This is a genomic window from Paenibacillus sp. LBL (assembly GCF_029893715.1).
Classification (GTDB): domain Bacteria; phylum Bacillota; class Bacilli; order Paenibacillales; family Paenibacillaceae; genus Paenibacillus_AQ; species Paenibacillus_AQ glucanolyticus.
The window spans coordinates 634386-692056 of sequence record NZ_JARXYU010000001.1 but is presented as its reverse complement, the minus strand read 5'-3'; the positions used below and the strand labels follow the sequence as shown (position 1 = coordinate 692056).

Annotated in this window: 48 protein-coding genes (2 of these 48 cut by a window edge); 31 read left to right on the top strand and 17 right to left on the bottom strand. The window is 50.7% G+C overall.

Translation table 11 applies throughout. From position 1 onward, the window contains the following. Positions 1–272 carry the beginning of a LysR family transcriptional regulator gene (locus tag M2277_RS03290; RefSeq protein ID WP_280754114.1) on the bottom strand. The gene continues 616 nt to the left of window position 1, outside the view, so only the first 272 of its 888 coding nucleotides appear in the window; it begins with the start codon at positions 270–272; the stop codon falls past the left edge of the window. Between the two features lie 148 nt (positions 273–420). On the opposite strand from M2277_RS03290, the gene M2277_RS03285 reads away from it, so the two are divergent. Both M2277_RS03285 and M2277_RS03280 read left to right on the top strand, forming a co-directional pair. Beyond that, on the top strand, positions 421–1071 hold the full coding sequence (locus M2277_RS03285) for an ankyrin repeat domain-containing protein (protein ID WP_419144525.1): 651 nt from the start codon (positions 421–423) through the stop codon (positions 1069–1071). A 59-nt stretch (positions 1072–1130) separates the two neighbouring features. Beyond that, positions 1131–2360, top strand: a complete 1230-nt coding sequence (locus M2277_RS03280; RefSeq protein ID WP_280754304.1) for an amidohydrolase family protein — start codon at positions 1131–1133, stop codon at positions 2358–2360. Between the two features lie 107 nt (positions 2361–2467). On the opposite strand, the gene M2277_RS03275 is transcribed toward M2277_RS03280, so the two are convergent. The 3 genes from M2277_RS03275 to M2277_RS03265 form a co-directional block, all read right to left on the bottom strand. Further along, entirely contained in the window at positions 2468–3154 is a 687-nt protein-coding gene (locus tag M2277_RS03275) for a G1 family glutamic endopeptidase (protein ID WP_280754113.1), read from the bottom strand. A 235-nt stretch (positions 3155–3389) separates the two neighbouring features. Continuing rightward, positions 3390–4283, bottom strand: a complete 894-nt coding sequence (locus tag M2277_RS03270) for an RCC1 domain-containing protein (protein WP_036643185.1) — start codon at positions 4281–4283, stop codon at positions 3390–3392. A gap of 47 nt (positions 4284–4330) precedes the next feature. Continuing rightward, positions 4331–4816 (bottom strand): anthrone oxygenase family protein, encoded by a 486-nt coding sequence (locus M2277_RS03265; RefSeq protein WP_063455946.1) that lies wholly within the window; start codon positions 4814–4816, stop codon positions 4331–4333. 413 nt (positions 4817–5229) lie between these two features. Here M2277_RS03265 and M2277_RS03260 point away from each other — a divergent pair, with 413 nt between their 5' ends. From M2277_RS03260 to M2277_RS03245, 4 genes are all read left to right on the top strand, one after another. Further along, a complete protein-coding gene (locus M2277_RS03260; protein WP_280754112.1) occupies positions 5230–6630 on the top strand; it encodes an ABC transporter substrate-binding protein in 1401 nt (466 codons plus the stop codon). A 99-nt stretch (positions 6631–6729) separates the two neighbouring features. Next, the gene (locus M2277_RS03255) at positions 6730–7620 is read left to right on the top strand and encodes a carbohydrate ABC transporter permease (RefSeq protein WP_280754111.1); all 891 of its coding nucleotides are present in this window, start codon (positions 6730–6732) and stop codon (positions 7618–7620) included. Positions 7621–7636: 16 nt separating this feature from the next. After that, positions 7637–8470: a carbohydrate ABC transporter permease gene (locus M2277_RS03250; protein ID WP_006211909.1), complete on the top strand. Its 834-nt coding sequence runs from the start codon at positions 7637–7639 to the stop codon at positions 8468–8470. Positions 8471–8783: 313 nt separating this feature from the next. Beyond that, positions 8784–9143 (top strand): VOC family protein, encoded by a 360-nt coding sequence (locus M2277_RS03245; protein ID WP_006211908.1) that lies wholly within the window; start codon positions 8784–8786, stop codon positions 9141–9143. 186 nt (positions 9144–9329) lie between these two features. Here M2277_RS03245 and M2277_RS03240 read toward each other — a convergent pair whose 3' ends face one another. Next, positions 9330–10679 carry an alpha-L-fucosidase gene (locus M2277_RS03240; protein WP_148246729.1) on the bottom strand — a complete coding sequence of 450 codons (1350 nt, stop codon included), beginning with the start codon at positions 10677–10679 and terminating at the stop codon, positions 9330–9332. Between the two features lie 119 nt (positions 10680–10798). Between M2277_RS03240 and M2277_RS03235 the strand changes: the two genes are divergently transcribed. Beyond that, positions 10799–11626, top strand: coding sequence for an AraC family transcriptional regulator (locus M2277_RS03235; protein WP_280754110.1), 828 nt, complete (start codon positions 10799–10801; stop codon positions 11624–11626). Positions 11627–11682: 56 nt separating this feature from the next. Here M2277_RS03235 and M2277_RS03230 read toward each other — a convergent pair whose 3' ends face one another. The 3 genes from M2277_RS03230 to M2277_RS03220 form a co-directional block, all read right to left on the bottom strand. Then, complete coding sequence (locus M2277_RS03230; RefSeq protein ID WP_076152634.1) at positions 11683–11985, bottom strand: putative quinol monooxygenase; 303 nt, start codon at positions 11983–11985, stop codon at positions 11683–11685. A 5-nt stretch (positions 11986–11990) separates the two neighbouring features. Then, on the bottom strand, positions 11991–12983 hold the full coding sequence (locus M2277_RS03225; RefSeq protein ID WP_036643179.1) for a helix-turn-helix transcriptional regulator: 993 nt from the start codon (positions 12981–12983) through the stop codon (positions 11991–11993). 63 nt (positions 12984–13046) lie between these two features. Then, on the bottom strand, positions 13047–13544 hold the full coding sequence (locus tag M2277_RS03220) for a DinB family protein (protein WP_036643178.1): 498 nt from the start codon (positions 13542–13544) through the stop codon (positions 13047–13049). Between the two features lie 389 nt (positions 13545–13933). Between M2277_RS03220 and M2277_RS03210 the strand changes: the two genes are divergently transcribed. Next, positions 13934–14305 (top strand): VOC family protein, encoded by a 372-nt coding sequence (locus M2277_RS03210; protein ID WP_006211901.1) that lies wholly within the window; start codon positions 13934–13936, stop codon positions 14303–14305. A gap of 269 nt (positions 14306–14574) precedes the next feature. On the opposite strand, the gene M2277_RS03205 is transcribed toward M2277_RS03210, so the two are convergent. From M2277_RS03205 to M2277_RS03195, 3 genes are all read right to left on the bottom strand, one after another. Next, a complete protein-coding gene (locus M2277_RS03205) occupies positions 14575–15714 on the bottom strand; it encodes a zinc-dependent alcohol dehydrogenase (RefSeq protein WP_280754109.1) in 1140 nt (379 codons plus the stop codon). 1782 nt (positions 15715–17496) lie between these two features. Beyond that, a complete protein-coding gene (locus tag M2277_RS03200) occupies positions 17497–18858 on the bottom strand; it encodes a dipeptidase (RefSeq protein ID WP_280754303.1) in 1362 nt (453 codons plus the stop codon). Positions 18859–18957: 99 nt separating this feature from the next. Continuing rightward, complete coding sequence (locus M2277_RS03195) at positions 18958–19881, bottom strand: LysR family transcriptional regulator (protein ID WP_280754108.1); 924 nt, start codon at positions 19879–19881, stop codon at positions 18958–18960. 164 nt (positions 19882–20045) lie between these two features. Between M2277_RS03195 and M2277_RS03190 the strand changes: the two genes are divergently transcribed. The 4 genes from M2277_RS03190 to M2277_RS03175 are packed head-to-tail and all read left to right on the top strand — an operon-like array spanning position 20046 to position 24718. Further along, on the top strand, positions 20046–21167 hold the full coding sequence (locus M2277_RS03190; protein ID WP_148246731.1) for an extracellular solute-binding protein: 1122 nt from the start codon (positions 20046–20048) through the stop codon (positions 21165–21167). 9 nt (positions 21168–21176) lie between these two features. Then, a complete protein-coding gene (locus tag M2277_RS03185; protein WP_280754107.1) occupies positions 21177–22889 on the top strand; it encodes an ABC transporter permease in 1713 nt (570 codons plus the stop codon). Positions 22890–22943: 54 nt separating this feature from the next. Continuing rightward, positions 22944–24023, top strand: a complete 1080-nt coding sequence (locus M2277_RS03180) for an ABC transporter ATP-binding protein (protein ID WP_036641503.1) — start codon at positions 22944–22946, stop codon at positions 24021–24023. After that, positions 24020–24718, top strand: coding sequence for a metallophosphoesterase (locus M2277_RS03175; RefSeq protein WP_006211893.1), 699 nt, complete (start codon positions 24020–24022; stop codon positions 24716–24718). The genes M2277_RS03180 and M2277_RS03175 overlap by 4 nt, the downstream gene beginning before the upstream one ends. 46 nt (positions 24719–24764) lie before the next feature. Here M2277_RS03175 and M2277_RS03170 read toward each other — a convergent pair whose 3' ends face one another. Both M2277_RS03170 and M2277_RS03165 read right to left on the bottom strand, forming a co-directional pair. Then, positions 24765–25649 (bottom strand): cupin domain-containing protein, encoded by an 885-nt coding sequence (locus M2277_RS03170; protein WP_280754106.1) that lies wholly within the window; start codon positions 25647–25649, stop codon positions 24765–24767. A gap of 161 nt (positions 25650–25810) precedes the next feature. After that, on the bottom strand, positions 25811–26980 hold the full coding sequence (locus tag M2277_RS03165; protein WP_006211890.1) for an MFS transporter: 1170 nt from the start codon (positions 26978–26980) through the stop codon (positions 25811–25813). Positions 26981–27179: 199 nt separating this feature from the next. Between M2277_RS03165 and M2277_RS03160 the strand changes: the two genes are divergently transcribed. From M2277_RS03160 to M2277_RS03095, 14 genes are all read left to right on the top strand, one after another. Further along, positions 27180–27524, top strand: a complete 345-nt coding sequence (locus M2277_RS03160) for a winged helix-turn-helix transcriptional regulator (RefSeq protein ID WP_006211889.1) — start codon at positions 27180–27182, stop codon at positions 27522–27524. A 146-nt stretch (positions 27525–27670) separates the two neighbouring features. Then, entirely contained in the window at positions 27671–29944 is a 2274-nt protein-coding gene (locus tag M2277_RS03155) for a helix-turn-helix domain-containing protein (RefSeq protein WP_280754105.1), read from the top strand. A gap of 338 nt (positions 29945–30282) precedes the next feature. Continuing rightward, positions 30283–31899 (top strand): ABC transporter substrate-binding protein, encoded by a 1617-nt coding sequence (locus M2277_RS03150; protein WP_063480273.1) that lies wholly within the window; start codon positions 30283–30285, stop codon positions 31897–31899. A 10-nt stretch (positions 31900–31909) separates the two neighbouring features. Next, the gene (locus M2277_RS03145) at positions 31910–32821 is read left to right on the top strand and encodes an ABC transporter permease (RefSeq protein ID WP_006211888.1); all 912 of its coding nucleotides are present in this window, start codon (positions 31910–31912) and stop codon (positions 32819–32821) included. Next, positions 32821–33750, top strand: coding sequence for a carbohydrate ABC transporter permease (locus M2277_RS03140; protein WP_036641450.1), 930 nt, complete (start codon positions 32821–32823; stop codon positions 33748–33750). Before M2277_RS03145 ends, M2277_RS03140 begins: the two co-directional genes overlap by 1 nt. Positions 33751–33953: 203 nt before the next feature. Then, a complete protein-coding gene (locus M2277_RS03135; protein ID WP_280754104.1) occupies positions 33954–35006 on the top strand; it encodes an autoinducer 2 ABC transporter substrate-binding protein in 1053 nt (350 codons plus the stop codon). Then, on the top strand, positions 34996–36816 hold the full coding sequence (locus M2277_RS03130) for a cache domain-containing sensor histidine kinase (RefSeq protein ID WP_063480272.1): 1821 nt from the start codon (positions 34996–34998) through the stop codon (positions 36814–36816). The genes M2277_RS03135 and M2277_RS03130 overlap by 11 nt, the downstream gene beginning before the upstream one ends. An 18-nt stretch (positions 36817–36834) precedes the next feature. Then, the gene (locus M2277_RS03125) at positions 36835–38463 is read left to right on the top strand and encodes a response regulator transcription factor (protein ID WP_280754103.1); all 1629 of its coding nucleotides are present in this window, start codon (positions 36835–36837) and stop codon (positions 38461–38463) included. Between the two features lie 230 nt (positions 38464–38693). Further along, positions 38694–39452 (top strand): DUF899 domain-containing protein, encoded by a 759-nt coding sequence (locus M2277_RS03120; RefSeq protein WP_280754102.1) that lies wholly within the window; start codon positions 38694–38696, stop codon positions 39450–39452. Positions 39453–39769: 317 nt separating this feature from the next. Continuing rightward, entirely contained in the window at positions 39770–41284 is a 1515-nt protein-coding gene (locus M2277_RS03115; RefSeq protein WP_280754101.1) for a sugar ABC transporter ATP-binding protein, read from the top strand. 17 nt (positions 41285–41301) lie between these two features. Next, the gene (locus tag M2277_RS03110; protein WP_280754100.1) at positions 41302–42354 is read left to right on the top strand and encodes an ABC transporter permease; all 1053 of its coding nucleotides are present in this window, start codon (positions 41302–41304) and stop codon (positions 42352–42354) included. A 4-nt stretch (positions 42355–42358) separates the two neighbouring features. Then, positions 42359–43348, top strand: a complete 990-nt coding sequence (locus M2277_RS03105) for an ABC transporter permease (protein ID WP_280754099.1) — start codon at positions 42359–42361, stop codon at positions 43346–43348. Between the two features lie 85 nt (positions 43349–43433). Further along, on the top strand, positions 43434–44483 hold the full coding sequence (gene rhaS / locus M2277_RS03100) for a rhamnose ABC transporter substrate-binding protein (RefSeq protein WP_006211878.1): 1050 nt from the start codon (positions 43434–43436) through the stop codon (positions 44481–44483). Between the two features lie 823 nt (positions 44484–45306). Further along, positions 45307–46560: a right-handed parallel beta-helix repeat-containing protein gene (locus M2277_RS03095; protein ID WP_006211877.1), complete on the top strand. Its 1254-nt coding sequence runs from the start codon at positions 45307–45309 to the stop codon at positions 46558–46560. Positions 46561–46801: 241 nt separating this feature from the next. Here M2277_RS03095 and M2277_RS03090 read toward each other — a convergent pair whose 3' ends face one another. Further along, on the bottom strand, positions 46802–47689 hold the full coding sequence (locus M2277_RS03090) for a LysR family transcriptional regulator (RefSeq protein WP_148246742.1): 888 nt from the start codon (positions 47687–47689) through the stop codon (positions 46802–46804). A gap of 132 nt (positions 47690–47821) precedes the next feature. Between M2277_RS03090 and M2277_RS03085 the strand changes: the two genes are divergently transcribed. Next, entirely contained in the window at positions 47822–48496 is a 675-nt protein-coding gene (locus M2277_RS03085) for an O-methyltransferase (protein WP_006211875.1), read from the top strand. A 272-nt stretch (positions 48497–48768) separates the two neighbouring features. Here M2277_RS03085 and M2277_RS03080 read toward each other — a convergent pair whose 3' ends face one another. The 3 genes from M2277_RS03080 to M2277_RS03070 all read right to left on the bottom strand — a co-directional run bounded on the left by M2277_RS03080 (position 48769) and on the right by M2277_RS03070 (position 53767). Further along, positions 48769–51936 (bottom strand): MMPL family transporter, encoded by a 3168-nt coding sequence (locus tag M2277_RS03080; protein ID WP_148246743.1) that lies wholly within the window; start codon positions 51934–51936, stop codon positions 48769–48771. Beyond that, entirely contained in the window at positions 51933–52385 is a 453-nt protein-coding gene (locus M2277_RS03075) for a MarR family winged helix-turn-helix transcriptional regulator (protein ID WP_036641467.1), read from the bottom strand. The genes M2277_RS03080 and M2277_RS03075 overlap by 4 nt, the downstream gene beginning before the upstream one ends. A 188-nt stretch (positions 52386–52573) precedes the next feature. Beyond that, entirely contained in the window at positions 52574–53767 is a 1194-nt protein-coding gene (locus M2277_RS03070) for an oxalate decarboxylase family bicupin (protein WP_006211871.1), read from the bottom strand. Between the two features lie 243 nt (positions 53768–54010). Here M2277_RS03070 and M2277_RS03065 point away from each other — a divergent pair, with 243 nt between their 5' ends. The 4 genes from M2277_RS03065 to M2277_RS03050 form a co-directional block, all read left to right on the top strand. Continuing rightward, on the top strand, positions 54011–55402 hold the full coding sequence (locus M2277_RS03065; protein WP_148246744.1) for a four-carbon acid sugar kinase family protein: 1392 nt from the start codon (positions 54011–54013) through the stop codon (positions 55400–55402). A gap of 22 nt (positions 55403–55424) precedes the next feature. Further along, a complete protein-coding gene (locus M2277_RS03060; RefSeq protein ID WP_280754098.1) occupies positions 55425–56081 on the top strand; it encodes a GntR family transcriptional regulator in 657 nt (218 codons plus the stop codon). A 55-nt stretch (positions 56082–56136) separates the two neighbouring features. Continuing rightward, positions 56137–57162: a zinc-dependent alcohol dehydrogenase gene (locus M2277_RS03055; protein ID WP_006211868.1), complete on the top strand. Its 1026-nt coding sequence runs from the start codon at positions 56137–56139 to the stop codon at positions 57160–57162. A 76-nt stretch (positions 57163–57238) separates the two neighbouring features. Beyond that, positions 57239–57671, top strand: the 5' portion of a protein-coding gene (locus M2277_RS03050; RefSeq protein WP_006211867.1) for a TRAP transporter substrate-binding protein. 554 nt of this gene lie beyond the right edge of the window; only the first 433 of its 987 coding nucleotides appear in the window; its start codon is at positions 57239–57241; its stop codon lies beyond the right edge, outside the window.

Genomic DNA, 57671 nt, shown 5'->3' with positions numbered 1-57671 from the left:
CCCTTATCTCCGTTCCCGACCTCTTGAACCTCGGCTTTGGCCTCCTCCATGAGCTGGGTCATCTGCAGAGCATACTTGTACAGAGCTTTACCGGATTCCGTGATTTCAAGCCGCTTTCCCCGGCGGTATACCAAGATTGATCCGAGTTCTTCCTCCATTGCTTTCAGCTGCTGACTGAGAGGAGGCTGTGAGATATGCAGTCGATTGGCGGCGTGCGAGATGGTTCCTTCTTCCACAATGGCGATAAAATACCGGAGCTGTCGTATATCCATATAAACAAGCAAACCTCCTTGTATATGAAAAACCTTTGGAAAATCAATTTTTTATGTATTTTTCATATGTTTCAGTCTCATGTTAGCATACGAATATACACGATAGAAAGAGGGGGCGGTTCAAGTGTTTCGTTTAACTTCGATTTTACTGATACTTTTCCTGTCGGCCTGTCAACCCCATTCCGATAAAAAAGAGGTGCAGAATATGGATCGTCAACTCATCGAATACGCTGAGCAAGGGAATACGGAGCAAGTGAAACGACTGCTTCAATCTGGAGCAAATATCAATGCGACGAACGAGGAAGGAAGAACGGCGGTCCTGGCAGCAACCTACCATAATCAAGTGGAGACGGTAGAAATCCTGATTCAGGCAGGCGCAGATATTAACATTCGCGATCATAATCGTAATAATGTATTCCTGTATGCCGGTGCGGAAGGGCTGCGCGATATTCTGAAGTTAGCAATCGATGCAGGCGCAGACGTGACAATAACCAATCGTTATGGCGGTACGGCTCTCATCCCTGCCGCGGATCGCGGGCATGTGGAGATTGTGCGGGAGCTGCTGACCCGGACGGATGTCGATATCGATCATATCAATAATCTGAACTGGACCGCGCTGCTTGAAGCGATCATTCTCGGTGACGGCGGTGAGAACCATCAGCAAATCGTGCAGCTGTTATTGGATCATGGTGCGGACGTTCATCTTGCCGACGGAGAAGGTGTAACTCCGCTGCAGCATGCGCAGGAGCGTGGATATCTGGAAATCGAACGTATTTTGTTGAATGCCATTAATGGGTAGCATGATCATATAAACAACGAAAGACAGTTACAAAGCAAATGCGGGAAGGGATGATCATGATGAATGAACAGAGTACCTCATATTGGCTGCTCCATGTCCGACTGGAAACGGGTTACCGCTACAAGGATGGGATCGTGACCGGAACGGAGACGGGATTATTTCATATGAAAATAGAGAATGGGGCATTCTCCGAGATTCGTCCTGCGGATGCTGTGCCTGAAACGGCATTGCCTGTGCGGGATGTAAAGGGTGGGCTAATGCTCCCGTCATTTCGAGATATGCATATCCATCTGGACAAAACTTATTATGGAGGCCCCTGGAAGGCACCGACCCGTCCCGCGAACGGCGTCTTTAGCCGGATTGAGGAGGAGCAGAGACTGCTCCCCGAACTTCTTCCTACGGCCAAGGAAAGGGCGGAGGGGCTGCTGGATCTGTTAATAGGCTACGGATCGACACATATTCGTTCCCACTGCAACGTCGATCCCGTGGTTGGATTGCGAAATCTGGAGGCAACGCTGCAGGCTGTGGATGGCTACCGGGAGAAAGCCTTTGTGGAGATTGTAGCGTTCCCTCAGCATGGCCTGCTCCGCAGCCAGTCCGTATCACTGGTCAGGGAAGCGCTCCGGAATGGGGCAGCCCTCGTAGGCGGACTGGATCCCGCAACGGTGGACGATGATATGGAAAAATCATTGAATGCCATGATGGAACTGGCGGTTGAGGCGAATGCCGGCATTGATATGCATTTGCATGAGCCGTCCCATATCGGGCTGAATACCTTTAAAGTATTGGCCGATCTTGTGGAAGATGCAGGCTGGAACGGGAGAGTCACGCTCAGTCATGCCCTTGCATTGGCAGATGTCTCATCAAGCGAAGTGGATGAAGTGGCGGCTCGGCTGGCGAACCTGGGGATTTCCATTACCTCTTCAGTACCACTCGGCCGAACCATTCCGATTCCTCAGCTGCACTGCCAAGGTGTAGGCGTTTCGCTTGGACAAGACAGTATAATGGATCACTGGTCCCCATTCGGCAAGGGAGACAATCTGGATAAGGCGGGCACGCTGGCCGAACGGTTCCATCTGATGGATGAGCGTTCGCTCGGACAGACACTTGGCTTCATTACGGGAGGGGTTACTCCGTTAGACCGGGACGGGCAGTATGCATGGCCGAAAGTCGGGGATGCTGCCCATGCGGTCATTGTAGAAGCCAGCTGCTCTGCAGAGGCGGTTGCCAGAAGATCGCAACGGCGGGCCGTATTGTATAAGGGAATACCGGTTCACGGAACATTATAAAAAGACAGCCGCTGCACCCCGGAAATCAGAGGGGATGCAGCGGCTGTTTTTAGAGCTTCTTATAAGACGAGAGGATTTTCCCTGACGCTTCGGTAAGGTCCGTTTCTTTATGAATGATCGCTTTTGACAACAAACCGGTCTCCAGCCCTGTTCGGGTTAGAAGGTATGGAGGTAATCTTCAAATCTTGAATCATAATGCCTCCATCCACTGAAATAAGTCGAGGACTTCTGCTGTTGGCCCGGCAGCAGGAGAAGATAACAGGAGATAGTCGTGCCATCTGGGCGAGTTCTCCATTCACTTGCGGAGCCTCAACGATCCATTCGGCAGAAGTCTGCGGACCGGTGTAGCGCTGCGACGTTCGAAAGGTCCAGTTGCGGGTTGAGTTGCGAAGGCAGATCAGCCAGATAGATCCGCTGCGCTTGATGATGGTGGCATGCATGCGGTCCCCCGGCTGGACAGGCAATGGAATGAGCGTAACCGAGGCCGGTAGAATCTCCCACCAAGCATAATAATAAGCCTTGCCGTCTATGAAATCATGACCGGTTCCGGTCTGAATCAGACTGTTGTTGCCATACCCGTCGATGCCGATCCATGCGGAGGAATAAGAAGCCCCCTGGCTTGGACGAAGAAATGGCACATTCCATTTGGCGGATACCCGCTTGAAGGTCCCCTTTTTTCCCATAATGCTGTACCCGCTCCAATTACTTGACACCCATCCGATGTTACGATGCGGTTTGGCTGAAGTTTCAAGCTTGCATGTATGATTCCACTTATCAACCTTGAGAATCCCCATATCTCCACCGCCTTTACTAGATTGATAGTATATCTAATGAAGATTCGGTAGTGGAGGTATGGGTTTTCCGTTAGAAAGTTTGGACACACCTAGATCAGAGGAAACCACCCATGCCGAGGACAAGGGACAGCAGGCAAAAGTATCTCAGAGCAAACATTTGAATATTAATGCAAACAAATAAACCATGCGAGGGAAATCGGCGCATGACTTATTGTATGTATTATTAATATTGAAACTAATTGCCGGGCAGTAGGATGCCATGCCAGCTGCTTACATCGCATTGGCCATATTTATTATCCCCCACGGCCACCACCGTGCCATCCGATTTAAGGCCAAGAGTATGCGCGCAGCCCGCTGCTACCGCCACTATATCACGCCAGCCGCTTACATTGCATTGGCCATGCTCATTCTTGCCTGCAGCCGCACACCTTCCGTCCGATTGAAGGCCAACGGTATGATAACTACCGGCCGCTATTGCCACCATACCGCGCCAGCCGCTTACATCGCATGCGTCAAACTTATTCAAGCCCACAGCGACCACCGTGCCGTCCGATTGAAGGCCAACGGTATGAAGGTAACCCGCTGCTATAGCCACGATGTTGCGCCAGTCGCTTACATTGCATTGGCTATATCGATTATTACCCGCAGCCACCACGGTGCCGTTCGATGTAAGCCCGATGGTATGCCAGTCACCTGCCGCAACCGCCACGATGTTGTGCCAGTCGCCTACATTGCATTGTCCTTCATTATTTCGACCTGCAGCGACCACCGTGCCGTCTGATGTAAGCCCGACGGTCCGACGCCAACCCGCTGCAACCGCCACTATATTTCGCCAGTCGTTTACATTGCATTGGTCATGTTTATTCCAACCCACAGCCGTCACTGTACCGTCAGATGTAAGACCAATGGTATGGGCATTACCCGTGTTGGTCGCCATATGAACATTACCAGCCGCAACCGCCACCATATCGCGCCAGCCACTTACATCACATTGGCCATATTTATTATCACCCACAGCTGTTACTGTGCCGTCTGATTGAAGACCAACGGTATGACGAGGGCCCGCCGCTATGGCATGATGTTTGGGAGATGCCCATTCCTTACAGAACCCGAGATTAGCCTGTTCCATTATGTTCTCCCTCCTTGTTTTTTTCTTTCCACTTGGATCATACAACATTAGCTTAAGCTGCGTAACGCCAAAACAAACATGACCAGCGCCCCGAGGGAAGTCACGGTTCTCACATGGTTCCACGGCGTCCAGCTTCCGAGATAGGTGTTCCACACCTCAGTACCGGTGCTGGTTCCGGGGTCAACGGTAGCTAACGCATCATTTAGCGGGACGTTGAATGCTATCGTTACGATAAATCCCGCCAAATACAGCAGGCTGGCCCCAAGCAGGTGCAACGAGCCGGGTTCCCCCCAGTGTATGATTGACACGATGGCAAGCGCAATGCTGGTGAGCGCCGTTCCCATAAATAATGTGCTGAATGTGGGATTTAGAATGGATACATTGATGGATTGCATCGCGTTGATCCCCTGTTCATTGGGAATTCGGGACAACGCGGTCATCATGAAGGAAGAGAACGCGAAGAACAGCCCGGCGATCAGCCCTGAGCCTACTACTGAGAATAAAGTCAGCAGGAAAATAAAACGGTCACTCATAGAATGGAAACCTCCAGTTTTATAAGGGGATTTTTTCGGTATCAATTCGATGACGAAGAATACGGTGAATTTATGATATACATTAGATTGTTTGTACATACAAATATAATGGGGTTTCCATCCAAAGTAAAGACCCAAATGCGAAATGGATTATCATAAAGGTCATTAAATTAATATTTTCTATATATGGTAAATATAAGAATATTTATTCGTGAATGCTCATATGATGGATAAGGAAAAAAAACGCATAAAGAACGGTAAAGGCCGCTTGCACCAAGCGGTCTCTTTGTCATGAAAAAAAGTTCAGAATATCCTCACTATTTTGAAAATAGAGATGAATATACGCTTTCGTAAGCGTATACAAAATTTGGATAGTAAATCGATTTTTGCTGCAGCCAAAAGGAGGGATACGTATGAAGTCAGGCAAGAGGGGATTTTGGCTAGTCACGACAGCGGTATTGAGTGTTTCTTTGTTATTCGGTTGCACCGGTGGCAAGGGAACGCCGAGTGAAGCCGGCAATCCGGAGCCAGGAAAGGGTGGAGAGACAGCCAAGAAAACCATTACCGTTACGTTTCGGGATGACGGGATCGGCGAGAACGGAGCGTTCTATAAATGGCTCAAGGAAGTATCGGCAAGTTACCCTGACAAGAGCGTAGAGATCAAGCCGACACCGATTCAGGCATCGGAAGGCGATTATTTTGCCAAGGTAGCGTTGGCACTGAAGTCTAAAGATACGGCGCCGGATATCGTGACAGAGGATACCTTTATCTTGAACTCCGATGCGAGCGCGGGCTATCTGGAACCGCTTGACGAGAAATTGGCGGCATGGGAGGACTGGGGCAACGGTTCTTTTATTGAAGCGATGAAGAAGGGAGTTACGGCCAGCGATGGCAAGGTATACGGAGTGCCGTACAATACGGATTCCAGGGGACTCTGGTATAACAAGGACATTTTTAAACAAGCGGGTCTTCCCGAGGACTGGCAGCCGAAGACTTGGGAGCACGTCTTAAGTGCCGCGCGAACCATCAAGGAGAAAACGCCTGATGTGGTGCCAATTTGGATGAATATGGGCAAGGCAACAGGCGAAGCCACTTCCATGCAAACCTATGAAATGCTCCTCTACGGTACAGGTGAAAGACTGTATGACGATGCTGGCAGCAAATGGATTACCAAAAGCCAGGGCATTCTCGATGCGCTGACCTTTGTGGAGACGGTCAATAAAGAGAAGCTTGGACCGCCACTGTCCAAAGTATTGAATGGTCAGGCAGGCAATACAGCTTCCCGTGAATACTTGCCGCAAGGCAAGCTGGCGATTTCCCTTGACGGCTCATGGATCACAGGCAACTATATGGAATCCGGCGCAGCCCCATGGCCTGAATACAAGGATGTGTTAGGCTTCGCGCCAATGCCGACCAGCCAAGGGCAGGACCCTGGCTCGATCACGCTGGCCGGAGGATGGGCATTATCGATTCCAAGCCATTCGAAGAATATAGACGAGGCTTGGGCCTTCATCCAATATGCACTGAATAAGGAAAACACCCAGAAGCTCGTGATGGCGTCCGGTAATATCACGGTACGTGCCGATGTAGCCAAGGATCCGGAATATACAAAAATGCCATTTAACGAAATTGCGACGGAGTACCTCAAGAACGCAGAGTTCAGACCAGCACAAGAGAAATATCCGGAAGTGTCAACACAGATTCAGACGATGGTGGAGTCGGTGGCAACGGGAACCTCGCCTGCGGACGCAATGAATAAATATGCGCAGGATGTCACCCGCATTGTCGGGGCGGATCATGTGGTGGAGAAATAGTTCGATATAGCCACGCAATGCTTGCTCAAGTCCTCCCTTATTACACGGAGGCTTGGGCAAGCGGTTTTTCAGATGATCAGCATGGAAGGAGAACTATACATGAGCAGTCTGTCCGTGGATGTTTACCCTAAACGAAAAAAATCGTATACCTGGCTCTTCTTTTTGCTTCCTTCAATCGCGATTATGCTCGTGTTTTTTGTATATCCGATCCTGCTAACGTTCCTCTATTCCTTTACGAATTTGGCGTTAACAGGCGAAGCGGCGAGGGAGCTTAAATTTATCGGCTTCGATAACTATGCCCGGATGTTCCAAGATCCTACGGTCAGGATCAGTATCTGGAATACGCTTATTTTCCTTATCGGATCGGCGGTCATCGGGCAGCAGGTGCTGGGATTTCTCATCGCACTCCTGATGAAGCAGAGGAATAAAACCTTTCGGCGGGTGATCGGAACGATTGTGCTGGCCGGCTGGGTAACGCCTGAAATTGTATGTGCCCTGTGCTTGTACAGCTTCTTCGGAGATGAAGGCACGCTGAATGCAATCATTACCTTTTTCGGATTTTCGGAGGTGACCTGGTTATTTACGGTTCCGATGCTAACCATCATTCTTGCGAACATTTGGCATGGCACCGCCTTCTCCATGCTGGTGTTCCAAGCTGCATTGGATGATGTGCCCAACGAGATCGAGGAGGCGGCGGTGGTGGACGGTGCGTCCAAGTGGAAGATCTTCACGCGCATTATTGTCCCTTATATTAAAGGAACCATTACAACCAATATGATGCTGGTTACATTACAGACGCTGGGCGTATTTGGGCTCATCTACGCGATGACCGGCGGCGGTCCGGGGAATTCGACCACAACGCTGCCCATCTTCATGTACAATCAGGCGTTTGTGAACTATCAGTTAGGTTATGGAACCGCGATATCCTTGCTGCTGCTGCTGATCGGAATTGTGTTAAGTCTGCTGTATATCAGGTCGATGAAAGAGTAACCAGAGGTGAGATCATATGAATGCCAAACAACGTAAATTAGTCTATCGAATCCTGCCCTATGCCATTCTTGCGGGGATCGGAATCTGTTTTGTGCTGCCGCTGCTCTGGGTGCTTGTGGCCTCAGTCGACCCCAACGCGATGCAATCCTTGAAGGTACCCAGCAAAATTACCGGTGCCAACTATGTAGAAGTCATTACTAGCAGCGAGAATCAGCGTGCTTATCTCATTGGCCTGGTGATGTCGCTTGGCCAAGCCATCCTTGTTGTCCTGTTGGCCCTGCTCGCAGCCTATCCGTTGTCCCGATATCAGATGAAATACAAGAAACCCTTCATGCTGACCATTCTGTTCATGACATCCCTGCCGATTACGGCCGTTATGGTGCCTGTATACCAATTGTTCCTTGGATTGAAGCTGTATGACAATATCTTTGGCGTTATTCTGTTCTATGTAGCGTCATCGATGCCATACGGGATATGGATGATGAAGAATTTCATGGATTCCGTGCCGAATGATCTGGAGGAAGCCGCCTGGGTGGACGGAGCTTCCGTGTTTACGGGAATGCGTAAGGTGGTTGCACCGCTGATGGTGCCGGGGATTTGCACCGTGGCGATCTTTACCTTCTCCGGCAGCTGGGGCAATTTCTTTGTTCCGTATATCCTGCTGCAATCGCCTGAAAAATTCCCTGCCTCCCTGAAGCTGTATCAGTTCTTCGGGCAGTACGGCATGGTGGATTACGGCAGCTTGGCCGCTTTCTCGGTGCTGTATGCTATTCCGGCGATCATCATGTACATTCTCTCCCAGCAGTTTATGTCCAAGGGCTTCGGGCTGCAGGGCGGAACGAAGGGGTAGGTTGCAGGGCAGGCAGACACTCCTGCTCAACATTCGAAAACGGCAGAAATGCCGTTTTTTTGTGTTTTGTGTTTTGTGTTTTGTGTTTTGTGTTCTGTATTCCGTGCTCTGTGTTTCGGAGAACCTGTCATCAGGGGCGCGTTTGCCGACTCATCTTGGAGCCCTATGGTATGGGGAGCAAGAATTATGGACAGGTTGGAGGGAAGTCTGTTTTTATTGGAAATATTTGTTATACTTTAGACAGGATATCACGGATGAAGAGGATTCCGTCGTTTCGATGGGGTATCTCAACACTGAGAAATGGGGGGAGAACATGAGAGTCAAACGAATCGTCGCTAATATTGGCACAAAGGAGATCGCAGCCGCAAAGACGTTTTATCAAGATGTGTTAGGTCTGGATATATTAATGGATCACGGCTGGATTGCGACCTATGGCTCGCAGGATGTGATGACCATTCAGCTCAGCTTTGCTTCGGAAGGAGGCGGCGGCACGCCTGTGCCGGATCTGTCAATCGAAGTGGATGATATAGAGACTGTGCTGAAGGACATGAAGGGAGCAGGCTTTCGCATTGAGTATGGTCCTGTTGACGAGCCATGGGGAGTCCGGCGATTTTTCGTCCGGGATCCGTACGGCAAGTTAGTCAATATACTGGCTCATCTATCGCATGATTGAGGATCATTTGTGGCCAGATTCAATCAGGCCCGTGGGCTGCTGAAATAGGGTTTGCGCTACTGACTCGCGGCTGGATGCGGGAGGATGTGGGTATGTAGAACATGAAAAAAGAGCCAGACGTGATGTCGAAACATCACGTCTGGCTTTTCTGGCAAAATATACGGTTCGGATGATGCAATCGTATCGTTACGAACGATCCGGTTCGTCAATCAGCTCCAGTTCAATCACGGTATTGCGTTTGTCCGGAAGCGGATAAGTAAAGTGCTCCGGCCGGGCGAAATTCACAAACGCATCCTCGGTGAATTCCGCTGCGCTCCAGGGGCGGCTGAGGAACAATTCGTATCCGTCTGCCAGCAGGCGGGCTTTCTTCACTTTGTCGGCCATGCCGATGAGATTGATCGGTCCAATGGACTCCTCGAAGACATGGGCGTACAGTTTGTTGCCTTTTTGCGTGTAGCGTCCCCATTCCGGCTTAGGATAATCGGCAGCAGCGCAGCCGTAGATGCTGTCGCTGTTCTTGCTCATCCAGTCACCGATTTCCTCCAGCACGTCGAGGCTTTCCTTGGGAATGACACCTTTGGCGTCAGGTCCAACGTTCAGCAGCATGTTGCCATTCTTGCTTACGCATTCCACCAGCTTGCGGATTATGGTCGTTGAGGACTTGTAATTGCGGTCAGCTGCTGCATAACCCCAGTTATTGTTCAGCGTAATGCAGGCTTCCCATGGAATCGGGGCGCCTGTCTCATCTACGACACCATGCGGTGGAATGATCTGTTCGGGCGAAGCAAAATCACCGCTGTAAATGGAAGGATCGCTGGTATAGATGCTGCCGCCGCTCTCGCCGCTGCCCTCCAGCCGATTATCGATGAGAATGTGCGGCTGCAGCTCGCGAATCATTTTCATGAGCTCGGTAGCGCGCCATACCTCGCCGCGCATCGTATCATACGAGAAGTCAAACCACATTATATCGAGCTTGCCATAGCCTGTCAGCAGCTCGTGTACCTGGCCATGCATGTAATCCAGGTAACGGTCGAAGTTTTTCGGATCGCGCTTGAAGGATTCGTTGCCCCGCATCGGATGAATGCGGTCTCCATAAGCAGGATAGTCTTCATGATGCCAGTCGATGAGGGAGAAGTAGAGGCCGACTTTCAGACCTTCCTCGCGGAAAGCTTCCAGAAACTCCTGCACGAGGTCCCGGCCGGCTTTGGTATTCGTTGATTTATAGTCAGTCAGCTTGCTGTCGAACAAACAGAATCCATCATGATGCTTGGCCGTAAGCACCGCGTATTTCATGCCAGCTTTCTTGGCGGCCTTGGCCCATTCCCGGGGGTTATAGTCTACGGGGTCAAATTCATCAAAATACGTCTGATAGTCTTCGATACTCATCTGTTCCGAACTTCGAAGCCATTCGCCTCTTGCCGGAATTGAGTAGAGACCCCAGTGGATAAACATGCCGAAACGGTCGTTCTGGAACCATTGCACACGCTGGTTTCGATCTTGAATGACTTGATTGCTGGGAGTGGTAGTCGTTGTCATGGAATCAAACCTCCGATTCTTGGAATTGTCGAGTTTGATTTTAACAAGAATGTGTTAGTATGAATAGATAATTACTTAACTCTGACGGGTATTATAATAACTTTAGAGGACAATCGAAGATGAAGAATGAACGAAATGAACATGAAGCTATCCAGCAAATGCTCCTGAATATGCAGGTCCAGATCTGGGAGGCAGAGAGAACGCAGTGCTGGCCGGAGTGGAAGGAATTCGACTATACCGTGTCCTACAACAAGCTCTATTTTATTCTGGATGGTGAAGGATGGGTAAAGATCGGCGATGAGGAACTGTATCCTGTCCCGGGTCAATTGATTCTGATGCCGGCAAGGACCAAGCAGTCCTATTCTGTCATCAGCGGCCGTCCCTATCTGAAATATTGGTCGCACTTCTCGGCGACTGTGGGCGATTCGGATGTATTTTCTTGGCTGAACGTTCCCTACAGCTATGACTTAACGGACAATGCGGAGATGCCCCTGTTATTCCAGCAGCTGGTCGATGCGCATCGCACCCGTTCCATCGCCGCTCGCTTGAAGGAGAAGTCGGTGATGCTGGATATTCTCTCCAGGGTGTTCGATCAACAGCAGCCTCAGATTCATGCGGACAAAATGGAGGATATGAGCAGGCTTCTCACCGTGCAGCAGTTTATCAAAAACCACCTGCACGAAGAGATCACGCTGGAGCAGATGGCGGGGACATTGCATTTGCATCCGAATTATTTTATTAAGTACTTCAAACGGCATTTCGGAATCACGCCGCAGAAATACTTGAGCCTCAAGCGAATGGAGCAGGCTAAACTTATGCTTAGAACAACGCCTCTGAGCATAAAGGAGATTGCGGACGCTACCGGCTTTGAGTCAGCCAATTATTTCTCGAAAACATTCCGCAAAGAAGTAGGTTACAGTCCTTCGGAATATCGTAACAATATATAACGGAAGAGGCTGTCCCCCAAGTTTCAATCGGGGACAGCCTCTTTGCTTGTATAAACCTAGAATCCTTTACCTCCAAGCGGCTTCAGCTTAAGCGGTTCAGCGCCGGCAATCAGCAGGCGTCCGCGCTTCAGCAGCTCGGAAGTGTCGGCTCCCTCCAGTGATGCTGCATGTGCGTCTTGGCTGCTCCACAATTCCGTGACCCATACAGCATTCGGATCGCTGTCCGAGACATTGACGATATAAAGCTCACAATCTTTGTTATCACGAAGTAACGCTGCTGCTTCGAGCAGGATCTCCGCAAGTTCATCACGCTTGCCCGGATGGGCAATCAGCTTGCCGTACATCGCAAATTTTTCCATCGTTATCACCCTTCATTATTGGTCATCGCCGTTATCATTTGTTCATAATGGTGCGCCATGTCCGTTGTTATCTCTGACAGTTTCAAGACGAGAGAGGCAGGCTCAAGGATGTGTAAAGATTTGCCGTAGGGGAGAAGGAAATAGGGAACGTAGGCTGTCAGTGAGGACGAGCCTAATTGGAAATGGGCTTCTCCAGGCAGACGTTTGACAAGGGCATGTCCGAATAACCAGTGTTGACTTAATTCATTCAGAACATGCTCATGCCCTTGAATGACGACCGTAACGAGAGGTTCATGGTTGCCGGGATCGGGCAGCAGAGCGCCAAGCAATGCATCCCTGGCCGAAAAATCAGCGGGCCGCTCGAAATGTTGGTCCGTCATCTCCAGTCCGATGATTCGATCCACACGGAAATTGCGTATTTCTTGACGCAAGCGGCAGTATCCGGCGGCATACCATTGCCCTTTCCAATGGATGATGCTGTAAGGGTCAAAGTCACGGGAGACGGTGCCGCCCTCACGGCCGTTTGAATAGATCATCTTCAAGGTTTGACCGTGTGCGGAGGAAGTCTCCAACATTTGAAGCAGCGATCGCTGCTCTTCATGTACAGGGGGCTGCAATACCGAGAGGCCGCTGCTGTGCCGCTCCATTTGATGAAGCTGCTTCTCATTCGTATAACGCTTCAACTTGTCGATGGCCCGCTGCAGCACATCGGTGAATGGATAGCCGGTTTCTTTGGCAAAAATCGAAGCGTGAACCAATGCCTTCTGTTCTTCGGCATCAAACAGCAGCGGGGATTCCGCAAAATGACCCAGAATCCGGAATCCGCCGTTCGGTCCTGAATCGGCGATGATCGGCGCACCGCTGGCGCATAAGGAATCGATACAACGGTATACCGTTCGAACATGGATTTCCAGCTCATCAGCGATTTGATGTGCGGTCACCTTTCTACCTGAGCGAAGCATCCACAGGATTGACAGCATATTGTCTGCTTTGGACATCAGGGGGCGCCCCTTTCAGTTGAAGATGGTCTGGAGTATGCGTTCGAGTAGATTGTATCCTTTTTACACTAAAGGGTCCATGCCTCTATCGATCCAGGAATCGTAGGTCGGACCGTAAAGTTCGGGAATGCGCAGGCCGGCTTGTCTCATCAGCACCGTCATTTGTCCACGGTGATGGGTTTGATGCATGAGGGTGAAGTGCAGGAATCCCGCGTTAGTCCAAAGCTCTCCATCGAATTCTCGTGTTTCTTGAAGATCTTCCTCACTCCACTGCGACTTAACGGCATCCAGAAGGGCATGTCGGATGCGGCGATAACTAGCCTGAATCTCGGCAGCGGAATCCGGGATTTCTTGCTCGCGAGACGGGCCTTCAAATTGTAGTCCGAGCATGTTCATATACTGAATCGACATCACCAAATGCCAAGCCAGCTGACCAAGGGTGCGGTGCTGATCCGTAATCGCCGTTTTTAGGGAGTCGTCGGTCAAAGCGTCCATGACTTGTTCCGTTATGCGGGCTTCTTTTAACCATTCTGCATTAAAATCCTCGATACTCATGTTCATGTGTAACCCTCGCTTTGCATTAGATTGATTGTGCTGCTGCAAGTCGAGTATATCTAATAATTCCTGACAGTTATGGTCAGTGATGAAGCGTTCAATAGAATATAATTCCGGAGTGATTGTGATGACACTTTATATTGCCAGCAATCAGATTTTCTCCATTCACTGGGCGACTCCATTCGGAGAGCAGGAGGTCGAGATTATGCTGAAATCGCGCTCAAGAAGTATTGGATTGGTATGATGGATTTCGGACATATGTGCCAAAGCTTGGTATAAACCTATTTCAGGTTCATGAAATTGTCGAGAGAATTCAGTAATTCAGCAATCCGGAAGAATTTTACTGCAGTCTGTCTGATACAATGTCTCTAAACAACGAAATGGAGGTTGGTATCATGTCATTAGCGGATATTCGGTTTCTCGGCGGTAATAATATCGCACTCAAAATTCCAAAATTCAAGTATGACGAAACCGTGCATTTTTACAAGGAAATATTGAAGCTGCCGTATTTGGGTTATAAGGATAATGCTCATGCCTTTCAGCATGGCCCTAACACCTTGTGGCTGGATTGCATGATCAATTATGCCCAGCAGGATGTGTGGCTGGAGGTGGGTGCCAACGATTTGGATGAGGCAGCTGAGTATCTGCAGGAGCATGGGGTGAGCCGCAGAGACGAGGTGGAGGTCCATGAGAATTCGAAAGGCTACTGGATATCCGACCCTTGCGGGACAATTATTCGTGTGAATGCGAGAAAAGCAAGTGAATAAGATAGCCGATAGGCGTTATTATTTCAACATATGAAAAATTCACAATAGATAGGTAAGAGGTATCTATTTCTTGCATGCTAGTATTGGTATCTCTGTAAGGATGGTAGGCGTTATTCCGTTTGTATCCAGCGGAAGCCGAGCTTGCTTACATAGAGCGATTTGAATATGGAGACAGCTCAAAAACGAAAAACCAAGCAGAGTTTCACAGCCTATGGCCGTGAGGGACTGCTTGGTTTTGGTTCACTGGAACTCATCGGAAATGATGGAGCTTAGGGCTTTAAAACCACCTTGGTGCATTCATCTTCGTGCTCATAGAATATCCGGTAGGCTTCACTTGCTTGTTCCAGTGGAATCCGGTGAGATACAATTTCGGTTGGATCGAATTCACCGGCCGTGATTTTCTTGAACAGCTCCGGCATGTAATGGATCACGGGGGCCTGTCCCATGGTCAGGGTAATGTTTCTCTCAAAGATATGCCCCAGCGGGAACATGTTATATAAAGAGCCATATACGCCCGTTATCTGAACGGTACCGAATTTACGGACAGCCTCGATTGCGATATCGATTGCACTCAACGTACCGCCCTGGATCTTCAGCTTCTGACCGATGGCTTCCAAAGGGGATTTCTTGCCGTCCATACCCACGCAATCTATGACGATATCCGATCCACCCTTGGTAATTTCGCGGATGTATGCGCCCATATCATCATAATCTTCAAAATTGTAGATCTCCACGTTGTTCATCTGCTTTGCCTTTTGTAATCGGTAAGGGAGACGGTCAACGGCGATGACCCGTTTAGCCCCTTTCATCCACGCGAATTTCTGCGCCATCAGACCGATGGGCCCGCATCCAAGCACCGTTACGATATCGCCCGGCTTCACACCGGCATTCTCCACACTCCAATATGCTGTGGGCAGGACGTCGGACAAGAAGAGAAGGGCCTCATCCTCCAGCTCGCACGACTCCGGAATGACTAGCGGCATAAAGTTTCCGTACGGAACTCTCAAAAATTCTGCTTGGCCGCCCGGGTAGTTTCCGTAGCGTTCGGTAAAACCCAAATAACCGCCTGTATGGATATCGTGGTTTCCGTTGGAGTTGTCGCATTGGCTCTCCATATCGTGATTGCAATAGTAGCAATGGCCGCATGACACATTGAACGGGAGCACGACGCGATCGCCCTTTTTCACGCGCGTCACGTTTGCCCCGACTTCTTCCACAATCCCCATCGGCTCATGACCGATGACATAATCCTTTGCCGCAGGCAGAGCTCCTTGGTAGATATGAAGATCGGAACCGCAAATGGCCGTCGATGTAATGCGGACGATCATATCGTCCTGGGTCTGAATGGTAGGATCCTCAACTTGTTTGACCTGAATGTCTTTTACACCTTGATATGTGACTGCTCTCATACGTACCCTCCTTATGCGATGAATCTTCCCTTTTTTCTTACCCATTTTTACATATTTGCGAACATGGATATGGATATTCATGCAAGCATGGATTGTACAGATTGCAAAATCACGTTCACTCTGAACAGTATGATAAACATAAAAAAGCAAGCAACCCTCGAATGCCTAGCGGCTAAGCAATATGAATGGGGTAACGCACTCGCTTCTTCTACTACATAGTGGATATCATGACCAAGTTCCTTAATGATCATGCAGTCCTGTGCAGGAGGTTAATCCTAAATATGAGATCCTCACGGCATCCATTGATTTTAATGAGTCGATCCCTAATCCAAACGAGGTTGTTTCTACCGTGTGTTTGGTTATGAACAGGGGTTGCGGACGGCTGCTTAGTCTTTGTCACTCGGCGCGTGGCCGATAATTAATCGCGTGTGCTTGCCAAACAATTTTTGACAGTACTTGCGTGAGCTGGGTATGGTCTGTTTGCTGGACATTTCCTGCAGTAACGGACCTGAGAGCCGCTATTTTAGATAAAATAGCCTGATTTTGAGACTAACGGACCGAGAGGCCGTTAATTGTCTAAAAAACGGGCGAAGTTACCTCTAAATCTGCGAATAGCGGTCCTCATGTCCCTTAGATTTTTGAATTGGACCTTTCTAAGTCAATAAGGTCCTGTCGGTCCGTTAACCAAGGGAGTGACATTGGCATGGTCTGTTTGCTGAAGATTTCCTGGGAATAACGGACCTGAGAGCCGCTATTTTAGATAAAATAGCCTGATTTTGAGACTAACGGACAGGGAGGTGTTATTTGTCTGAAAAACGGGCGAAGTTACCTCTAAATCTGGGAATAGCGATCCTCAGGTCCATTAGAATTGTGAATTGGACCTTTCTAAGCCAATAAGATCCTGTCGGCCCGCTAACCAAGCGCGTGATCTGGGCATGGCCTGCTTTCGCAGTAATTTTTGGCAATCCTCATGTGACCTCGGTATAGTCTTTTTGCTGGACATTTTTGGAAGTGATCGCATGATTTCGATATGGTCTGTTTGCTGGTCATTTCCTGGGAATAACGGACCTGAGAGCCGCTATTTTAGATAAAATAGCCTGATTTTGAGACTAACGGACAGGAAGGCCGTTATTTTTCTGAAAAACGGGTGAAGTTACCTCTAAATCTGGGAATAGCGATCCTCAGGTCCATTAGAATTGTGAATTGGACCTTTCTAAGCCAATAAGGTCCTGTCGGTCCGTTAACCAAATAGAGGAGGAGGGGAGGTAGAGAGTAGAGGTAGAGAGTAGAGGTAGAGAGTAGAGGTAGAGAGTAGAGGTAGAGAGTAGAGTGTAGAGAGTAGAGGTAGAGAGTAGAGTGTAGAGTGTAGAGTGTAGAGAGTAGAGAGCAGAGTGTAGAGGTAGAGAGTAGTGAGTAGTGAGCAGGGAGTAGGGAAGCGGGGGCAACGAACGGATGGTTCAACACAAAAAGAGGCTAATAGGCCCACGGCGCACAGCCCATCCCCAAACGTTAGCGAGTGCGTCCCCCCCACAGCCCAGCCCCCCAACGATAGCGTGTGCAGATCGCAGCACTGCGCCCTACTGCACTACCGCCCACGCTGCGAGTGCAGAATCACAGCACTCGCAGCGTTTTCCATGCAAAAACAAAGCAAGAGGGCTGAAGTGTACACCTCAGCCCTCTTGCCTGTGCAAACGATGGAGTCTCCCGAAGGGAGACAAAATCTTAGTTGACTCTTTCAGTCATGAACCGCCGACGGGCGGTAACTGTACTGCAGAAGCCTTCTTATACCAGCTTTAAATACTCCACTGCTGTCAGCAGCCCTTTATCGAAATTCTCCAGATTAAAATGCTCATTCGGAGCATGCAGATTCTCATCCGGCAAGCCGTAGCCCATCATGACCGCAGGGGCGTTCAATGTGCTGGACAGCTTCTCCACGATTGGAATGGAGCCGCCGTCCTTCGTGAACAGGGCACGTGTGCCGTACACATTCTCGAAGGCATCCGCCGCTTTTTGCAGCATCGGATGGGATGGATCGATGTTGAAGGCAAACGCTTTTTCCTTCGGTTTGAACGTTAGCTTCGAACCGACCGGAGTGTGAGCATGCAAGTGTGCTTCAATTGCGTCGAGAACTGCTTGCGGATCCTGGTTCGCCACCAGGCGGCACGTGATTTTGGCGTGGGCTTCCTTCGGAATGACGGTCTTGCTGCCCTCGCCCTGGAATCCGCCGTACACCCCGTTCAGCTCTAACGTAGGACGTGCACCTACCCGTTCCACGAAGGAGAAGCCTTCTTCACCATACAGGGAATCGAGGCCGAGATCCCGCTTCAGCTTCTCCTCGTCAAATTCCTGCTTGGCAAATTCCTCGCGCATTTCCGGGGACAGCTCAAGTACGCCGTCATAGAAGCCTTTGACAGCGACACGGCCTTGCTCATCATGGAGCGAGGAGAGCAGGGAGACGAGGGCATGCAGCGCGTTAGGCACCCCGCCGCCATATGTACCGGAATGCAGGTCGGTATTGGCTGTTTCGAGTGACAGCTCCAGGGAGCATAATCCGCGGAGGCCCGTAGAAATAGCCGGTTTACCAGGTGCGAGCAGGGACGTATCCGAGATCACAATGGCATCCGCCGCAAGCTTGTCCTTATTGTTGTCGAGATAGAGCGGCAGGTTTGGACTGGATACCTCTTCCTCGCCTTCGATACAAAACTTGATGTTGACCGGAAGCTCCTTCTCCTGTTTCAAAATAGCTTCGACAGCTTTGACATGCAGGAAGAGCTGTCCTTTGTCGTCCGTAGCGCCGCGCGCGTACAGCTTGCCGTTGCGAATATCCGGCTCAAACGGCGGAGTTTCCCACAGATGCAGCGGGTCTACCGGCTGCACATCGTAATGGCCGTATACGAGTAGGGTCGGCTTGCCTTCCGCATGCAGATGGTCCGCCGTAATAATAGGGTGTCCTGCCGTCTGATGAACCTCGACATGCTCAAGCCCAGCCTCTCTAAGCTTGCCAGCAAGCCATTCTGCTGCCTTGGCAACGTCGCCTTTGTGCTCGGACAGGGCGGAAATGCTCGGAATGGACAACCATTCCTTCAATTCGTTCAGATGGGTTTCGCGGTGTTCAGCGAAATACGCTTTATAATCAACACTCATCATTTAGGATCCTCCTTGGATTAACATTGGCATACCAGAATGCCGCACCTTACTATTCTACCCCTTTTTAGAAGAATACGAAATATGGCGGAATGAAACTTAAAACTGATCTCGAACATGATTCGTCTGTTGAGATGAAAAATTGTCCAGGAGATTTCTCCAGAACATTCGCAGTGCCGGACTAATCAGTTTATTGCGGTGCCGAACGGCATAGATCTGGCGTTCAGGCAGCCAGGACGGGATGGGCCGCGAACGAAGTTTGCCCTCTGCGAGGTCCTCCTGAATGGCGGCTTCTGCAATCATGCCATACCCGAGACGGTGCCGCACCGCTGATTTCAGTGCCTCGGTACCCGAGATCTCCATCGAAACCTGAAGCTGCAACCGATGTTTGTCCGCCCAGCGGTCAATAAGCTGCCGGCTAATGGAGCCCGGTTCATGGGATACGAAGGGATGTCCGGCCAGATCCTCCGGAAACAAATCTTCTGAACTCCCGAAGGGATGGTCCGGCGCGAATATAAGCACGAGATCATCATGAATCAGCGGCTGGGCGATGAATTCAGGGTCCTCCACTTGCGTGTTCGAGATGATGCCGACATCGAGCTCATATTTTTTGATTTTTTCGAGAATATAGGCTGCCGGACGGACATCCAGCATGATAGACAGCCCTGGATAATTGAGCTTCAGCTGCTGCAAGAGCGGCGGCAACAGATAGGTGGCTGGCGTATGGGTGCTGCCAATGGCGAGAACCCCCGCGGCCGTTCCCCGGTATATGTCCATTGTCGATTCAGCTTGCTCGGACAGGGAATGGATCTGTGATGCGTAATGATAGAAGGCGTGGCCGGCTTCCGTAAGCTTGATGACATGATAGGACTTGGTATGAAACAGAGCGATGCCAAGCTCTTCCTGCAGCTTGTTCAGATGGAAGGTGACGGTTGGCTGGGTGATGCCAAGCTCTTGAGCTACAAGGTACAGCTTCTTCAGCTCCACGGTGAGCACAAACACTTTTAATTGCTGTAAGTTCATGGATTACATCCTTTCTTCCAGTTTTATCATCGATATTATTAATCTTATCCTTTATTTGATAGATATTATTTAACTCTTTGTTAACGCAGCGATAATTTTTAATTGAATCTGGGGCGTTATGCTGAAATGGAATCAAGAAGGCCAATTCGAAACAGGAGGGTGACATGAAGAAAAAGACAGGTTTCAAATATGGGATGTTGTTTGCATTAACCGCACTCATGTGGCTATTGTCGGCATGCGCGCAATCCGATGGACAGCAAACGGTCCGATCGGGAGAAACCACCGTACCCATCGCCAGCGGAAGTGGGGCTTCGGGGCAATCGGAGGTGTCCTCAGGTAACGACAAGGTTGAAGACACCGGGGAAACGATCTATTTATACGGAAATGATTTTGTGGATTTCATTGCTCCGAAGTTTATGGAAGAGACAGGCTTCAAGATTGAAGCCGTGCATTATGGCGGTGGAGAAGCATTGGCCAAAATAGAGGCCGAGCAGGGGAACCCGCAGTGGGACGTACTGATGATGGACGGTCACGGATCGGTGCGAAATTTAGCTGACCGCGATTTTCTGATGACAGGCTGGCAGCCCCAGAATCTGGGGAATCTGTCCGAGAACGGGAAGGCTTATGTGCCGGAGGATTTCGCCTATTTCCCGGTCGGCATTCATGCAGCTGGCGTGATTGCTTATAACACGGATCGGGTATCGCCAGAGAAGGCTCCGACCACATGGGAACAATTTTTTGACTATGACGGTCCAGTCGGTCATGCAGATCCTGCTGTAGCAGCGCCTGCCTATCCACTCGTATCTGCGTTTTTTGAACAGTGGGGCGTAGCGGAGGCGGAGCAGAAATATGCGCAGCGTTTTGAGAAGGGACTTCATGTCTATCCCAAGAACGGCCCGGTAGGCAAAGCCTTGTTAAGCGGAGAGATCGAGGTTGCGGCACTTCAGGAGCACAATGCTTATGAACTGAAACTTGCAGGTGAGCCCATTGAGGTGATTTGGCCGGAGGAGGGGGCACCCGGGAGCCTTCGTGTGGTAGCGATCAGCAAACAGGCCAAGAATCCGGCTGCGGCCAAGGCGTTTGTTGAATATATGCTGAAACCCGAGACACAGCAGATGTTAACGGCGCTGGATTCAACGGACAGCTTCTTCACGCCGCTGGTTGAAGGTGTGCCGGCACGAAGTGAACGTGAACCAAACGGTGCCTTTATGCTGCCTTCTGCAAAGTGGGCCTCCGAGCATGAAGTTGAGATCAAAACCTGGTTTGCGGATCAGAACGTAAGGTAGGCAGATTACATGAATACTTCGGAAGCTCGCTATGGAGGCGGGGTAACCCTCCTCCTGTTTGTTTTTATTTTTTTGCCGCTGCTCGCCGTTCTGATCAACGTGATATTTCCCGGACTCTTTTTCGGGCAGATTCAGTCCAGCAGCCTGGGTTTGATCGGAGAAATATTTCATCGTCCGCTGTGGAAACAATCCCTCCTGAATTCAGTCACATTAGCGCTGGGAACGGCCACGTTTGGTACGATCATCGGAGGCGTTCTGGCTACTATACGGGCAAGATGGAATTTTGCCGCAGCGAGGTTGCTGGATATGACAGCTTGGGTGCTGCTGATCGCTCCCTCCTTCATGATTGCACAGGGCTGGGTATTGTTTGCGAGTGCGGATGGACTGGTTCATCAGTGGCTGGGTCTGAAGTGGGTTACCTCGTTCATTTTTCAACCGGCCGGACTAGTGTTTGTCATGTCGCTTAGTAAGTTTCCGCTGGCTTATCTGGCTATCATGGCCGCATCGGAATGGAATATCCGGCAGTTTGGTTACGCGGCCAGACTGAACGGCGCCAAGCCGTTCACCGTGTGGAGAACCGTCGAGCTGCCATTGGCGCTGCCTTCATATGCAGCGGGCTGGACCTTGGTTTTTATGGATTCAATCGGCGATTTCGGGCTGCCTGCCGCATTGGCAACGGTGTATAAATTCCCCACGCTGACCTACTCCATTTACTCGGCTATTTACCAGTCGCCTGTACGTTTTGATATGGCGGGAGTGCTGGCCTTTTACCTGGTCTTGATCCTGGCACTGGCGATGACTCTGCTTATGGTGACCCTTCGCAAATCCAGATTTGACTTTCTGAATGCGAGAGCCGTCAAGCTGGAGAAGGTGAAGCCGCGTTTTGCGTGGATTTACAATCTGTTGATTACGGTTTTTCTTGTTGTGAGCCTCGGGATTCCGATTGGGACGAGTGCTGCGGTATCTCTGCTGAAACAGGCAGGCGGCGGCCTGAATGCGGGTAATTTTACGCTCGATCATTATCGTGAATTATTTGCAGGGCAGGCTGGGGACCACCGGCTGCTGGGTTATCTGGAAGGAATGTATCATTCACTTGCCATTGCTGCCGCTGCCGCATTGTTTAGCATGCTGATCGGGTTTGTTGTTGCCTATATGCTGACCTTCACGGAGTCGAGGCTAAAACCGCTGCTTCAGCTGTTCTCTATCGTTTCATTGGCAGTGCCCGGTGTTGTTCTGGGAATTGGCTATATCTTTATATGGAATCAAAAATGGCTGGAACCGCTCGGTTTGCACTTGTACGGAAAGCCTTCGCTGCTCGTGATTGCGGGCATAGCCGGTGCCATCCCCTACGCGGTCAGGGTCCAGCTTGGAGCGTTCGGCAATTTGTCCAGCACAATGCTGAAGGCAGCCGCTATCCAAGGGGCAAGTGTATTCGAGCGGATGCGGGATATCGTACTGCCCATGGTGCGTCAGTCGTTGCTTATTGCAATTCTGGCTTCGTTTGGAACCAGCGTGTTTGATTTGGCCCTGGCCTCGATGCTGAAACCGGCTAATTATTCGTTGATGCCGCTGGTTATCGATAGAGCTTTTGAATTCTCGCGCTATGGCTATGCTACGGCTGCTACCGTGGTAAGCTGCGGTACCGTGGTGCTGATCATCGTATTGCTTCAAGCAGTGGGGCGTCTTGTATTTCGATGGCTGGATGGCAAGAAATCGCGGTAGATGGAATTGGTTGTCGATAGAGTGTGATCAGACTTGGAAGGGATGGAGAGCGGAATGATCTTAAGGGTAAAAGGCGTATCGAAATCATTCGGCTCACAGCAAGTATTGGAGCCGATCACGTTTGAAGTGGGGGAAGGAGAACGCATCTGCATTCTCGGTCCATCGGGCTGCGGGAAATCGACGCTGCTGCAGATGGTTGCCGGACTTCAGCGCATAGATTCAGGCGAGGTGGAGATGGCGGGTGTCACCGTGGAACGGGGAAGGCACTATGTTCCCCCGGAGAATCGGCCTATCAATATGGTGTTTCAGGATTATGCCCTATGGCCGCATATGACGGTGAAACAGAATATGGAGTACGGGATGAAGCGCCGGAAGCTGGACACTAAAGACAGGGCGGATAAATTGGAACGACTCCAGTCGCTTCTGAAGCTGGAGGGCTTATTGGACCGCCTTCCCGCCCAGCTGTCGGGTGGACAGCAGCAGCGCGTCGGCATCGCAAGGGCCCTGGCAACAGAGCCCAAGCTGCTGTTGATGGACGAACCGTTGTCTAATCTGGACGTTAAGCTTAGAACGGACATGCGCGGTGAACTGGCGAGACTGCTGGGGGAGTTATCCATCGCTTCCTTGTATGTGACGCATGATCGTATGGAGGCATTCACGGTGGCGGATCGGATTCTGATTTTGCGGGATGGACGAATTGATCAATTCGGGGAGCCGAGGGTGTTGTTTGAGAGACCGGCAAGCCCTTGGGTTGCGCAGCTCATGGGATATCACAACCGGCTGGAAGCCGAGCTGGCCCGGAATGGGCAGCCTGAAGCCATACTTGCCGGGCGTCCCATTGCCGGACTTCGCTCAGGCGGGGATATGGGAGACGGCAGAGCCGTGATAATGATCCATCCCGAATCCATCCGGATATGCAGCGAAGAAACTTCGGCAGCAGGAAGCCTGCTGAAGGTGACGGTGGTACAGACGGTGTACGAAGGGACAAGATGGAGAGTCATTGTGGAAACGGCAGATCGGCAGCCCATTCATTTATTCCATGATTGCACGGTGGATGCCGGAAGCGAATTGTGGATACGACTGTCTCCGGATCAAACCATGATATATGCAGACAGCAGCATGCTAGCCCCATGAGCCAGGTGTACGCTGTTTCGGATGTTCATGGTTACGGTCATCTGCTGCAAGCTCTTCTGCTGCATGTGCATTATGATCCGAAGGTGGACCGCTTGTTCCTGCTTGGGGATTATGTAAACAAGGGACCGGATTCAGCAGGGACACTGGATTATGTGAAGGAGCTGTGTGATTCCGGTGCCGTTGCGCTTCAGGGAAACAACGAACGCAAATGGCTGCATCAACGGCCGGAACAAGCTGGGCTTGCGGCTTCCCGTTTCATGAAGTATCAGCAGTTCATTGGAACCATGCCGTTATGGACCGAGTATAAACAATATGTGTTTGTGCATGCAGGGATTCGGCCGGGCATTCCGCTTCATGCACAGAGCCCGGTAGAATTAACGGAGATTCGTGAGCCGTTTCTTCTGTCCCCCCGATGCATGGACAAAGTTATTGTGTTTGGTCATACTTCTACGTTTCGTTTGGGTGTACCGCCAGAGGAGCTCTGGCATGGAGACGGTAAGCTGGGAATCGATACAGGTGCAGGCCACGGATACTATTTAAGCCTGGTGAATCTGACCTCTGGCTTACAGTGGTCCATATCGGTTAAACAACCTGGGAGCATTACGTGCCGGAAGATGAAAATAACGGGAGCATTCGGCCTTCCTGAATATATTACTCCATTTCAAGAAGAAAAACGCAGCATCACGGACGAATAGTGATGCTGCGTTTGACAATGGAAGACCTAGATCACTGCAGCATGGATCAGAATTGATCCCAGCCGTTTCCGATCAGTTGACGCTGCAAGAAGGGCAGCTGCTGCTGCTGTTGGATGAATTGCTGCCGCTCCTGTTCTCGTAATTGCTGCTGCGAGCGAAGCTGCTCTTGCTCTTGAGCCTGCGTTCGCTGTGGATCAGCAGCATACGCTCCATGCTGCGGTTGTTCCTGTGCCTGAGATTGCTGCTGGAACAACTGCTGCTGTTGCTGCTGTTGATATTGCTGCTGTTGCTGCAGCAGCTCATAGTCACGGTTCACAGGGCTTCCTTGATGGTAGTAGTGCTGGTTGTGATGTGACGGCTGCTGCTGCATCGTCTGGCCCTGCACCTGCCCTTGGTGCATGCAGTTCTTAGGCGGCCCGATTACAACCGTATCGGTAATAGGAGCGAAGGCCTCTTTCACTTTGGCTTCATCCAGGCAATACGTATGGGCGAAGACATTGGCCGGGGTTAATCTGAAGAGGTCGGAGCCAGGAATGAATTCAGGCACAGGCGCATCAAAGATGGCTATCAGATGGGTATTGTCAGCCGTCGCCATTTCATAATGCCACCAGCCTTGAGGCACAAGCGCGACCTGACCCGGCATGACCGGGAAGTTCAGCAGCTCCTTGGTGAACGGATTAATGATGGAGACGATGGCCGCTCCGGAAATGACATACACCAACTCGGATGCATTCTGATGAGTATGCGGTTCGACCACATTCCCGGTGCTGAGATGAATATCCAGCAGAGAAGCGTTGCCGAGCGTGTTCAATTCTTTTACCGAGAGTGAATTAATATAGTTTTGATTGTCTTTTTTGAAAATTTGGTTATTGTTCAGATCATAAGTATAACGAACAGATGGAGAGGTGAAATCCATATAAGAGACTGCCACGGTGATTCCTGCCCTTCATAATGTAATAGGCGTTGACCCATAGGATACGTTATTCGGATGGGCAAACATCCGTGAGCCCATTTTCGACAAGGCGGCAGCAAGCCACCCGTTAGCCGGGTGGCTTGCAATAATGTAATAGGAAGGGGGAAGCACCTTACCTGTCAGGTCGATTGTGGCAGCAGCTCTCTTTTACCGGCAGCGAAACTGATAAGTCCGGCTGCGAGACCAAGAGCGAGCACAACTCCTCCGAGCCATGGATGGTATTGAAGCGTGGATGTCGTGTTTAACATGAAGCCCCCTGCACCCGCTCCTGCAGCTAACCCGAAGTGAACAACGGAGGTGTTCAGGCTGAGAATCAGATTGGAAGAGCCCGGTGCCCGCTGGATAAAATAACTCTGGACAGCGGGACCTGCCGCAAACATGGACAGTACCATGATGCTTATCAGCATGAGTCCAATGAGCGACTTGCCCGAGAGCAGCGGGAGAAGAGCAAATACCCCAATATGAATGAGTGTACTGAGGGTGATCACTCTGGATGGCCCAAACCGGTCGATAGCATACCCACCCAGCTTGGAGCCGATAGCCCCAAAGAGACCGAATACCAGCATCATGAGACTGATGCTTGAAGGCTTGATATGAAAAATATCCTGGATAAACGGGGTAATGTACGTGAACAGCACCGAATTGCCGGATTCCCGGAAGAAGGTGAGAAACAGGGCGCTCAGGATCACTACACTTCCCAGCACTTTGAACTGCTGATGAAAGGGAACGGCCGCGTCCCCTTCGACATCCGGCAGGAGCTTGGCAAGGACAAAGGCAACCAACAGAGTGAGCAGAGCCAGCAGCAGGAAGATGGATTGCCAGTTCAGCATATTGGTTATCGTGATGCCAAGCGGAACTCCAAGCACCATGGCGCTGCTGAACCCGAGAACGATGGTACCGATCGCACGGCCCAATTTATCCGGGGGTACCAATTTGGCTGCGGTTCCCATTGCAGCAACGAGATACACCCCTGAGCTTATCCCCAGGATGATGCGAGAACCCATAAGCAGCCATACATGGCTGCTGGCATAGGATGCGAGACTGCCGACAATGAACAACAGAAGCGAGCCGAGCAGCACCTTTTTACGGTTGATTCGCGATGTGAGCGAAACCAGAAACGGTGTCCCGATGGCAAAGGCAAGTGAATACGCGGTGATTAACTGACCGGCAAGCGCCAGTGAAATATGGAGATCGTCTGCGATTGCATACAGGATACCCGAAACGATCAGTTCAGAGGTGGCGGTAAGAAAGACACCAAGCGCTAATAAATATATCATGAATGGTTTCATGTAAATTCATCCCTTCGGTTATGGCATCCGGTCTTGCGAATCATGGCTAGCACATGCTGCAGCCGGTTTAGGAAATGCTCGAGATCTCGTTGTGTTTGTATTATAAGCAGAGTACATTTATTATGTAAGAAGGCAAAGCAATTGGACATTATCCAAACATTTTGATTAACTTACTATTCGTAAGCGGTGGGGTGAGGCTGTGGAACCCGTTAGGGAAGAGTTTCAGGAAAAGCCAGCGTTCAATCATATCTGTTCGGTGCTGCAAATTCTTGGTGCCAAATGGGCGTTTCTTGTCATCGCGCAGTTATCCCAAGGACCGAAACGCTTTAACCAGCTTCATCGGGATGCAGCTATCATCAAGACACAATCCTTAACGGATGTGCTTCGACATTTGGAAGGCAGCGGTATCGTAAGGCGCGAGGTTTTCCCTACGGTGCCCGTGTCCGTGGAGTATTCCTTGACGGAGAAGGGGATGGATTTTCTGGACTCTTTGAAGGAAATGGAGAAGTGGGCGGAAAAATGGGGCGTGGAGCAATCCTCATAAGGTTGATAAGTGAAACGATACGGAGTTTAAAAACTCATTTCTTGTTGTTGATGACAGGAAATGAGTTTTCTTTTTTTTGAGAATTTCGTATTCTTATAGATAACATTTTCAGATCTGGAATGAAGTGATGGGGAGGGGGCTGCCGCTTGCGAATCCATAAGATAAACCTGCTGACCAAGCTGTTGATTTCCTATTTGCTTGTCCTGATGTTTCCCGTGATCGTCATCCTGTGTTATTACTATCCCTATTCGGCAGACGTAGTGAAAGAGAAGGAGATGGACTGGAATGCGCATATTACGGAACAGTTCATGACATCAATGGATACCTTTACCCGGTATGTGTACAATCTGCCGTTTGAGCTGGTACAGAATCGGGAGTTCAAGATGTACAAAGCGGAGGAAAGCGACTACCAGCGGGTCATCATCGCCAATGAGATGAAAAAATACAATGCAACCGATGCGTTTATTTACAACACCTTGCTGTATGTGAAGAACATCGGTTATTTGTTTTCCAAAACTGGAAGCGCATACAGTACGGAGGATCTCTCCATTCCTGGGGTCGGCTATTATTATGAAAACTGGGAGCACCAAGATATGATACAGACCCTGAATGATCTCAAAGCCCCTGTCGTCCGGCCGGTAGAGAATGTGGTTGTGCCTGGCAACAATCGTGTCAGAATGCTGACCTTTGTGCAGCCGCTTCCGGTAGGAGGCACCCATTCGCCCGGAGCCGTTATGATTATGGTAAAGGAAGATACGATTGTCCGCATGATGAAGTCTGTTTCAGAGATTTATAGCGGCGATTTCTTTGTATTTGACGGCCAGGGAAGGAGATTGGTCTCTTCCAATGAGACGTCCTACCAGTCTTCCGATGATTTTCGGGCGCTTGTGCAGGGCATAGGGGAGGAACGTTCTCCCACCTCCGGCATCTACGCGATCAGTGGATCGGACTATCTGGTATCCCACTCGGTTTCAGACAAGAACGGCTGGAAATATGTCAGTCTGCTGCCTGTATCTCAATCTCTGAAGGGCATTCGAACGATACAGCTGAACACGGTTGTTCTTGTCGGACTGATTCTGCTGCTCGAAGTGTTCATCATCTATGTATCCATCCGTAAAAATTATCAGCCGATTCGGCGTCTGGTTGACCTCGCTGTTCATGTCTTCGAGCCGCAGGAGCGAAGGCCGATGAATGAAATTGATACGATCAAGTACACGCTGGAGGAGCTTTCACAAGCGAATAGCAAGCTGGACGAGCATGTGAAGGGATCTTTGCCGATCATGCGGGACAACCTGCTGTTCGAGCTGGTGAGCGGGCATTATGCAGACTGGGAGGAATGGGAACAGGAAGCCGGAAGGATAGGCATTAGGTTTAAATATGAACACTTTACGGTTGCCGTGGTATGCTGTGAATCGGATGCCGGAGCAACCGAGAAGATCTTGGCGTGCTGCCGCAAATACGAAGAGCTGCTGCCGGACGGGGTGCAGACCTTCTTCTTCAAGAGCATCTATCAGCATGAGCTGATTCTGGCAAGCTCCCATGAGAGTGATTTCCCCCTCGAATCCTGTCTTGAAAGCATGCAAGAGTCATTGTTGAAGCACAATGGACTGCGAACGGTGATTGGCATCGGCAAACCTGTACGAGCACGATCACCGGTGGATATTCATGTGTCGTACCTGCAGGCGCTTCGGACGGCGGAGTTTCTGCGGATACGCAAAACCGGTTCGGTGCTGATATTTGATGACATGGAAATTCCCCAATCAGGCGCCGTATCCTATTTTGCCGAAATCCTGCAGTCGCTTGAGCTCTCGATTCTGAAGAATGATGCCGCGATGCTGGCTTCCTTGTCGGAGCGTATGATCGGGTATTTAAGCAATGACAGTTTACCGCCGCATATGATCCGAAGTGTATACCTGAACACGGTTACAGTTATCTTCAACGGGCTTCAGCGGTTCCGTCATGATGATCAGAGCCTCTTGCGGCTGACCGATGCCGCGTTCAAACATCGCTATACGCTGGAGCAGATGATCGGAATCATCCGGGAAAGCTGTTCCAAGCTGTGCGATATGATCAGCGAGACGCTGCCGCTTGCCCGTCCGGCTACCCAAGAGGCGATTCTATCCATCATTGCGGAAAAAGGAATGGATCCGAACTGCTCGCTGCAGATGATGGCCGATTATTTTGATATGTCGGTCTCCAACTTCAGCCATCATTTTAAGAAAACGATGGGGCAAAATTTTAAAGAGTACATTGATCAGCTTCGGATTCAAAAATCCATTCAGCTTCTGCGAGACAGCGAAGAGACGCTTGAAGCTATATCTCAACAGGTGGGGTACACCAGCACCTCGAGTTTTATCCGCTCCTTCAAGAAGATGGTGGGTACAACGCCCGGACAATATCGGAATACACATAAAGCCTGAACGAAAGACCGTTGATGCCGAGATCCACGGCAGCCTCCAAGCGGTCTTTTTGTAAACTTATGCCCTTATATTCCGCCTCGCACGATTTCTTTTCGAAGATGAAAGAGCTTCAATTTTTGAATATATGCAATATTTGAATCCTTCTGGCCGACAGGCAACGGGTGCGGTTGTTGATCCGATAAATATAAGCGCTTTCAAAAAATGAAGATCCTTAAAAAACTGTACGTTTACGCAGCTCGTCACCTCCAATTAGAGTGAAATGTGTCCGCAGGCAAGGCGAAATTCAAGGCTGCAATCCCTATGGATCAGACCCACAAACTAAACCAGGAGGTAATGAAATGAAGAAAAAGGTAAACGTTTTCATCTCTTTTATCGTCATCACTGCACTGCTGTTAACGGGATGCAGCGGAGCCGGAGACGACCATAACGAATCGGCGGAATCGCCCGGAGACGCATCAGGCAAGAAAGTGAAGTTGACAGCTCTTATTACCAAGCATCCCCTTACGAAACCTCTTGCTGAAATGGAATGGCTGCAGAAGGTTGAGGAAGCGGCAGGCGTGGAGATCGAATGGCAGGAAATCACGGCCGACTGGGGACAGAAAAAAGGAACGATGCTTGCCAGCGGCGATACCCCCGATCTGTTCATCGGGCCGAACGTCATTACAGATGCCGATTTCGCCCAGTTCCAGGGACTGTTCCAGGATCTGTCCAGTATGCTGGATCAGGCACCCAACGTACAGACTATGTTTAATGAAAAACCGGATACCAAAGTGATTGCAACGCAGTCTGACGGCAAAATATACGGTCTCCCGAAATATCAGCGGTTCTGGCCGGCCTCGGCCAGCAGGCAATTCATTAACCAGCAGTGGCTGGATAACCTCGGACTTGGCATGCCGACAACGTGGGATGAATTGTATGAAGTGCTCGTGGCATTCAAAGAGAAGGATGCCAACGGCAATGGCAACCCGAATGACGAGATCCCGATGGATTGGCCGGGAGGCATCGGCGGATACTTTAATCCTGCTGTTCTTCTCGGAAGCATGGGCATCACGCTGACGGACGGCAGCGGGCAGGGCTATTTTGTGGAAGATGGGCAAGTGAAGAATTTTCTGACCGATGATCGGTACAAAACGATGGTTTTGTTCCTGAACAAGCTGTACAAGGCGGGGCTGATCAATCCGGAAGTGTTCACCCATGATTATACAAAATATCAATCTATCGCCCGCGGTGAAGGAGACACGGCCAAGGTCGGCTTCACCTGGGGATGGGTTGCCTCCGACCGTTTCGGTGAGCAGCTGGCACCGCAGTATGCTTCCATGCCGCAGCTCAAAGCATCCGCGGATTACAACGGAAAGCTGTCATGGAGCTATGACTATTACTCCCTGAATTATGGGCCGAACCATATCGTCATGTCCGCCAAGACCAAGAACAAGGAAGCGGCCATGAGATTCATCAATGAGTTATATGCGCCTGAGGTGGGAATGCAGGTGCTGTTTGGCTCCATCGGTCCGAATATTAAAGATAACGGTGACGGTACATATGCCGTTCTGCCTCCAGCTGATGCCAAGATGGACCCGGGTACATGGAAGTGGACCTCGACGATGGCGGATAACGGCGCTTTCTATATACCGGATTCCTTAAAGCTGACACTCGGTACCGATATGCAGGAGGTGCTGGGACAATCGGAGCCACTGGAGCCTGCATTAGAGGTTGACCCTGACAAGGATGTATTCCCCGGCATGTTCATCAAATATTCCACCATCGACAACAACACCATGAGCCTGAACAACACCAACGTGATGAACCTGGCGGAATCCAGCTTTGCGAAATGGGTAACCAAGGGCGGCGTTGAAGCGGAGTGGGATTCGTATATCAAGGAGAGCCAGAAGGCTGGCCTGAAGCAGAATCTTGAGATTATGCAGAAATATTATGATGATTACATGAATCAAAACTAGGAGGGAGGATATGGAATCCCGAAAAAGACGGAACACCTTCAGACGTGATTATCAGCTGTGGATCATGATTTTTCCGGCTATCATCGTCATCCTGCTGTTCAACTATATTCCCATGTACGGAATCCAGCTTGCATTCCGAGATTATGACTTCAGCCAAGGCTTGACCGGAGGCGAGTGGAGGGGGTTTGCCTATTTTCAGCAATTCATCGACAGCTACTTGTTCACGGATCTGATGCGAAATACGTTTCTAATCAGTCTGGCAACGATCGTGCTTGGTTTTCCGGCACCGATCCTGCTGGCCTTGATCCTTAATCAGATTCGCAGAAAAAGAATGAAACAGCTGATGCAGACAACAGTCTATTTGCCCCATTTCATATCCATCATCGTGCTGGTCGGCATGCTGAATGTGCTGTTATCCTCTGAGACCGGGGTTGTCGGCCATTTCATGAAGGCGCTGGGACTCGGTCATATTAATCTGCTGGCCTCCACCTCGACCTTTATCCCGGTGTATGTGCTCTCGGACATATGGCAGCACTGCGGATGGAACAGCATTATCTATCTCGCAGCCCTGTCCACCGTGGACCCCCAGCTGTATGATGCCGCCAAAATCGATGGAGCCAGCCGGTGGCAGACGATCCGGTATGTCGACATACCTGCGCTCATACCAACCATCATCATCCTGTTTATTCTCAGCATGGGGAATATCCTTGGCACCGGCTTCGAGAAAATATTCCTGATGCAGAATCCGCTGAACCTTCCTGTCTCTGAGGTCATTGCAACATACGTTTATAAAATTGGGATCATATCGAATCAATTCAGTTTGGCCTCGGCCATCGGCTTGTTTAATACACTCATCAATTTTGTATTCCTGTATGCGATGAACACCATCTCGAAGAGAATGTCCGAAACGAGCCTATTCTAATGCTTGGGAAAGGAGAAACGGTTGTGGAACATGAATATACCAGAAAGCGCGTCAATGGCAAGGAATTGATGTTCAGAATAACATTGGCATTTCTGTGTGCTTTTATTTTTCTTCTGGTCGCGTACCCGCTCTATTTTATCGTGATTGCTTCCTTCAGCGATTCCACGCTGGTGTCGACGGGGAAGGTCATGTTTATCCCCAAAAACATAAGTTTTTTCGGTTATCAGGAAATCTTCAAGGATATGCGGATCTGGACCGGCTATCGAAATACGTTGTTTTATACGGTCTTCGGCACCCTGATTAATATGCTGTTTACGCTTCCGGCAGCGTACGTGCTGTCCAGAAAAGAGTTTCGTGCAAGGCGGATTATCATGTTGATTTTTGTCATTACGATGTTTTTCAACGGAGGGCTGATCCCCACATACCTGCTGATGAAGGGGCTTGGTCTGACCAATACGATATGGGTGTTTATTCTCCCGTTTTCCGTGAATGTGTTCTATTTGATCATTGCCCGGACGTTTTTTGAGAACTCGCTGCCGCAGGAGCTGCACGAAGCGGCCGTCATGGACGGCTGCTCGCACTTCACCTTTTTTTTCAAAGTGGCGTTGCCGCTGTCCAAAGCCTTGGTATCCGTCATCGGGCTCTATTATTTGGTTGGGCACTGGAATGATTTCTTCACGGCTCTGATCTACATTCGGGATACGAAACTGCAGCCGCTGCAAATTGTTCTGCGGGACATTCTGCTATCGAATCAAGTATTCTCGAGCGGTGCGGGAACAGGGGGAGATGCAGGAGGATACGCTCAAAGATATGCTGACCAGATTAAGTATGGCGTCATTATTGTATCCACGCTTCCGATCCTGCTTATATATCCGTTTATGCAAAAATACTTCGAGAAAGGCGTTATGATCGGCTCTATCAAAGGGTAACTGGTTACGAATACTTGCAGCTGCTGATAAGGACAGAGATCCCCTTCGGGGGATCTTTGTCGTTCATGAGAATCACGGAAATTGCGAACAAGGGACGTACAGGTAACGATTAGCACCCTCGATATAACAAATGTCACCTTCAAAACAGCAGAAACATTTGTTACAATCTATCCAAATTGATGACGCGATAAGGAGTGGGAAGTTTGACCCGCAAAACGATGACGATGGTGCTGATGTTTTTACTCTTTTTTGTAAGCGCTTGCCACAATCAAAAGCAGGACCGTTATGATGTCATCTATCGAATGGAACCGGTAAAAGCGAGCTCATCTTCTTCCATTGAGGATAAAGAGCCCCGTCCCTTTACGATCGGCATCGTTCCCAAGGTGACGGGCATTCCTTACTTTAACGTGGTGGAAGACGGTGCTGTGGAAGCGGCCAAGGATTTGAACGTGAACGTAATCTACGATGGTCCGCTGATTGCCGATGCCGAGCAGCAGATCAAAGTTATCGAAGACATGATCAAGCGAAAGGTCGATCTGCTTGCGATATCGGCTAATGATCCTAAGCGGCTTGTGCCCGTGCTGACCCAGGCCAAGGAACAGGGAATCCGGGTTATCACCTGGGATGCCGATACCCTGCCTGAGGCCAGGGAGCTGTTCGTGAATATGGTGGATCCCGAGACACTCGGCCGCCATCTGCTGGATACGCTCGCCTGGACGATGGGAGAAGAAGGGGAATACGCCATCATGACCGGCGCTCTTTCCGCTTCAAACCTGAACGAATGGATCAAATGGATTCGTTATCAGCAGACGCATTATTATCCTGGCATGGAGCTGGTGGAGATTGCGGCAACGGATGATAATCCGCAACAAGCATACGAGGTCGCCCGGGAGCTGCTTAACAAGCATCCTGATCTGAAGGGGATCATCGGCAATTCCTCGGTAGGACCGCCGGCGGCCGCACAGGTGGTCAGCGAGACGGGCAAGAAGGGCGATATCAAGGTGGTTGGCCTGTCGACACCCAATCTGATGAAATCCTATCTTCAGGACGGCTCCGCCCAGATGGCGACACTATGGAGTCCGAAGAAACTGGGGTATCTGACGGTGGTAATTGCCAAGAATTTGCTGGAAGGCAATCTCCCTGTCCATGGCCAGGAAATCGAGAATGTAGGCAGCATCCGGTTCAACGGGGATGTAGTCATTATGGGCGAGCCGCTTGATTTCACAAGAGAGAACGTGAGCCAATATGACTTCTGAGAGACGGCGGCGGTTAAGGTTTAACCATTACAGGCTGAGCACGAAGCTGATTCTGACCTATATCGTGTTAACCGTGATTCCGATGGCTGTGCTCGGAATCTTCTCCTTTATCCAATATAAGGAATCCATCGAGGAACAGATCGGGGAATACATGCCGCGATTTTTGAGACAGGCGAACGCCAATATCGACAATCATATTGCGGATGTGATGGCGATGCCCAAGCTGCTGCTGAATTCGGAGAATACACTGGCGATCCTGCGCAAGGATTCCTACCAGAGCCAGGCGGATCAGAACAAAGACCAGTATGCGGTGAATAATTATTTGACGCGGACGTACCTGAACGGGAGCAATAGCGACATTCTAGGCGTATTTGTATTATCCAGGAACCGGCTGTTCCACACCTCAAGGATCCCGTTTACCGGTCTGGATTGGGAGAGCATGCTTACGCCGTATGGTCAGGACATGGATTTGAGAGGGAAGGAAAAAATCATTCTTCCCAGCGAGATCAAACTCCGGTTTGACGGGGATATCCCTTATGTCATGATCATGAAGCAGATTCAGGACACGGACAACCGCAAGGACCTGGGTACCATGTTTATAGCGGTGCAGCTCACATTCATCGATCGGATCCTGCTGGACTTCGAGCAGAATGAGGATGCCGAGATTGCCATGGTCAGTCTCAAAGGCGAGGTCATCTACCACACCCGTCATGAGCTTATCGGATCGATGGATATGGCGGTTCATGAGTATCCGATCTGGAACGGGAGCTTCAGGGAAAGCCGGAGCGAGAAGCTGATCAGTGTAACGGAATCGCAGACATTTGACGGAATTCTGGTTCACAGCATTCCCCTTGAGGATCTGACAGCCAGAACGGATTGGACAAGAACACTCAGCATTATGATTTTTAGCGGATTTGTGATCGTGACGACCTGTTTGACGGTTGTGTTTGTGCTGCGTGTGATGAGCCCGATCAAGAAGCTGATTCATCTGATGAAGGAGGTCGAGCGCGGGAAATTCCAGGTTGGCTTGAACATGCAGCGACAGGATGAGGTAGGCATTCTGGTCCGCAGCTTTAATTCGATGATTGCGACCATTCGGGAGCTGATTGAGAAGAACTATGATATCAAAATCCGGCAGAAAGAGGCAGAGCTGTATGCGCTGCAATCGCAGATTGATCCCCACTTTATGTACAACACGCTGGAGACGATCAGCATGGCCGCAGAGGAGGGAGAGAAGGAAGCCGTTGTGGGCATGGTGACACAGCTTGGACGAATGCTGCGGTTCTCGGTAGGCAACAAATCGAGGTTTGTCCCTGTTCGGGAGGAGCTGCAGCATGTCATGGACTATTTGACGATCCAGAAGTTTCGTTTTGAACAGCGGCTGTCGTTTGATATCCGGGAGCCTCACGATTTGGAGTTGTATTATACGCCGAAATTCATCGTGCAGCCGATTGTGGAGAATGCCGTCAAGTATGGACTCGAGTCCCGTGACAAGCTGATTGTCGAAATCCTTGTAAGCAGGGAGCTTGGTCTGCGAAGCGGTATGGAGGATATCGTGATCAAGGTCAGGGATAACGGGCCCGGGATTCCCTCCAGGCGGCTGTTGGAGGTGGAAGAGTCGCTCAGGCAGCAGACCCTCACAGGCAAAGATTCAGAGTTCGGACTGGGGAACGTCAACACCCGGATTGTGATGATGCATGGGCCTCATTATGGCATGCAGCTGCACAGCGTTGAAGGGAAGGGGACCGAGGTCACCCTTCGAATTCCAATGATCCGTTTAGAGGATGTATCTGATCTTGAACAAGATTGAGCAGGGAGGGACAAGGGGATGGAAGCCATACGCACGATCATCGTAGATGATGAGGCACGGATCCGCAGAGGCATTGGACGGTTATTGTCTACTTGCGAAGGAAATTGGGAAGTCGTTGCTGTGCTCTCAAGCGGCTTGGAGGCGCTGGAGTATATGGATCAAAGCCATGGCGACATCGATCTGTTGATTACAGATATCAGAATGCCGGATATGGACGGGCTGACTCTCGTGAAGGAGGCGAAGCGCCGATACACCTTCTACCCGGTTATGATCAGCGGGTACAACGATTTTGAATATATGCAGACCGCCATCCGTGAAGGAGCGGTGGATTATATTATGAAGCCGGTTGACCGGGAGCAGTTCCGGCGACGGATGAAGGAGATCAGTGCGATCATTCTCCAGAATAAGCGAAACCGCCTGCATCTCCATAAGATGGAGCGGGAATTGAAATTAACGCGGCAAACGCAAATGCTGAGTTACGTCACTTCCGCGGGACTGGATATGGGAAGGCTCGGTTACTGGGTGGAGGATTTTCCGAAGGGCTTGTATGTGCTGTTATATATAAGTCTTGATCCGGTACCGGTCAAGTCCAGAAGCTATACCTCCAAGGATTGGGAGGCCTTTGATTATGCGATGGAAAATATCATCATCGAGGTAGCGGACCGTATGCAGGAGCAATACGAGGGGCGGATGGAAAGATGGTGCTGGAAGGGCGGCGATTCCGACTACTGGGTGATGCTTCACAGTAATGGAAACCCGGAAGCCACTGAAATCGAGCAATCGGCCAGTGATTTATCTGCAAGCATTCGTACAGCCATCGCGCTGCATACGCCATTTAGTGTGTCGGTGTCCTACGGCAATCGAATGGAGGATCTGTATATGCTTCCAGAGGCGCGGCAGCGATCCCTGTCGCTGATGAATTACCGCTTGCTCTACGGCAGTAACCGGACCTTTCACGATGATATGGCCGATTGGGCGGTGGAGCGGATGGATAGTGAGCTTGCCCATTTCGCCCACCGGCTGCGGGCGGTGGCGGAGCAAGCCAATACGGAGGAAGCCGCTGCCTTGTCGCAGCAATTTTTCCGGCGGCTCAGTCAGATCAGCTCCCCGATGACGATTCAATATGCGGTACAGAACGCCTATATTCAAATCCATTCCGTAGGCATTGAATATGTCAGCGGTGATACCGTACCGGTATCGCTCGAGAAGGGGATTCAGTCGTTATCCCGGGCGGCACATTTACATGTGTTGAAAAAGGAGCTGGACACGCTGATTCTTGATGTCATATCCCTGGTGCGCGACTCCCGCCAGAGCGGCAGCCTTAAGCCGGTGGAGCAGGCGAAAGCCTGGATCATTGCCCATTTGGGGAGCGATCTTAGCATAAAATCCATTGCCGATCGAGTGTACATGAATCCTTCCTATTTCAGCAGAACCTTCAAGATGCAAACCGGTGTCACGGTGCTGGATTACATTACAAATCTGCGTATGGAGAGGGCCAAAGAGCTGCTGACTGACGCTAAACATAAGGTTTCGGATGTATGCAGTTTAGTCGGATATCAGGATGTGAAGTACTTCAGCCGGCAGTTTAAGCAGCGGTACGGGGAGACGCCTTCGAAGTACAGGGAGCGGCTGGAAGGAGCAGATTAAGAATGAATATCGTGCAGAAGCGAGACGGCCCCTGTCATTTGTGATGGAGGCTGTTGTAGTACCGACATGTGTGGTGCGCTTGTCGATTAAAATATTCATGAAGTGGATACCGGCATAATAGCAATTGATAAGAAATGACGACATGTTGTAATTGGTAGACTAAGGTTAGTCTAATCTCATTCTCATCCATTAAAGGAAACTACTTTATTCACTTAGGAAGGGGAAGCATTATGAACAGGATCAAAGGAGAATTACCGAAAATCGTGACACGAGACGAGTGGCTAGCGGCCCGCAAAGAGCTGCTGACCAAGGAGAAGGAAGCTACCCGCGCGCGGGATGCACTGAACGCCGAACGCCGCCGACTGCCGATGGTCGAGATTGACAAGGAATACATTTTTGAGGGGCCGGACGGCAAGGCAAGTTTGCGCGACCTGTTTGACGGCCGAAGTCAGCTTATTGTCGGCCATTTCATGTTCGCTCCTGACTGGGAGCAGGGATGCTCGAGCTGCTCGGCCGGAGCTGATGAAATGTCAAGCGGCCACCTCCGGCATCTGCACGCCCGTGATACGTCTTTTGTGTATGTCTCCCTTGCCCCGCTAGCGAAGATTGAACGGTACAAAGAACGCAAGGGATGGACGTTCCCTTGGTATTCCTCGTACGGCAGCGATTTCAACTACGATTTCCATGTCACGCTGGACGAATCCGTCACTCCGCTCGTGTACAATTACCGCAGCAAGATCGAACACGCTCAGGTCGGAGAATCCATATTTGAGGGTAAGCAGCCGATGGAAATGCCCGGTCGCAGCTGCTTCCTGCGGGACGGTGACAGAATCTTTCACACCTACTCGGTCTACGCCCGCGGACTCGAGCAAGCTGGCGGCTCGTACTATTTTCTCGATGAGACGGCGCTGGGTCGGCAAGAGTTTTGGGAGGAGCCCAAGGGCCGTACGGTCGCCCCAAGGGGCGCAGTCCCTAACTTCTTGGATTGACTTGCGGCGTGGTTATTCCCAATTAGCAAGCCTCGGTGCTGAAAACCGGCCTTTTTGAACACGCACTGATTATTCAATGCTCCAGTTATGTTCGATCCAAAAAAGCTCCCCGTCAATGATGAATTGATGAGGGGCTTTTTTTTATGGGGAGTGAATGCAAACAACGCAAAGAGAATGAAGAAAACGCAAATGTAGTCAGAAATGACCCCCTTCATAACCGGATTGTCTACTACAAGGAAAGCGCTTTAATTAGTAACCTAGGATCAGTACAGTAAACTGCGAAACAGCCAACAAAACAGGATTCGGAGGGGTGAGCGATGGCTGAGTACATTCTGGAATTGAACGGAATCACCAAAATTTTTCCCGGCATCAAGGCGCTGGATAACGTTTATTTCAAGCTCAAGCCAGGCGAGATTCACGCATTGATGGGAGAGAACGGCGCGGGTAAATCCACCTTCATCAAAGTCATTACCGGCGTATATCAGCCTGACGAAGGCGAGGTTTTGTTGAATGGAGAGCATGTAGAGTTTAAGACACCCAATGCTGCCAAGGATCAGGGCATCGCTGCCATATATCAACACGTTACCTGTTATCCGGATCTGTCGGTGACGGAGAATATCTTTATGGGGCATGAAAAAGTAAAGCGGGGAACGAAGCGGATTCTCTGGCAAGAGATGCATGAGGAGGCGCAGCGGCTGCTATCCGAGCTCGGGGCAACCTTCAGTGCCAAGACGCTGATGGGGGCGCTCAGCATTGCAGAACAGCAGATCGTAGAAATTGCCAAGGCGCTGTCCTCCAATGCCAAGATCATCATCATGGATGAGCCGACCGCAGCGCTGACCAACCGCGAAAGCGAGGAGTTGTACCGGATAACCGAACAACTGCGGGATAAGGGAGCTGCCATCATCTTCATTTCCCACCGGTTTGAGGACATGTACCGGCTTGCCAGCAAAGTTACCGTGTTCCGCGACTCCAAATATATCGGAACCTGGAATGTGAATGAGATCTCCAATTCGGATCTGATTGTAGCAATGGTTGGACGGGAGATTACCCAGCTGTTCCCCAAAAAAGAAGCAGCCCTAGGGGAAGAATTGCTGCGGGTAGAAGGGCTGTCGAAGACGGGGTATTTTGCGGACATCAGCTTTATGCTCCGTCGGGGCGAAATATTAGGCTTGACCGGCCTCGTAGGAGCGGGAAGGACGGAGGTATGCCAGGCGTTGTTTGGAATCGAACCCTATGATGAGGGCAGCGTTTTCTTCAAAGGGCAGCCTGTTCGAATTCGGAGTCCGCTTGATGCGATGCGCAAGGGAATCGGATACCTGCCGGAGGATCGGCAGAAGCAAGGGCTGGTGCTGGACTGGAGCATTGCACGCAATATTACATTGTCCTCGCTGGAGCATGTGAGCAAGCGGGGGACGATCGATACGGCCGCGGAAGCGGATATAGCCAAGCGAATTGCCGAGAAGGTCGGTGTGAAAGCCAAGAGTATATTCGATCTGGCAAGCTCGCTCTCCGGCGGCAATCAGCAGAAGGTGGTATTCGCCAAGCTGCTCACCAGCGAGCTGGACGTCATTATTCTGGATGAACCGACCAAGGGGGTCGATGTCGGCGCCAAATCATCTATCTATGAGATGATCAGCGATCTGGCCGCGCAAGGTTACGGCATTATCATGGTTTCTTCTGAAATGCCGGAGATTATTGGCATGTGCGACAGAGTTGCTGTCATGCGCGAGGGACGAATCAATGCATTTCTGGATCGTCCTTCAATTTCGCAAGAGGCGATTTTACAACATGCGATGGCGGATGAAGCTCCCCTGAATAAACGAGCATAGAAGGTGGGAGAGAACCTATGGAAGACAAGGGCACAGGTGCAACAATCGCAGCTTCACAGCCCGCTACGGGAGGGACAGTCAAGACACGATCTTTTGCATCGAATATTTCGAAGTTCAGGGAAGTGGGGTTGCTCGGTTTCATCGTGCTGTTATCGATTGCGGTGCAGATCAGGAACCCGAGCTTTCTGACCCTTGAGAACATCAGCGATATGGCAACCAATACGGCTATATTAAGCATTTTGGCAGTAGGGATGATGCTGGTTATTGTCACTCGGGGCATTGATCTGTCCATTGGTGCCATTTTAGCGCTGTCCGGTATGACTGCAGCACTCACAGTCGGGGCATTCCCGGACCTGCACCCGGCACTGGTCATTATGCTGGGAACGGCGGTAGGTTGGATCAGCGGGTTGGTCGTAGGTTTCCTGGTGGCGAAGGTGGGCATTCTGCCGATTATTGCGACACTCGGGATGATGAATGTGTTCCGAGGGTTGACGTATATGATCAGCGGGGGAAAATGGGTCAGCGCCCATCAAATGCCGAGCAGCTTCAAAGGCATTGCCACCGGCAGCTTCCTCGGCGTGAACAACCTGATTCTCATTGCCATTGTTATTTATCTGGTTGCGTATTATTTCATTCAGCATACTCGTACAGGTCGACAAATTTATGCGGTGGGCAGTAACCCCGATTCCGCCCAGATCAGCGGGATCAAGTCGAAACGCATTATCTGGCTGGTCTATGCCATTATGGGCTCCTTGGCCGGTCTGGCAGGGGTGCTGTGGGTATCCAAATTCGCGTCCGCCCAAGGGGACACGGCATCCGGGTACGAACTAAGCGTGATCGCAGCCTGCGTGCTTGGCGGTGTCAGCATCGCTGGCGGCTTGGGCAAAATATCCGGCATTCTCTTAGGCTCCATCCTGTTTGGCATCTTGAATAATGCTCTGCCGCTAATCAACGTATCGCCATTCTGGCAGATGGGCATTCAGGGAGGCGTCATTCTGATTGCCATTTTGGTGAATGCGTTTGTGAAGCGCGGGGTAGACCGAAGTCATTTGATGAGGAGGAGAATTTAAGACGATGGAAACAAGAGTGCTCATCCATAAACAGGATTTTTCCTGGAAACGCTTCTTTCTCCAATGGGAATGGATGCTGGTTCTTCTGTTTATCGCAATCCATGTCATGAACATGAATTTGTCCGAGTATTACTGGGATTCGGCAAATCTGCGTGATGCCACCATGGGGTTTTTGGATAAAGCGTTCATTGTACTCCCGATGGTGTTCATCATGATTCTGGGGGATATCGATATTTCGGTAGCTTCGATCATCGCTCTGTCATCGACGGTGATGGCTGATCTGTATAACCATGGTGTGCCCATGAGTTTTGCCATGCTGGTCTGTCTTGGTGTCGGTATCCTCTGCGGCTTCATTAACGGTCTGCTGATCGTGAAGTTTAAAGAGCTGTCAGCGGTCATTGTGACCTTGTCCACCATGATCATTTATCGGGGTATTGCTTACATTATGCTGGAGGATCAGGCTGCAGGCTCGTTCCCGGAATGGTTCAGCTTCCTCGGCTGGGGTTACTTGGGCCCGATTCCCTTCATTCTGATTGTATTTGCTATCTTTGCCGCAGGGTTCGGCTGGCTGCTCCACAAAACGAAGTTCGGGCGCAGCGTGTATGCGATGGGCAGCAATTCGACGGCAAGCCGTTTCTCCGGTATTCAGGTGAATAAGATCAAGATGATGGTGTTTACCTTGACCGGGCTCATGTCGGCAATTGCCGCCTTGTTCCTTGCCTCCAGAATGGGCAGCACCAGACCGAATGTAGCGACAGGCTACGAGTTGGACGTCATTGCCATGGTAGTACTTGGCGGTATCAGTACAGCAGGCGGGAAGGGGCGCATGATCGGTGCGATTTTGGCGATATTCCTGATTGGCTTCCTTCGCTACGGACTCGGACTTGTTAACGTACAGGCCCAGGTGCTGCTCGTTATTATCGGACTGCTGCTTATCGTTGCCGTAGCTGTTCCCAAGCTGAAATTTGGCAAAGGGTTATCACGTAAGGGCTAGTACGGATTTACATGTTGGTAGCTGCTGGCGTGTCAAGCGTCGGTGATACGCATAGAACATGATATATAAAAGGGAGGAACGACGGATGAAGAAGTGGGTATCCACCATACTGACAGCGGTTATGGTCATGAGCTTGCTGGCGGCATGCAGCACGAAAGCGCCTGGAGAGAGCAGTGCTTCTGCGGGAGATGGCAACAAGGACGGTAAGAAAAAACACGCCATTATTTTCAAAAACACAGGAAATCCATACGGTGAGAAAATGATGGAGGGTTTCAAGAATGCGGTGGAGGAGCAAGGGAATGAAGCTATTCTGAAGGCTCCGGATCAACCGACAGCTGAAGCGCAGATTCAGATGATCGAAGAGCTGATCTCACAGAAAGTCGACAGCATCTCCGTGGCTGCCAACGACGAGGATGCCTTGCAGCCAGCGCTGAAAAAAGCGATGAACGCGGGAATTCAAGTGCTGTCTCTGGATTCGGCACTGAATCCGGCCAGTCGAAAAGTCCATGTCAACCAAGCCGACCCTGAGCGTATCGGTCGTACCTTGATTCAAGGGGTAGCCGAAATGATTGGCAATGAGGGACAGATTGCCATTCTGAGTGCGACATCCCAAGCATCAAACCAGAACATCTGGATCGAATGGATGAAGAAGGAACTGGAAGATCCGAAATACAGCAGCATCGAGCTTGTCAAAGTGGCTTACGGGGATGACCTGCGTGATAAGAGTGTGTCCGAGACGGAGGCTCTGTTGAAATCGTATCCGGATCTCAAGGGGATCATCGCTCCCACCACCGTCGGTATCGCTGCGGCAGGCAAAGTGCTGACTGATAAAGGCCTGAAAGGCAAGGTGCAGCTGACCGGTCTCGGGCTTCCAAGCGAGATGGCCGAGTACATTCAGAGTGGTGTCAGCCAGTGGATGTATTTATGGAACCCGATTGATGTTGGTTATATGACGGGTTACACGGCGGATGCTTTGGTCAAAGGCGATATTACCGGGGCCGTAGGCAACAAGTTTACGGCCGGCGAATTGGGTGAGAAGGAGATTGTCGCCGACGGTGAGGGTACGCAGATCATGCTGGGCGATCCGTTCAAATTCGACGCCTCGAATATTGCCGAGTGGAAAGACGTGTACTAATAGCACGCCGCGTAAGGCTGATAAGTTAAGGCGCTCTGTGCATTAGGGGCGCAGCTTGAGCATGTTAAGTGATGGGCGAGTAAAGTAGAGAGCAAGTAAAGTAATAAGTAAGTGAAGTAGTGAGCAAGAAAAGTAGAGAGCAAGTAAAATGATGAGCATGTAAGTAATGAGCGAGGAAGCCGATCCAGCCGGATCGGCTTTTTAAAGTTGAACAGATCGTCAGGCTGTATGAAGCGCCGATTGATCGGATTTCAGAATGTATTCACCGGCGAGGACATGGAGTGATTTCTAACGGACACAGCAGGCGTATTATCGAAAAGCTCCTATCACAATTGTAACGGACAGTAGGCGTTATTAGAACCTCTCATTCGAAAGCAACGGACACAGTAGCCGTTATTGTTGTGAAAAACCTCTGATCCCAATGCAATGAAGACAGTAGCCAAAAGCTCCTATCCCAAAAACAACGGACACAGTAGGCGTTATAGTCGTGAGAACCTCTTTTGCAAATATAACGGACACAAGAGGCGTTATTTTCGTGAATAAGCCTCTTTTCCAAATGTAACGGACACAGCAGGCGTTATGAAGTCGTTTCATCGCTTGTTTGCCTCTTTTTTGTGTAAATAACGCTCTTCAGGTCCGTTATCTTTTTCAAATGGAGCATTTCTTTCGAATAGCGCCTTCTCAGTCCGTTAGGGATTCAGATTTGGATCATAACATTTGTTTCGACATCCATAGAATATTTTGGTTCTCGATCTCATTAATATGATAATGTCGCTGATCGGTTACGATGGCGAACGAATTCATAAAGGGGATGATGAGATTTATGAAGAAGGCACGCTCACGTTCGCGCAGGCTGAAGAAAACGACCATGACTGTCATGGCACTGCTGCTGTTGCTGGGCACGTTTGTTACATGGGGCACCGCGAGCGCCGAACCGCAAACCTCGCCCGGTGAGGCGTCAGCCGGTGAAGTTGCGGTGCTTGCCGAGTGTGCGGCCGTACCATGGAGTACAGGAAGCGCCTATAGCAGCGGGGCCGAGGTATCACATGCAGGCAAGCTATGGAGGGCCAAGTGGTGGACGACAGGCGAGGAGCCAGGTACAACCGGACAATGGGGAGTATGGGAAGACAAGGGGCCATGCGGACCGGGTGAAGGGGATGGCGGAGGAAGCGCTCCGCCGGAGGTGCCTTCTGATGCGATTGCATGTTCCACAACATCCTGTCTACAGAGTGCATTGAAGAATGTGGTTCCTGGTAAACGCATCGTTCTGGCGCCGGGTACATACGCAGGGAGCTTCTCGTCCACGGTTAAAGGGACTGCACAGCAACCGGTTGTCATTGAGAGCCAGGATTCGGCGAATCCGGCCATTATTTCTGGTTACTCTACGGGCTCGGGGTATAGCTTACGGGTTCAAGGTGACTATTGGATCATCCGAAACTTGAAGTTTACCAATGCACAGAAGGGCATTCTGCTGGATAATTCCAATTACAGCCGCATAACGAGTGTGGAGGTTTACAATATCGGTTATGAAGCTGTGCATTTTCGGGACGGCACCTCGTACAGCACGATTGAGAACTCTCGTATTCATAATACCGGCAAGACAGGCGCGGGCTTCGGAGAAGGCGTATACGTAGGTTCCGCGGAGGGAGCGAGCTACAACCAGAACACCCACTACAATACGATTCGTAATGTCACTTTCGGTCCAAATATTACGGCAGAGCACATCGATATCAAGGAGAGATCCATCGGGACATTGGTGGAGAATTGCACCTTCCATGGCGAGGGAATTAGCGGCGCCAATTATGCCGACAGCTTCATCGATGTGAAGGGGAATAACGCGATTATTCGGAATAATGCGGCTTATCAGAATGGCAACAGTGTCATTGTAGATGCGTTTCAGCTGCATGAGATCGTTCCAGGATGGGGGATCAATAATACCTTTACGGGCAATACCGTTTACTTGAGCGATCCAGCTGTGTACGTAATCGGTGCGTATAATAATACCTCAGCTACGGCCTCTCAGAATACGAGAAGTCCGGCAGGGAACATGTACAAGGGGAACGTAACGGTCCAGTAGCCGTGGAGGAAGCACCCGAGGTAACGACAAAAACAATGGTCTGTATCTGTGTAGCGGCATACGAAGAGTTTAGTAGCCGTGGAGGAAGCACCCGAGGTAACGACAACAATGACAGACCCGTATGCCATGAATCGGCATGCGGGTCTATCGTTGTCGTAACATACTGGTTACCATCGCAGATGAATTTCGTGGGTAATTTAGCAGGCTGAGAGGCAACCAGACCATTCTCGCGCATCAGGCGTCAGGACTGATCCCGAATCATATCCACGAAGTTCATGGCTGCGGCGGATAAAGGCTCTTGTTTGCGGGTGCAGACCGCGATGATATTTTGCAGCTGGATTCCTTCGACATACACCCGGCTAAGCTCTCCGCGCTCCACGTATTCGCGCACAACAAGCGAAGATACGAAGTTGGCACCGTATCCGGCAATGACGGCGGTGATCGCTTCATGCAGACCATTGAATTGCAGCGCGATGCGCGGCGAAGGGGCGCTATGGGTACGGCATAAGGCCAGTAACCGTTCACGGGTTGAGCTTCCCTCCTCCCGCATCACAAAAGGCTCCCTCATCATCTCATCAAGCGAGATATGCAGATTGGCAAAACGGTGATCCGGTGATACCACGAACCACAGCTCATCCCGAAACAATTCTTCGGTCTGAATCTCATCTGGAGATTCTTCAGGCAGCCCTCCATAGATGGCAATGTCGACTTCCATATTCAGCAGCTGCTTAAGCGCATCGCTGGAGTTGGTCGTTGTGATACTCATCTCCACGCCTTCATACTGCTGTTTATATCTCGCTAACCAGGCCGGCAGCAGGAAGTGGGAAGGGAGATAAGTGGCGGCCAACCGGATATGTCCTCTCGAACCGCTTCGAAAATCCTGACAGAACTGCTCGATCTGCAACTCAACGGAGAAGAGTCTTTTGGCAAGCGGGACAAGCTCCTTTCCGGCTTCCGTCAGAGCGATGCCTCTACCTTGCGGTTGAAGCAGGGTAAGGGAAAGTTCTCTCTCAAATTTCTTGACTTGGGCGGTAATGGCGGGCTGGCTTATATTTAACAGTTCGGCAGCGCGGGTAACACTACTTGTCGTTGCTATGACATGGAATAATCTTAGCGCGTGTAAGTTCATGTGAAGTGCTCTCCCTCCATTTATATATTTAAGTTATATAAACAAATAAAAGATATATTATATCTATAATAATAAATCACATACAATGAATTTGTAAGAACCATGATTAATGAACAAGAGGAGGAAATCAAAATGAAAACGAATGATGTCACGACGTGGGGAAAAGTGGACGATTACGTTACGGAGCGCTTGATCCCTTACGATGAGGTGCTGGAGCAGGTGCTGCTCGCAAACCGGGAGGCTGGCTTGCCCGAAATCGACGTATCCCCGGCTCAGGGAAAGCTGTTGAATGTCATCGCCCGTATCAAGGGAGCAAAGCGCATTCTGGAGATCGGAACGCTTGGCGGATACAGTACGATCTGGATGGCAAGAGCGATCGGACCGGAGGGAAAACTGATTTCACTGGAGCTCGATCCGTTTCATGCTCAGGTTGCCAAATCCAATGTGGCATTGGCAGGGCTTGAGGATAGAGTCGAAATCCGGGTAGGCGATGCGTTGGTGCAGTTGGAGCAGTTGGCTAAGGAGAAGGCAGAGCCGTTCGATCTGGTCTTCATTGACGCCGATAAACCGAGCAATCCGAATTATATGAAATGGGCGTTACAGTTCTCGCGTCCGGGTACCGTTGTCATAAGCGATAATGTCATTCGGGATGGAGAAGTGATCGACCATCACAGCACGGATCCTCGGGTGCAAGGCATCCGCAAGTTCATGGATATGCTCTCCGGCGAGCCGGCCATTTCCGGGACCGCTATTCAAACCGTGGGAAGCAAAGGGTATGACGGATTCTACATTGGTATTGTACAGTAGGCAGCAATATGAGATCGCACTAAGCCCTTAAACGGAATAAGACATACGCTGAAAAGGCAAACCAGGAGAAGCCATGTATCGGAACGCAGGAAAAAAAGAGCTGCACCCAAGGTAAGTTATACCCTGGTGCAGCCCTTTGTTGTGTTTAACCAGCATGCACGGTCCGTGTGAAGCACCGGATAAGCCTGGAGAAAGAGAAACTGCCGCTCACATGCAAGGCGCTTCTTTTTCATAAAAGAAGGCAGATCAGCATGCATGTTCGTGCGCTTGAATTACATCTTCAGATCATGTCCTTTACTAGAGGATTCGCTCCGCTCTTTGGGAGTGAAGGGCCACCAGTTGGCCCGGCCGAAGATGCGTACCATGACCGGTACGAAGAATGGCAGGAATACCAGTGCATAGAGCACAAGGCCAACCAGAACCACCGTTGCGATCTGCATCATCGACAGTACGCCGGATGGATACATTGCTGCAAATGTACCGCCAAGGATGACCATGGCAGACAGGATCACCGTACCCATATTGCGCATGGCATGAAGAATGGCGTCCTGAACATCCCAGCTCTTATTCTCGTTGAAGCGTGCCATCAGGAAGATGCTGTAGTCCACCCCGAGTGCGATCAGCATGACAAAGCTGAAGAACGGCGTGGCCCAGGTGATGCCGGAATATCCGAAGCCGTGGACAAAGATCATCTCCGTAACACCGACTGCGGTAAAGTACGTAATGACCAATGAAACAATCAGATAGATCGGCATCACGATGGAGCGCAGCAGCACGACCAGAATGATGAAGATCCCGCTCAGCATGAGAATCACGGTCCGCGTGTAGTCTTCATTCGAAATATTCTGCAGGTCGTTGTTGGTGCTGGTGATGCCGCTGATGGCAACTTCGGCGTTCTCCAGCTTCGTATCCTTCACGGCACGATCGACTGCGGTTTGGATCTGCTCGACGCTGCCTAGCGCTTCTTCGCTGTATGGATTGGTAGCCAAGACAACATCCAGCGTCATCACTTTGCGGTTATCGGTCAAGTAGGTATCAAATACGGTCTGAAATTCTTCATTCTCAAGCGCTTCCTGCGGAATGAAGAATCCGCTGAGCTCTTCATCCTGAACATCCTGAATCTGCTGCAGATAATCCTGGGCGGAATGCAGTCCGTCCGAGATTTGTTTCAGCCCGTCGGCACTGGAATTCAGGCCTTCGGTCAGCTCTCCGATCTGCCCGGTCAGATCGCCAAACCCGTCGGCAAGCTGCTTCTGACCGCCCTGAAGCTGATCCAGCCCACCTGTAATGGAAGGGATTTGACCTATGATCTGGCCTTGCCCGCTAGCTGCCTGGGAGAGGCCGGATTGAAGCTCACCGATACCGGACACCAGCTGCTGGAGTCCGTCGGCAAGCGCCTTTTGCCCGGCGGCCGCTTTAGCGTATCCGGTGTTCGCTTCCGATAAGCCGGCGGATGCGCCCTTGAGCTGCTCGGAGATCTGTCCAAGACCCGCAGCCAACTCGGCAGTACCTGCTGCTGTTTGTGTTACGGTTCCCTTAATGGTTTGGTAGTCGGTATCTTGAATTAGCTCCGGATAGTTGCTCTCAAGGCTTGTGAAGGAACCGTCAAGTCCGCCCAGTGCAGCAGCTACGCCACCCAGCTGCTCCTGAAGTCCGGCAACGCCGCCGTCAAGAGCTGTTAATCCGGTATCAAGCTGTTTATAGCCCTGGAGCAGCTGGGCATTTGCGGCAGCTAACTCTTTAGCGCTCTGCGCAGCTTGCGCAAGTCCGGATTTAAGTTCGCCGGCGCCCGCACTTCCGCTCTGAATACCTTTTTGAATGGTGCTGAGACCTTGACCAAGTTCGGTAATGCCGTCCTTAAGATCGGCGGTTCCCTTGGTCAGTTCTTTGGCCCCCGCTGCGGCTTCATTCAGTTTAGGCGTATTTTCGCTGAGCTGTTTGCCCGCTTCGGATAATCCATTCTGAATTTGAGTCAATCCGTCTTTGGACTCTCCCAACCCTTCATTTAACGTTTTGACCTGCGTTGGGATGAGGAAATCATTAATTTGCTCGCCGGTTGGACGGGAGAGACTGCGGACGCTGGATACCCCATCAACCTTTTCCACCTCACGGCTGATTTTCTCCGCGAGTCCCATATATTCCGCCGTATCCATTCGATCATCATTCTTGATTACGATCGTGGAGGGCAGCGATTGCCCTGGACCGAAGCTGTCCGAGATAATGTTAAAGCCCTTGACCGAAGCGTAACTTGGACCGATCTCCTCCAGACTGTTAAACGACAGCTTGCCGCTGTACGTAACAAGGAAAGGGGCTACGATGACAGCCACGACCAGCAGTGCAGCCCAAGGACGCTTGAGAGAGAAGGAGCCTGCTGCTCCCCATAGTTTGTTCTCGCTGTGCTCAAGCTTGCCGCGTGACGGCCAGAACAGTTTCTTGCCAAGCACCGCCATGAAAAACGGTACGACCGTAACCAACGCTAGAAGCATAACCGCGATGCCGATCGCAACCGCAACCGCGGATTTGTAGAGAATGAATTTCGATAAACCGATGGCGGCAAAACCGACAAATACGGCAAGCCCGGAATAAAGCACGGTCCCTCCGGCTTTCCGATAGGTCTCGATGATAGCCGATTGCGTATCTTCTGATGCCGTCAGTTCTTCCTTGAACCGACTGATCAGCAGGATGCAGTAGTCGGTTCCGATCCCGAACATGACGGCGACCATGAAGATCTGGGTGAAGCTCGATATCGGGAAGTTAAACTGGTCCACGAGAAAAGATACAACCGATTGTGACACAATGTAACTGAGTCCTACGGTCAACAGTGGAACGAATGGCGCTACAAAGGAACGGAATACCACGAATAGAATGAGGAGAATAAAGACAACCGTAATATATTCCGTTTTCTTCAGGCCTTCTTCGGAGCTGACGATGGTATCTTCATTAATGAGGCCTTCACTTGTCAGGTAATGATCGGCTTGAACGCCCTCCAGCACCTCATTGACCTTATCGGGAAGTGCCTTTACAGCCTCTTGGCCCCCGCTGACCTGCAGTGCGACCATGATGGTCTTGCCGTCCTTTGCAATCAGGGTGTCTTCCAGCTCCGTCTGCGTGAACGGTTCATTGATGGAATCGATGTGGAGGCTTTCTTTATTGTCGTTTAAGGCTTGAACGCCTTGCCGGATACTATCCTTGTCCGCGGTGCTTAGCCCGTCGGGCTTGTTGAAGACAAGTGCAACCTGATGCAGGGTTTCTCCGCCTTCTCCGCCGGATGCTTCCTTGAGAATTTCTGTGGCCCGCGACGAGCTGTATCCGTCAGGTACGGATAGCTGACCCTTCTCCCGAACCAGGTCTGACATGGAAGGCGCGAGCATAAACAGCACAACAGCCGCTGCCAGCCATAGAACGATGATTGCCCATCTTGCTTTCAGTATGGCTTTCAATTTTTTCTCCCTCCTGATTCAAACATCAACTGCCCCAGCTTCTCGAACATCGAGATGAACATTTCAATATCTTTTTCTTCAAAATGCTGCAAGTAAGGGGAGATGATCTCCCGCACCTGCTCCTGGGCTGACTCAAAAATGGAATTGCCGTATTCCGTTAACGACAAATACACCAGCCTTCGGTCCGCTTCGTCCCGGGTTCGGTCAATAATGCCTGCATCCACCAGACGATTGACGATGGCGGTGATCGAGCTCTTACCAACGGCAAGCGTCTCAGCCAAATGGGATGAAGTACAGTGATCGATGCTGTTGATCAAACGCACAACCTGAAACTGGTCATGGGTCAGATCCTCTCCGAGATGCTCCCGAATCTGGGCGTTGATCCGGCGGGTTACCAGCAGGTAGACGTCCACATACCGGTCGATCCATTGCTTTGCCTTATCGTTCAAGGATAGTTCTCCTTTCGAATAGTTCACGTGTGAAATAGTTTCATTAATGAACTATATGGCAGAAGGAAAGAAAAGTCAAATATCAGAATGGGAGCAAACAGACCGCCATGAAGGAGTCTCCTTGGCAGGTCTGTATTATGTAACTTAACTGTTGAAGAACCGGCCCCGTTCAAACAGGAGTTAGAACTTTACCTTGGGTAATACGAGAATCCCGGATATTTTACAACAGGCCATTTTTCTTTACGTAAAGCATCGGTTACATCGGGTCCGACTCTCAGATTATCCTGGACCAGGTCCCGAGGAGTCAATGCCATCCATTGATTCAAGGATACATCCTCGAACCGGTCGCTTCTGAACATTTCCAGAAACCATAGCGATTCCGTGCCCGTGTTCTGGATGTAGTGGCCAAAAGCAAATGGAACATATCCCACATCACCGGCTCTGTAATCAAAGGTCCGTGCCGTGCCGTGGCCCGCGAATACGGTCATGCGTCCCTGTCCGGACAGGTAATACTGCCATTCATCCTGATTAGGGTGCCAATGGAGCTCCCGCATGGCGCCTGGTTTAATCTCGACGAGGGCAGCAGCAATGGTTTTGGAGATCGGGAAATTACTGGAGTCCACGATTCTTACACTTCCGCCAGGGGTTACGATCGGTTCTTGCGCCAGCAGGCGGTGCTTGAAGCTGAGCGGCACGTTCCCGTAAGGCGACTGGACCTCCTGGCTTTCAAGCGAGCCCGGAACCTGATCCTGAAAAATGTAGACCTGTTTGTCCGGGATATGGTCAAATGCGTTCTCCGGTACGCCGAAGTTGGCAGACAACACATCCTTGGGGGTATGGGCAAACCAATCGGAAATCGACAAGGTATTGAGATCCGAGAAGTGGCCGTTGTCAAACACAAGCAGGAATTCACAGCCCTCCTCCAGTCCCTGGATGGAGTGGGGGAGACCGGCGGGAAAATACCACAGATCGCCTGGACCCACGTCTGCGATGAAATTTCTTCCGTTTTGATCCACGGACGTAATTCTGGCGCTGCCCCAGATCATGTAGGCCCATTCCGCCTGCTGATGCCAATGCAGCTCCCGCACGCCGCCGGGCGTAAGGCTCATATTGACGCCGGCAAGTGTGGTGGCAATCGGCAGGTCCCGCACCGTAATTTCCCGCGACCAGCCACCATGATTGAGCTGCATATGCGTGTCGGAGAAGGACATTTTCAGATTGGGCATTAAGCCCGCATCCGTAGCTGGAGGCACAAGCAAGTCGGGATTCTCGATATCCCTCATCACGTCCCGCGGGCCATAGTCAGGCCCGCCGGCTCCGTCACTGCGTATTGGCTGAGGCACATGATGCTGATTCTTTTGGTTATGGCTCTGATTCCCCATGAATTTTGTTTCTCCCTCCACGTGTTCATTTATCTACGAACATCCGATTAAAACTGCTATCTTTTATGATTATGAGGGGGTGCTTGACTAATATGAGGGTTAAATGCGGCACACGATGAACCCCTATGCCATGATGTTTATCACTTGCAAACGAAAAGATTGTTGACTTTTGAAAGCGCTGCACATACAATAGGTCTCAAATAGATCTATGATAGATCTATCATAGATTCAGGAGGGACAAGCATGAACAACAATGAGCTGCTGCTTGCTTTCTATGGTGATGACTTCACCGGTTCGACGGATGCGATGGAGGCACTGGCCAGAAGCGGTTTCCGCACGGTATTGTTTCTGGAAGCACCTTCGCTTGAGCGGCTGAAGAAGTTTGAAGGCATTCGCTGTGTAGGTGTAGCAGGTACAAGCAGAGCCAAATCTCCAGAGGATATGGAGGCCGAGCTTCGGCCTGTATTCGAGAAGCTGTCCATGAGCGGCGCACCGCTCGTCCACTATAAGACATGTTCAACCTTCGATTCTTCTCCAGAGGTTGGCAGCATAGGCCATGCGATTAGGGTGGCAAGAGACTATTTTCCTGACCAGGTTACGGTTCCGCTGCTGGTCGGCGCGCCCCGTCTCGGACGTTATACGCTGTTTGGCCAGCATTTTGCGAAAATGCATGATACGGTGTACCGTTTGGATCGGCACCCCGTGATGTCGCAGCATCCTTCCACTCCGATGCATGAGGCGGATTTGCGTCTTCACCTTGCCGAGCAGACCTCAGAAGTGATCGCTTTGATGGATATCGTAGAGCTTGACGGAGACCAGGATACGGTTCATCACCGATATCATGATAAACTGGTAGAGAAACCGGGAATTCTGTTGTTTGATGCTCTGGATGAAGACAGGCTCAAGCGATGTGGGGAGCTCATTCAGGGTAAGCCGGAAGGGGCGGGAACGTTTGTTGTCGGTTCCTCTGGCGTTGAATATGCTCTTGCTGCTCATTGGGATGAGCTTGGACTTAGCTCGCACTCATCGGAGAACAACGGACCTGATGCCCGTATTCAGCCAACCGATACAATTCTGGTTATGTCAGGGAGTGCATCGCCCGTCACTCAGCTTCAGATTGAGCGGGCGATAGCCGAAGGTTTTCATGGAATACGCATAACGCCGGACCTGATGCAGAATACGGATGAAACGACCCTGTCGGAATGGATCCATCAAGCAGCGGACAAGCTCGCTGAAGGACAGAGCGTGGTGCTGTACACTGCACTTGGTCCTGAGGATGAAGCCATCGGAGAGACACGCAGCAGGTTGAATTCGCTTGGGCTGTCCGGAGCGGAAACCGGTGAGTTTATCGGGAGACGGCTTGGCAAGCTGACCAAACGGATCATGGATCAGAACCCGGGCCTTCGCCGTGTTGTCATTGCTGGAGGAGATACCTCCGGTTTTGTCACCAGTGAAATGGGTGTATACGGGCTGGAGATGATATGGGATGTTTCACCGGGCGCTCCACTGTGCAGGGTATATTCAGACGATGCCAGACTTGCCGGTCTGGAACTGGCGCTTAAGGGTGGGCAGCTGGGATCACCGGATTATTTTATTAACGTGCGGGATGCCGGTTCGCTTGAACCGGATGAATAGCCCAAGATAGGAGAATACACGAATGACGATGGATAAAAGCAAAGGGGCAGCATCTTCTCTTCTGTTAAAGGATGTGGCCTACAATGAAATCAAGGAAAGCATTCTGAATGAGAAATTTGAGCCGGGCCGATTTTTGTCCGAGAGGGAATTGATTGAGCTGCTAGGGATGAGCAAGACGCCGATTAAAGCGGCACTGACACGGCTGGAGACCGAGGGGTTTGTCACCGTTTCCTCGAAGCAGGGCATCATCATTAATGATCTGTCCGTGAACCGGATTGTGGATATATATGATTTGCGGATTGCGCTTGAGACGTTCAACTGCCAGCAGATCGAAACCAGACTCACGCCTGAACAGGAGAAGGAGCTGGAAGGCAATCTGGAAGAAACGGCAGAAATCGTCAGCCGACTTGATGTGAAGAATTTTGCCCAGGCCGACCATGACTTCCACCTGATTATCTGCGAATGCACGGGCAATCAGGAGATTCACCGGGTGCTGCTGAACTACCATGATCATCTGCAGCGGATCACGCGCCGACATTTGCGGAAGGATCCGCATCGGATGGAGAAGTTCATGGAGGATCATTGGAAGATTTACGAAGCGCTGAAGACCGGCAAGGAGAGCAGTGCGGACGTGATGCGCCGTCATTTGCAGGAATCGAAGCAAGCGCTTTTTATATAACAGAGAGATACGAAATCATACCGCGAAGCTTGAATTACAACAAGGGGGAGAGACAATGAAGGCTGTATATGTGGAGGATGCATACAAAGTTGTCGTTAAAGACGTGGATATACCGGAAATCGGGACGGGGGAAGTATTGATACAGGTAAAAGCCGCCGGTATTTGCGGTTCGGATATTCATACTTATAAGGGATTGCATCTGTTTCGGAAGCCGCCGGTCATTATCGGACATGAATTGTCCGGTGAAGTCGTGAAGGTCGGCAAGGACGTCACCTCCTTCAAGCCGGGGGACCGGGTAACCGTTGAGCCGCAGGTGGGCTGCGGCAAATGCGATTACTGCCTTACCGGCAGAACGAATTATTGCGCGGAGCGGGGAGCGCCTGGCCTGAAGGGCTGGTATGGCTCGATGGCTGAATATTTTGCCGCCCCGGAGACGTGTGTGTTCAAACTGCCGGATCATCTGGACCATGAGCTGGGTGTGCTCGTTGAACCGTTTGCGGTAGGGGTTCATGCGGTAAGGAAAGCCGGAATTGAAATTGGAGACAAAGTTGCCATTCTTGGAGCCGGTCCGATCGGGCTGCTCGCCATGACGGCAGCCAAGGCGGCAGGGGCTACAACGCTGATGGTTACCGATGTGATGGATTACGCGCTTGAATCCGCTAAGGAGATGGGAGCGACTCACACCTTAAATATTCACGGCAAGGATCATTGGACAGCGGAAGCCAAGGCAGACATTGCAGGCGAATTTGATAAGGTGCTGATTGCGGCCGGCGTTCCGGGAATCGTGGATGATGCCCTTTCCTTGCTTCGCAAAGGCGGCCGCTGCGTAACGATTGCGATGTTCCATGGCACGCAAACCTTCGATATCGTAAATTTGCAGCAAACAGAGAAAGAAATTGTGGGCTGCATGACCTATACGCGTGAAGATACCATTTCGGCCATTGATTTGTTGTCCAGCGGGGCGGTGAATGTCAAATCAGTCATTTCCCATCGTCTGCCTTATGAAGAGGCGGCGGAAGGCTTCCGTCTGGTGGACAAGAAAGAAGATTCATCTCTGAAAGTCATTGTCACCTTTGAATAATCAGCATATTCCCCGCGGCTTCTGCTTCTAGGGACGGAAGCCGCAGGAACTTCATATCAGATTGGGGGAACGGCAAATGTGGAAAAGAATCACAGTTGTCATGGTGGTTGCACTGCTCATTGTAAGCGCTTTATTTATAACCAAGCCCAATACGAGCGATGGTCCGATCAAGCTGAGACTCGGCCATATTACGGGCGAATCCGATCCATGGCATCTCGGTGCGCTTAAATTTGCGGAACTGGTCAAGGAGAAAACGAACGGAGAGATTGAGGTCGAAGTTTATGCCAGCTCCATGCTTGGGAATGACCGAGACCTGATCGAAGGCATGCAGATAGGGTCGGTGGATTTTGCACTGCCGGCCGGCGTATTATCCAATTTCTATAGTCCTTATGCAATTCTGGAGCTGCCATATTTGTTCCGCGACAAGCAGCATCTGGAGAATGTGCTCTATGGCGATGTCGGAGATGAACTGAAGCAGAGCTTGCTTGATAATGCCGAGGTCCGTGGCT

Excerpts from the sequence above, each read along its gene's own strand:
- M2277_RS03280 (WP_280754304.1), top strand. The coding sequence starts at position 1,131 with ATGAATGAACAGAGTACCTCATATTGGCTGCTCCATGTCCGACTGGAA.
- M2277_RS03275 (WP_280754113.1), bottom strand. The coding sequence starts at position 3,154 with ATGGGGATTCTCAAGGTTGATAAGTGGAATCATACATGCAAGCTTGAA.
- M2277_RS03270 (WP_036643185.1), bottom strand. The coding sequence starts at position 4,283 with ATGGAACAGGCTAATCTCGGGTTCTGTAAGGAATGGGCATCTCCCAAA.
- M2277_RS03265 (WP_063455946.1), bottom strand. The coding sequence starts at position 4,816 with ATGAGTGACCGTTTTATTTTCCTGCTGACTTTATTCTCAGTAGTAGGC.
- M2277_RS03260 (WP_280754112.1), top strand. The coding sequence starts at position 5,230 with ATGAAGTCAGGCAAGAGGGGATTTTGGCTAGTCACGACAGCGGTATTG.
- M2277_RS03255 (WP_280754111.1), top strand. The coding sequence starts at position 6,730 with ATGAGCAGTCTGTCCGTGGATGTTTACCCTAAACGAAAAAAATCGTAT.
- M2277_RS03250 (WP_006211909.1), top strand. The coding sequence starts at position 7,637 with ATGAATGCCAAACAACGTAAATTAGTCTATCGAATCCTGCCCTATGCC.
- M2277_RS03245 (WP_006211908.1), top strand. The coding sequence starts at position 8,784 with ATGAGAGTCAAACGAATCGTCGCTAATATTGGCACAAAGGAGATCGCA.
- M2277_RS03240 (WP_148246729.1), bottom strand. The coding sequence starts at position 10,679 with ATGACAACGACTACCACTCCCAGCAATCAAGTCATTCAAGATCGAAAC.
- M2277_RS03235 (WP_280754110.1), top strand. The coding sequence starts at position 10,799 with ATGAAGAATGAACGAAATGAACATGAAGCTATCCAGCAAATGCTCCTG.
- M2277_RS03230 (WP_076152634.1), bottom strand. The coding sequence starts at position 11,985 with ATGGAAAAATTTGCGATGTACGGCAAGCTGATTGCCCATCCGGGCAAG.
- M2277_RS03225 (WP_036643179.1), bottom strand. The coding sequence starts at position 12,983 with ATGTCCAAAGCAGACAATATGCTGTCAATCCTGTGGATGCTTCGCTCA.
- M2277_RS03220 (WP_036643178.1), bottom strand. The coding sequence starts at position 13,544 with ATGAACATGAGTATCGAGGATTTTAATGCAGAATGGTTAAAAGAAGCC.
- M2277_RS03210 (WP_006211901.1), top strand. The coding sequence starts at position 13,934 with ATGTCATTAGCGGATATTCGGTTTCTCGGCGGTAATAATATCGCACTC.
- M2277_RS03205 (WP_280754109.1), bottom strand. The coding sequence starts at position 15,714 with ATGAGAGCAGTCACATATCAAGGTGTAAAAGACATTCAGGTCAAACAA.
- M2277_RS03200 (WP_280754303.1), bottom strand. The coding sequence starts at position 18,858 with ATGAGTGTTGATTATAAAGCGTATTTCGCTGAACACCGCGAAACCCAT.
- M2277_RS03195 (WP_280754108.1), bottom strand. The coding sequence starts at position 19,881 with ATGAACTTACAGCAATTAAAAGTGTTTGTGCTCACCGTGGAGCTGAAG.
- M2277_RS03190 (WP_148246731.1), top strand. The coding sequence starts at position 20,046 with ATGAAGAAAAAGACAGGTTTCAAATATGGGATGTTGTTTGCATTAACC.
- M2277_RS03185 (WP_280754107.1), top strand. The coding sequence starts at position 21,177 with ATGAATACTTCGGAAGCTCGCTATGGAGGCGGGGTAACCCTCCTCCTG.
- M2277_RS03180 (WP_036641503.1), top strand. The coding sequence starts at position 22,944 with ATGATCTTAAGGGTAAAAGGCGTATCGAAATCATTCGGCTCACAGCAA.
- M2277_RS03175 (WP_006211893.1), top strand. The coding sequence starts at position 24,020 with ATGAGCCAGGTGTACGCTGTTTCGGATGTTCATGGTTACGGTCATCTG.
- M2277_RS03165 (WP_006211890.1), bottom strand. The coding sequence starts at position 26,980 with ATGAAACCATTCATGATATATTTATTAGCGCTTGGTGTCTTTCTTACC.
- M2277_RS03150 (WP_063480273.1), top strand. The coding sequence starts at position 30,283 with ATGAAGAAAAAGGTAAACGTTTTCATCTCTTTTATCGTCATCACTGCA.
- M2277_RS03145 (WP_006211888.1), top strand. The coding sequence starts at position 31,910 with ATGGAATCCCGAAAAAGACGGAACACCTTCAGACGTGATTATCAGCTG.
- M2277_RS03140 (WP_036641450.1), top strand. The coding sequence starts at position 32,821 with ATGCTTGGGAAAGGAGAAACGGTTGTGGAACATGAATATACCAGAAAG.
- M2277_RS03130 (WP_063480272.1), top strand. The coding sequence starts at position 34,996 with ATGACTTCTGAGAGACGGCGGCGGTTAAGGTTTAACCATTACAGGCTG.
- M2277_RS03125 (WP_280754103.1), top strand. The coding sequence starts at position 36,835 with ATGGAAGCCATACGCACGATCATCGTAGATGATGAGGCACGGATCCGC.
- M2277_RS03120 (WP_280754102.1), top strand. The coding sequence starts at position 38,694 with ATGAACAGGATCAAAGGAGAATTACCGAAAATCGTGACACGAGACGAG.
- M2277_RS03115 (WP_280754101.1), top strand. The coding sequence starts at position 39,770 with ATGGCTGAGTACATTCTGGAATTGAACGGAATCACCAAAATTTTTCCC.
- M2277_RS03110 (WP_280754100.1), top strand. The coding sequence starts at position 41,302 with ATGGAAGACAAGGGCACAGGTGCAACAATCGCAGCTTCACAGCCCGCT.
- M2277_RS03105 (WP_280754099.1), top strand. The coding sequence starts at position 42,359 with ATGGAAACAAGAGTGCTCATCCATAAACAGGATTTTTCCTGGAAACGC.
- rhaS (WP_006211878.1), top strand. The coding sequence starts at position 43,434 with ATGAAGAAGTGGGTATCCACCATACTGACAGCGGTTATGGTCATGAGC.
- M2277_RS03095 (WP_006211877.1), top strand. The coding sequence starts at position 45,307 with ATGAAGAAGGCACGCTCACGTTCGCGCAGGCTGAAGAAAACGACCATG.
- M2277_RS03090 (WP_148246742.1), bottom strand. The coding sequence starts at position 47,689 with ATGAACTTACACGCGCTAAGATTATTCCATGTCATAGCAACGACAAGT.
- M2277_RS03085 (WP_006211875.1), top strand. The coding sequence starts at position 47,822 with ATGAAAACGAATGATGTCACGACGTGGGGAAAAGTGGACGATTACGTT.
- M2277_RS03070 (WP_006211871.1), bottom strand. The coding sequence starts at position 53,767 with ATGGGGAATCAGAGCCATAACCAAAAGAATCAGCATCATGTGCCTCAG.
- M2277_RS03065 (WP_148246744.1), top strand. The coding sequence starts at position 54,011 with ATGAACAACAATGAGCTGCTGCTTGCTTTCTATGGTGATGACTTCACC.
- M2277_RS03060 (WP_280754098.1), top strand. The coding sequence starts at position 55,425 with ATGACGATGGATAAAAGCAAAGGGGCAGCATCTTCTCTTCTGTTAAAG.
- M2277_RS03055 (WP_006211868.1), top strand. The coding sequence starts at position 56,137 with ATGAAGGCTGTATATGTGGAGGATGCATACAAAGTTGTCGTTAAAGAC.